General features: G+C 49.4%; 48 protein-coding genes and 1 tRNA gene (1 of these 49 running past the window's edge). 22 read left to right on the top strand and 27 right to left on the bottom strand.

The features are described from left to right. A protein-coding gene (locus MN202_RS14190; protein ID WP_335736789.1) for a M1 family aminopeptidase crosses the window boundary here: on the top strand, positions 1 to 2,176 show its 3' portion. It extends 1,049 nt beyond the left edge of the window; the window shows 2,176 of its 3,225 coding nt (coding positions 1,050–3,225); the start codon falls outside the window, past its left edge; its stop codon occupies positions 2,174 to 2,176. 23 nt (positions 2,177 to 2,199) lie between these two features. Here the strand turns inward: MN202_RS14190 and MN202_RS14185 are convergent, their stop codons facing one another. Next, positions 2,200 to 3,078, bottom strand: coding sequence for a LytR/AlgR family response regulator transcription factor (locus MN202_RS14185; RefSeq protein WP_335736788.1), 879 nt, complete (start codon positions 3,076 to 3,078; stop codon positions 2,200 to 2,202). A gap of 132 nt (positions 3,079 to 3,210) precedes the next feature. On the opposite strand from MN202_RS14185, the gene MN202_RS14180 reads away from it, so the two are divergent. The 3 genes from MN202_RS14180 (at position 3,211) to MN202_RS14170 (ending at position 5,625) form a co-directional block, all read left to right on the top strand. Beyond that, the gene (locus MN202_RS14180) at positions 3,211 to 4,434 is read left to right on the top strand and encodes an acyltransferase family protein (protein WP_335736787.1); all 1,224 of its coding nucleotides are present in this window, start codon (positions 3,211 to 3,213) and stop codon (positions 4,432 to 4,434) included. Between the two features lie 75 nt (positions 4,435 to 4,509). Beyond that, on the top strand, positions 4,510 to 5,199 hold the full coding sequence (locus MN202_RS14175) for a hypothetical protein (protein WP_335736786.1): 690 nt from the start codon (positions 4,510 to 4,512) through the stop codon (positions 5,197 to 5,199). A 102-nt stretch (positions 5,200 to 5,301) separates the two neighbouring features. After that, positions 5,302 to 5,625, top strand: a complete 324-nt coding sequence (locus tag MN202_RS14170; RefSeq protein ID WP_335736785.1) for a YceK/YidQ family lipoprotein — start codon at positions 5,302 to 5,304, stop codon at positions 5,623 to 5,625. Between the two features lie 112 nt (positions 5,626 to 5,737). Here the strand turns inward: MN202_RS14170 and MN202_RS14165 are convergent, their stop codons facing one another. The 10 genes from MN202_RS14165 to MN202_RS14120 all read right to left on the bottom strand — a co-directional run bounded on the left by MN202_RS14165 (position 5,738) and on the right by MN202_RS14120 (position 17,282). Beyond that, on the bottom strand, positions 5,738 to 6,301 hold the full coding sequence (locus MN202_RS14165; RefSeq protein WP_335736784.1) for a hypothetical protein: 564 nt from the start codon (positions 6,299 to 6,301) through the stop codon (positions 5,738 to 5,740). Between the two features lie 61 nt (positions 6,302 to 6,362). After that, positions 6,363 to 6,755: a hypothetical protein gene (locus tag MN202_RS14160; RefSeq protein WP_335736783.1), complete on the bottom strand. Its 393-nt coding sequence runs from the start codon at positions 6,753 to 6,755 to the stop codon at positions 6,363 to 6,365. After that, positions 6,752 to 7,768, bottom strand: a complete 1,017-nt coding sequence (locus MN202_RS14155) for a hypothetical protein (RefSeq protein WP_335736782.1) — start codon at positions 7,766 to 7,768, stop codon at positions 6,752 to 6,754. Before MN202_RS14155 ends, MN202_RS14160 begins: the two co-directional genes overlap by 4 nt. 127 nt (positions 7,769 to 7,895) lie before the next feature. Continuing rightward, a complete protein-coding gene (locus MN202_RS14150) occupies positions 7,896 to 8,921 on the bottom strand; it encodes a Wadjet anti-phage system protein JetD domain-containing protein (RefSeq protein ID WP_335736781.1) in 1,026 nt (341 codons plus the stop codon). Next, entirely contained in the window at positions 8,918 to 11,755 is a 2,838-nt protein-coding gene (locus MN202_RS14145; RefSeq protein WP_335736780.1) for an ATPase, read from the bottom strand. Before MN202_RS14145 ends, MN202_RS14150 begins: the two co-directional genes overlap by 4 nt. Further along, complete coding sequence (locus MN202_RS14140; protein ID WP_335736779.1) at positions 11,748 to 12,338, bottom strand: condensin complex protein MksE; 591 nt, start codon at positions 12,336 to 12,338, stop codon at positions 11,748 to 11,750. The genes MN202_RS14145 and MN202_RS14140 overlap by 8 nt, the downstream gene beginning before the upstream one ends. Continuing rightward, a complete protein-coding gene (locus MN202_RS14135; RefSeq protein ID WP_335736778.1) occupies positions 12,328 to 13,575 on the bottom strand; it encodes a hypothetical protein in 1,248 nt (415 codons plus the stop codon). The genes MN202_RS14140 and MN202_RS14135 overlap by 11 nt, the downstream gene beginning before the upstream one ends. A gap of 57 nt (positions 13,576 to 13,632) precedes the next feature. Beyond that, complete coding sequence (locus MN202_RS14130) at positions 13,633 to 14,262, bottom strand: YigZ family protein (RefSeq protein ID WP_335736777.1); 630 nt, start codon at positions 14,260 to 14,262, stop codon at positions 13,633 to 13,635. Between the two features lie 63 nt (positions 14,263 to 14,325). Next, positions 14,326 to 16,551 (bottom strand): S41 family peptidase, encoded by a 2,226-nt coding sequence (locus MN202_RS14125; protein WP_335736776.1) that lies wholly within the window; start codon positions 16,549 to 16,551, stop codon positions 14,326 to 14,328. A gap of 98 nt (positions 16,552 to 16,649) precedes the next feature. Then, positions 16,650 to 17,282, bottom strand: a complete 633-nt coding sequence (locus tag MN202_RS14120) for a trimeric intracellular cation channel family protein (protein ID WP_335736775.1) — start codon at positions 17,280 to 17,282, stop codon at positions 16,650 to 16,652. A gap of 161 nt (positions 17,283 to 17,443) precedes the next feature. On the opposite strand from MN202_RS14120, the gene MN202_RS14115 reads away from it, so the two are divergent. Next, the gene (locus tag MN202_RS14115; RefSeq protein ID WP_335736774.1) at positions 17,444 to 18,391 is read left to right on the top strand and encodes a hypothetical protein; all 948 of its coding nucleotides are present in this window, start codon (positions 17,444 to 17,446) and stop codon (positions 18,389 to 18,391) included. A gap of 39 nt (positions 18,392 to 18,430) precedes the next feature. Here the strand turns inward: MN202_RS14115 and MN202_RS14110 are convergent, their stop codons facing one another. After that, positions 18,431 to 18,769 carry a gamma-glutamylcyclotransferase family protein gene (locus MN202_RS14110; protein WP_335736773.1) on the bottom strand — a complete coding sequence of 113 codons (339 nt, stop codon included), beginning with the start codon at positions 18,767 to 18,769 and terminating at the stop codon, positions 18,431 to 18,433. Positions 18,770 to 18,893: 124 nt separating this feature from the next. Between MN202_RS14110 and MN202_RS14105 the strand changes: the two genes are divergently transcribed. Then, complete coding sequence (locus tag MN202_RS14105) at positions 18,894 to 19,367, top strand: thioredoxin family protein (RefSeq protein ID WP_335736772.1); 474 nt, start codon at positions 18,894 to 18,896, stop codon at positions 19,365 to 19,367. On the opposite strand, the gene MN202_RS14100 is transcribed toward MN202_RS14105, so the two are convergent. The 9 genes from MN202_RS14100 to MN202_RS14060 form a co-directional block, all read right to left on the bottom strand. Beyond that, a complete protein-coding gene (locus tag MN202_RS14100; protein WP_335736771.1) occupies positions 19,364 to 19,567 on the bottom strand; it encodes a hypothetical protein in 204 nt (67 codons plus the stop codon). The genes MN202_RS14105 and MN202_RS14100 overlap by 4 nt on opposite strands. Positions 19,568 to 19,719: 152 nt before the next feature. After that, entirely contained in the window at positions 19,720 to 20,322 is a 603-nt protein-coding gene (gene leuD, locus MN202_RS14095) for a 3-isopropylmalate dehydratase small subunit (RefSeq protein ID WP_335736770.1), read from the bottom strand. Further along, positions 20,319 to 21,737 (bottom strand): 3-isopropylmalate dehydratase large subunit, encoded by a 1,419-nt coding sequence (gene leuC / locus MN202_RS14090; protein ID WP_335736869.1) that lies wholly within the window; start codon positions 21,735 to 21,737, stop codon positions 20,319 to 20,321. Before leuC ends, leuD begins: the two co-directional genes overlap by 4 nt. After that, complete coding sequence (leuB, locus tag MN202_RS14085) at positions 21,734 to 22,822, bottom strand: 3-isopropylmalate dehydrogenase (protein WP_335736769.1); 1,089 nt, start codon at positions 22,820 to 22,822, stop codon at positions 21,734 to 21,736. Before leuB ends, leuC begins: the two co-directional genes overlap by 4 nt. Before the next feature lie 2 nt (positions 22,823 to 22,824). Continuing rightward, positions 22,825 to 24,402, bottom strand: a complete 1,578-nt coding sequence (leuA, locus tag MN202_RS14080) for a 2-isopropylmalate synthase (RefSeq protein ID WP_335736768.1) — start codon at positions 24,400 to 24,402, stop codon at positions 22,825 to 22,827. Positions 24,403 to 24,717: 315 nt separating this feature from the next. Continuing rightward, positions 24,718 to 25,614 (bottom strand): hypothetical protein, encoded by an 897-nt coding sequence (locus MN202_RS14075; RefSeq protein WP_335736767.1) that lies wholly within the window; start codon positions 25,612 to 25,614, stop codon positions 24,718 to 24,720. After that, positions 25,611 to 26,945: a diguanylate cyclase domain-containing protein gene (locus MN202_RS14070; RefSeq protein WP_335736766.1), complete on the bottom strand. Its 1,335-nt coding sequence runs from the start codon at positions 26,943 to 26,945 to the stop codon at positions 25,611 to 25,613. Before MN202_RS14070 ends, MN202_RS14075 begins: the two co-directional genes overlap by 4 nt. Positions 26,946 to 27,099: 154 nt before the next feature. Continuing rightward, the gene (locus tag MN202_RS14065) at positions 27,100 to 27,828 is read right to left on the bottom strand and encodes an outer membrane protein OmpK (protein WP_335736765.1); all 729 of its coding nucleotides are present in this window, start codon (positions 27,826 to 27,828) and stop codon (positions 27,100 to 27,102) included. A 4-nt stretch (positions 27,829 to 27,832) separates the two neighbouring features. Next, complete coding sequence (locus MN202_RS14060) at positions 27,833 to 29,767, bottom strand: methyl-accepting chemotaxis protein (protein ID WP_335736764.1); 1,935 nt, start codon at positions 29,765 to 29,767, stop codon at positions 27,833 to 27,835. Between the two features lie 250 nt (positions 29,768 to 30,017). Here MN202_RS14060 and MN202_RS14055 point away from each other — a divergent pair. After that, positions 30,018 to 30,104: transfer RNA gene (locus tag MN202_RS14055), tRNA-Leu, on the top strand. 97 nt (positions 30,105 to 30,201) lie between these two features. Here MN202_RS14055 and MN202_RS14050 read toward each other — a convergent pair. After that, a complete protein-coding gene (locus tag MN202_RS14050) occupies positions 30,202 to 32,448 on the bottom strand; it encodes a hypothetical protein (protein ID WP_335736763.1) in 2,247 nt (748 codons plus the stop codon). Positions 32,449 to 32,750: 302 nt separating this feature from the next. Here MN202_RS14050 and MN202_RS14045 point away from each other — a divergent pair, with 302 nt between their 5' ends. The 9 genes from MN202_RS14045 (at position 32,751) to MN202_RS14005 (ending at position 41,221) form a co-directional block, all read left to right on the top strand. Beyond that, entirely contained in the window at positions 32,751 to 33,065 is a 315-nt protein-coding gene (locus MN202_RS14045) for a trypco2 family protein (protein ID WP_335736762.1), read from the top strand. A 208-nt stretch (positions 33,066 to 33,273) separates the two neighbouring features. Beyond that, positions 33,274 to 33,657 carry an aspartyl protease family protein gene (locus MN202_RS14040; protein WP_335736761.1) on the top strand — a complete coding sequence of 128 codons (384 nt, stop codon included), beginning with the start codon at positions 33,274 to 33,276 and terminating at the stop codon, positions 33,655 to 33,657. 573 nt (positions 33,658 to 34,230) lie between these two features. Beyond that, positions 34,231 to 35,550 carry a metallophosphoesterase gene (locus MN202_RS14035; protein ID WP_335736760.1) on the top strand — a complete coding sequence of 440 codons (1,320 nt, stop codon included), beginning with the start codon at positions 34,231 to 34,233 and terminating at the stop codon, positions 35,548 to 35,550. A gap of 65 nt (positions 35,551 to 35,615) precedes the next feature. Beyond that, positions 35,616 to 36,842: an adenosine deaminase family protein gene (locus MN202_RS14030; RefSeq protein ID WP_335736759.1), complete on the top strand. Its 1,227-nt coding sequence runs from the start codon at positions 35,616 to 35,618 to the stop codon at positions 36,840 to 36,842. Positions 36,843 to 37,185: 343 nt separating this feature from the next. Then, complete coding sequence (locus MN202_RS14025; protein WP_335736758.1) at positions 37,186 to 37,386, top strand: hypothetical protein; 201 nt, start codon at positions 37,186 to 37,188, stop codon at positions 37,384 to 37,386. A gap of 124 nt (positions 37,387 to 37,510) precedes the next feature. Beyond that, positions 37,511 to 38,929 carry a sensor histidine kinase gene (locus MN202_RS14020; protein ID WP_335736757.1) on the top strand — a complete coding sequence of 473 codons (1,419 nt, stop codon included), beginning with the start codon at positions 37,511 to 37,513 and terminating at the stop codon, positions 38,927 to 38,929. Further along, positions 38,926 to 39,525, top strand: coding sequence for a hypothetical protein (locus MN202_RS14015; protein WP_335736756.1), 600 nt, complete (start codon positions 38,926 to 38,928; stop codon positions 39,523 to 39,525). The genes MN202_RS14020 and MN202_RS14015 overlap by 4 nt, the downstream gene beginning before the upstream one ends. After that, positions 39,515 to 40,864, top strand: a complete 1,350-nt coding sequence (locus tag MN202_RS14010; RefSeq protein WP_335736755.1) for a sigma 54-interacting transcriptional regulator — start codon at positions 39,515 to 39,517, stop codon at positions 40,862 to 40,864. Before MN202_RS14015 ends, MN202_RS14010 begins: the two co-directional genes overlap by 11 nt. Positions 40,865 to 40,867: 3 nt before the next feature. Continuing rightward, positions 40,868 to 41,221 carry a DUF2288 domain-containing protein gene (locus tag MN202_RS14005; protein WP_335736754.1) on the top strand — a complete coding sequence of 118 codons (354 nt, stop codon included), beginning with the start codon at positions 40,868 to 40,870 and terminating at the stop codon, positions 41,219 to 41,221. 46 nt (positions 41,222 to 41,267) lie between these two features. Here the strand turns inward: MN202_RS14005 and MN202_RS14000 are convergent, their stop codons facing one another. Both MN202_RS14000 and MN202_RS13995 read right to left on the bottom strand, forming a co-directional pair. Beyond that, the gene (locus MN202_RS14000) at positions 41,268 to 41,903 is read right to left on the bottom strand and encodes a response regulator transcription factor (protein ID WP_335736753.1); all 636 of its coding nucleotides are present in this window, start codon (positions 41,901 to 41,903) and stop codon (positions 41,268 to 41,270) included. A gap of 2 nt (positions 41,904 to 41,905) precedes the next feature. Continuing rightward, entirely contained in the window at positions 41,906 to 43,033 is a 1,128-nt protein-coding gene (locus MN202_RS13995) for a sensor histidine kinase (protein ID WP_335736752.1), read from the bottom strand. Positions 43,034 to 43,179: 146 nt separating this feature from the next. Between MN202_RS13995 and MN202_RS13990 the strand changes: the two genes are divergently transcribed. The 3 genes from MN202_RS13990 to MN202_RS13980 all read left to right on the top strand — a co-directional run bounded on the left by MN202_RS13990 (position 43,180) and on the right by MN202_RS13980 (position 45,269). Next, entirely contained in the window at positions 43,180 to 43,956 is a 777-nt protein-coding gene (locus tag MN202_RS13990) for a MipA/OmpV family protein (protein WP_335736751.1), read from the top strand. Between the two features lie 2 nt (positions 43,957 to 43,958). Next, complete coding sequence (locus MN202_RS13985; RefSeq protein WP_335736750.1) at positions 43,959 to 44,609, top strand: hypothetical protein; 651 nt, start codon at positions 43,959 to 43,961, stop codon at positions 44,607 to 44,609. Between the two features lie 108 nt (positions 44,610 to 44,717). Continuing rightward, the gene (locus tag MN202_RS13980) at positions 44,718 to 45,269 is read left to right on the top strand and encodes an acyl-CoA thioesterase (protein ID WP_335736749.1); all 552 of its coding nucleotides are present in this window, start codon (positions 44,718 to 44,720) and stop codon (positions 45,267 to 45,269) included. On the opposite strand, the gene ggt is transcribed toward MN202_RS13980, so the two are convergent. Both ggt and MN202_RS13970 read right to left on the bottom strand, forming a co-directional pair. Beyond that, complete coding sequence (gene ggt / locus MN202_RS13975) at positions 45,266 to 46,990, bottom strand: gamma-glutamyltransferase (RefSeq protein ID WP_335736748.1); 1,725 nt, start codon at positions 46,988 to 46,990, stop codon at positions 45,266 to 45,268. The two genes, MN202_RS13980 and ggt, sit on opposite strands and share 4 nt — an antisense overlap. A 104-nt stretch (positions 46,991 to 47,094) precedes the next feature. Beyond that, complete coding sequence (locus MN202_RS13970) at positions 47,095 to 47,490, bottom strand: acyl-CoA thioesterase (RefSeq protein WP_335736747.1); 396 nt, start codon at positions 47,488 to 47,490, stop codon at positions 47,095 to 47,097. Positions 47,491 to 47,502: 12 nt separating this feature from the next. On the opposite strand from MN202_RS13970, the gene MN202_RS13965 reads away from it, so the two are divergent. Beyond that, entirely contained in the window at positions 47,503 to 48,207 is a 705-nt protein-coding gene (locus MN202_RS13965) for a 2OG-Fe(II) oxygenase (RefSeq protein ID WP_335736746.1), read from the top strand. A gap of 39 nt (positions 48,208 to 48,246) precedes the next feature. Here the strand turns inward: MN202_RS13965 and MN202_RS13960 are convergent, their stop codons facing one another. Beyond that, a complete protein-coding gene (locus tag MN202_RS13960; RefSeq protein ID WP_335736745.1) occupies positions 48,247 to 50,367 on the bottom strand; it encodes a TonB-dependent receptor family protein in 2,121 nt (706 codons plus the stop codon). 304 nt (positions 50,368 to 50,671) lie between these two features. On the opposite strand from MN202_RS13960, the gene MN202_RS13955 reads away from it, so the two are divergent. Both MN202_RS13955 and MN202_RS13950 read left to right on the top strand, forming a co-directional pair. After that, the gene (locus MN202_RS13955) at positions 50,672 to 53,005 is read left to right on the top strand and encodes a TonB-dependent receptor domain-containing protein (protein ID WP_335736744.1); all 2,334 of its coding nucleotides are present in this window, start codon (positions 50,672 to 50,674) and stop codon (positions 53,003 to 53,005) included. Between the two features lie 85 nt (positions 53,006 to 53,090). Beyond that, the gene (locus MN202_RS13950) at positions 53,091 to 57,392 is read left to right on the top strand and encodes an RHS repeat-associated core domain-containing protein (protein ID WP_335736743.1); all 4,302 of its coding nucleotides are present in this window, start codon (positions 53,091 to 53,093) and stop codon (positions 57,390 to 57,392) included. The last annotated feature ends 279 nt before the right edge of the window (positions 57,393 to 57,671 follow it).

The following is a 57,671-nucleotide window of genomic DNA, read 5'->3' as shown; positions in this document are numbered from 1 at the left end:
CATCGCCTGGGACGTACTGCCGTTTGTTGGCAGCCTGTTAATTTTGCTCTGGAGCTACCAGCTTAGCTGGCGTAACCGCTATAGCGGCATGGCCGAATTAATTGCCGCGGCACCGGTACGCTCAGGCATACTGCTGGCGGGCAATGTGCTGGCCTTAGCCGCGCTGATCCTGTTGCTCACGCTGCTAAGCGCGCTGGCGTGCCTGACGGCTGAATCGCTGGCCAACAGCGAAATTAACCTCAGCCTGTACCCTGAGCTGCTCGGCCAGGTCGCGCTGTCATTAGCCTTGCTGGGCGCACTGTTTAGCGTGTTGCATGCCATTTGCCGCTCGCCGTTAACGGCTGCGGTCGGCTGTGTTGCCATCTTGCTGCTGAAATTTACCCCGCTTAGCAGCAAATTAGGTTTAAGCCATCCGCTGTGGAATATCGCCGGCTCACCGCTGCAAGCGGCCGATGCGTTCTGGGGCTTTGAACAAAGCCAGTCGGTATTCTGGCCCTTTATGACATTTTGGCTACTACTAACCATTAGCTTGCTATGGCTGGCGGCGCGTTGGTCGCACCGCAGTGGCGGCTTTAGCAACAGCAAACGTGGCACGCTGGATCTGAGCAGTAGTGCACTGTTGCTGCTGGCCGTTACCAGCGGCGTACTGCTACACCTGAATATCAGCACTGAGCGGCCGTTAATGAGCTCAGATCTGCGCCAGCAGTGGCGCGTCAGTTACGAGCAGCGTTACGCCAGCTGGGCTGACAAAGCGCAGCCTACTGTCAGCCATATAGACGCAGCCGTCGATATTTACCCGCAGCAGGGTGAAGCGGTACTGGCTTTAGATTACCGCTTAATAAACAACACTACAGCAGCGGTTAGCGAGTTATTGGTGGGTAACTATTCCGCCACAGCAATCACAGATATCAGTGTCAATGTCGCGCACCGTGTTGCAGCCGATGCCGAACTTGGCCAATTTATCCTGACGCTGACTGAGCCATTGGCACCGGGTGATAGCCTGCAACTACAGAGTAAACTAACCTTTAAGCAGCCCCGCTTTTGGCCAGCGGTACTGCCGCAGTTTGTCAAACCCTCTCTGAGCTATCTGCGTGCTATACCGCTTTTGCCAACTATTGGTTTGCAATGGGAATACCTGTTACGCGATACAGAACTGCGTGCACACTATGGCCTGGCGCCGCTGGCACTGGCAAAGCCCTCAGTGTTATTTGCATCAGCGCATGACAGCGGCCAGGATCATCCTACAGCAACAGCCCAGTACCAATGGGTAACGCTGCATTCAGTCATGTCGACGGATATTGGCCAGACACCGCTGACCCAAGGCGAGCTGCTGCGCCAGTGGCAAGAGCACGGCCGTCAATACGCCGAATACCGCACCCCTGAGCCCATCCGCAATGCCTTGGCCTGGTTTTCAGTTGGCGGCAATACGCTTAGCCGGCAACATGCTGATACCACCCTGTCACTCTACAGCCCGCAGCTAAATGCCGCCGCCGAGCTCAATATGCAGGCGATGCAGGACACACTGTCCTGGATGCAGCAACATATAACGCCCTATCGCGCCAAACAGCTAAGCCTGATAGCCATGCCCGATATTGGCGCCACCGGCTATGCCCTGCCACAGCTGATGCTGATTAACTACACCGTCGGCTTTCGCGCCAAACCCGCGCCAGATGCCGGCTTTGATCAGCGCTACCGCCGCGCTGTACATGAAACGGCGCACCAATGGTTTGGCCACGATATTGGCAATGGCGTAACAGCCGACAGCGCGTTTTTAGTCGAGTCGCTGGCAAAATATATCGAGCTAGTATTGATAGAGCAGCGCTATGGCGTCGATGCAATGCAAGCGCTGGTCGACTATGAGCGCAAGCGCTTTGCCCAAGGGGTGCGACGTAATGTCAGCCAGGTTAGCACCATGGTGGATGCAACCGACCCTGCAGATCTGTACTCGCGTGCCACCCTGGTGTTTGCCATCCTGCGCCAGCAGCTGGGCGATGAGCTTATCTGCCAGGCGCTGCGTCAGCTGTGGCAGCAACATGCTTATCCCAGCACACCGGCCACCTCTATGGATTTTGTCCGCGCCCTGCAAGCTGCTGCGCCGGGGCAGCAACAGCTGATTAATGACTTACTGCTGGGTACAGAACTGGGCCTGTTGCTGGCAGACAGTAGCAAACGGTAAAACCTGCAGCCAGCAAACAACTGTTAGTCTGGCTGCAAAGCCGCCCTGAAAGCGTCTTTATAACGGCGTGACAGCGCCAGCTGCTGGCCGCCTTTTAGTAAAATATCGCCATCACCACTGCTGTCGTAGCTGATGCTGTCGATGGCATTGTGGTTTACCGCCAGGCTGCGGTGAATACGGCTAAAACCTTTGCTGCTCAGTTGCAGCAAGGTATTACTTAACGTAGCGCGCAGCGGATATATGCGGCCTTTACTGTGCAGGTTAACGTAATTGCCGCTGGCTTCCAGCCATTCAATATCGTCAGTGCGGATCAAAAACTCTTTATCCAGCTTCTTTACCAAAAAGTGCTCCGGTGCCTTGGCCAGCGGCATAGTGTCGCTATCTTCAGCGCTGTCGAGTTGATGCGCTTCTCCCTTAATCCGGCTGTAAACAAACAGCAGCAACTGATAACCGATAACAAAGGACACATAACCCCAGGCATCTTTGCGGTATTCGTAAAAGAATTCACGCACCAGCGGGCCAAAGTTATAGTTGCCGCCCTGCCAGAGATAAACCAGCTCGCGCATTGCCACCATCAGGCCGACATGCAATAGAGAGAACAACAGACTGCCCAGCAGATGCGCCAGCAGCTGACGGCGGATAGCACTAAGTTGCAACGGATAACGGTTAAACCACCAGAATAGCAACGGCAGCAGTAGCAGCGTGCTGATGGCACTGCTGTATTCCCAGACTATTGGCTCCCACAACTGCAGGTTGCTGCTACCGTCACGACTGTGCTCCATCCACACCGAGCTGGCATTAATCGCCGCGTTAATAAAAAAATAGAGCGCCAGCAGCAGATAACTGTATAGCCCCGGCCGCCGGTCAAAGCGCTCAAATACACTTTTTACTTTTTCACTCATCACACCCATCCACCGGTCATCCCTGTTTACTGCCTTGTGGCCATTCTACGCTACCTCATGCTAGTGCAGCAGCGCACTATCAGGCAACTGAAAACAAAACTGCAAACGCAATGGCTACCACGGAGCTTTACTATGACACTAACTACCGACAAGCGTCGCTACGATCTGGATTGGCTGCGCACGCTGGTCTTTGGCCTGCTGATTTTGTATCACATTGGTATGTATTATGTCGCCGACTGGGGCTGGCATATTAAAAGTGATACCACCAGTACTGTGCTGCAAAATCTGATGATCCTGACGAATCAATGGCGCATGTCATTGCTGTTTTTTATCAGTGCTATGGCGCTGGCTTTAGCGCAGCAACGCAGCAGCCGGTTAAAGCTGTTTGGCCTGCGCAGTAACCGGCTGTTAATACCATTGCTGTGTGGAATGTTTATCGTTGTGGTACCGCAGGTTTATTACGAAGCCTTATCGCAGCAACTAATTGAACCGGGTTTTATCAATTTCTGGTGGCAATACATTAACCCAAACACCGACTTACTGCCCGGGCACCACAGTCCTATCGGGCTGCTAACCTGGAATCACCTGTGGTTTTTACCTTATCTATGGTGCTACAGCGTGCTAGTGCTTTTGGCGGCGCCGCTACTGAATGCTTTGGCCAAATTACTGCAGCCACTGCCTGCCAGCATTGCCTTGCTGCTGGTAATGGCCAGCCTGATCTGTGCCTGGTTTTTTCTGCGCCAGGCTTATCCCTCCAGCCATGCCCTGGTAGATGATTGGTATAACCACGCCAAATACTTGCTGGTGTTTATTGCCGGTTACCTGTTTGCACTGCAAGGCAATTGGTGGCAACTGGTCATAGCGCAGCGGCGTTGGTTGATGCTGGCGGCCATGCTTTGCTACAGCCTGATTATTGCCGACAGAAATGGGCTATTTGACAGCCTGCCCGCCAGTTTCGGTGAGTCTGTCAGCGGGCGCTTGATTGTCGGCGTGGTACTGGCGCTAAACCACTGGGGCTGGATCTTCGCCTTAATCGGCTACGCCGGTCGTTACCTGAACCGGCCAACCAATGCGCTGGACAAAAACGGCTCACTACTACATTACTGCAATAACGCTATCTTGCCCTGGTATATGTTGCACCAGACCTTGATTGTCGTGTTTGCCGTCTGGTTAAAAGCACTGGCATTACCGGTGGCTATTGAAGCAGTCCTACTGATTACACTGACCTGCGCCGGCTGCTGGCTGGGTTTTGAGGTAGTAAAACGCTTCTGGCTTAGCCGCTGGCTGTTTGGTTTAAAAGTGACGCTGCCAACGCTGACGACAGCTAACAGACCAATGCAAAACAACACACCTTGAAACAAATCGGCACTACTTAGGATCAAACAACAGGCTATGCTGTAGGCTATTTTCTCAACCTGACAGGTAAAAAGGATGACAACCCAAGCGACAAGCAGCCCTGCACTTATCCGTGCCGGTGGCATTGCCGCCATAGGCATGGCGCTGTGCTATATCAGTGTGGCGGTTATTTTCTTTGGCCTGTTAGCCGTACCAACGGGGCTGGATAGCCTGGGACGGCTGCAGTTTTTCCTGCAGCAGGAATACCTGTTGGTCGCCATCGGTTGGGGCATTGGTTATTTACTATTTGCTGTACTGTTGGCTATTTTGCTACAGGCATTGCGCCAGGTAATGCCGCCAAACCAGTCAGCCTTCGCAGCGTTAGCCGAGCGCTTTGGCAATGTCTGGCTGGTGCTGATGATGGCATCGGGCATGGTGGCCCTGGTTAGCATGGATATGACGTTACGCCTGCTCGACAGCAGCACCGAGCAGGCGCTGGCGCTGTATAACACCGGCAACCTGCTTACCAATGCACTGGGAGGTGGCATTGAGCTGGTCGGCGGCTTGTGGGTTTTGCTGCTCAGCATCGCCGGGCTTCAGCAACAGCGCTTTGCTAAAGCACTACATCTGCTGGGGCTGGTCGTAGGTAGCTTAGGCATTCTCACCGTTTTGCATACTGTGCCCTATCTAAAAGACGCTTTTGGCATTACCCAGTTAAGCTGGTTTATCTGGTTAGGCATAACGTTATTGCGTGCCAATACCGACGAAGCCAGCCTAGCCCAGTAAATTGGCGCATCAACAGGGCCAGATCAGCCAAACTGGTTCGTTTACTTTATTGATACAGTAATTTACACTCTGGCTAAATTAAAACAGTGGCAATATCAGACAATGAAACTAGTTTTACTCGCTATGATACTAAGCCTGACTGGCTGCGCTACAGTAAAAACGCTACCGGCCAGCACCAGCCATGTAAATATTGAGCATCACGGTAAGCGCAGCTATTGCCAAAGCATACCGCGAGTTTACAGCGGCTTTTCCTACAACTTATGCAAGCTACACGGCGAACCCAGCCGCCAGGAAAACCTTGGCGACCGTTTTAACAATGTGCCGTTCTTTATTATCGATGGCGGTTTTTCTTTAGTTGCCGATACGGTGGCCTTGCCTTATACCCTGTACACTCAAGGTAAACATGGCAATATTGACGTAAATTAAACTCACTTTACTGGATGGTTTTCAGCAAGTGTTCAGTTGGCTCCAGTAGTTTGTTTTCAGACATCTGAAGTTACTTATCTTAGCAACTATTGATTTCTGTTATCTAAAGACCTCAGTGTTTTCTCAGGTTCTTTCTATTTCGGTGTTTCCATTTTGCCATAGTTGTCCGCGTCGGCAATTGTGCAGGCTTCCTGTATTGTTGATAACGCTTAAGCAGTGAAACCATGTAACTGGTAAATGTGGCGGGAACTATGCTTGCATAACCAACTCGCAATTTACTGAACGCAAGCATCAGAGCAACAATCCCTGAGTAAAAACTGTAGCTAATCACTGCCATCTCAATGAATCCGAAATGATTTTCCTCAGCATAGGCACCTATAAGTATCATTGGCTGCGCAATTGCCCCAAACATAACAATATTATACAGCGTGTAATTGCTGGCATAGCCGGCATGTGATTTTTGCAATACCCAAAACCGAGGCCGAAACAGCAGCACATTAACCACGCCAGGAAGCACAAAGCAGGCAAGTAACAAGTAGCCCTCGTAAGCATTTTCAGGCAGTTGGAGCTTTACAACTGACAACCAAACCACAGCATAAAAGCCAACAATTACGAGGGCTGAGGTAATCAGGAACGGTATAAATATTTTTCTGATTTTAAAACAGAAAGCTTCCACTGAGGTTCCATCACTTAACTACTGACTATAGGTAAAGCCGCTCACTATGACATAAGCAACATTAGCCACCACCAAGAGACCAGACACCAAAAAACTCCAACAATGGCGGAAGGAAGATTAACAGCACCATGGCGCAAGTACTCGCAAACCACCATAATGACAACCACCACTGCAACGGCGTTGCTGCCTGCCGTACCAGTTCATCTGTGTCAACCATCTGTTTATTATTCTCATGCCGCCAGCGCGTCATCGGTATTAAAACGGCACCAGCGTAAAAAATGCTTTGAAATGGCGAGATCACCCATTCGCTGAGATAATCCTGATTAGTTTGCCGCAATTTACGCTGGATTGGCCTGGTAACAAATAACGCAACAATTGGGTACGCAATTATCGCAGATAACAATAATCCAAGCGCCAAGAGGTCATACCAAAGTGGTATAGTATCTTCTGTCATAAGCGGACTCTCAATCTATCATACAAACGGCCGCCTAGTTCTTGGAAATTCTCATCAGCGTAAGACGCAGCCATAAAGCCCCCCACTATCGCAGCACCTATTAGTATTTTCCACCCTATAGGGGTCAGCATCAAAGCCATGCCTATAGATCTTGTCCCCCAAGCTACCAAAGCACCGGTACCTGCACTGGAACCAAAACCAAACACCTGAGAAACACCCTCACGCCCACTGTTGTCTGCGTTATAGGCTTTAATACCTCGTAGGCCGACATCCAGAAATAGCACACCACGCCCTAACATTTGCGAGTCATTAACAAAACGCTTTACCGTAGCAACTTGCTGACTATTGGCGAGACGCAGCGTTTGACCATTACGCTTATTGCTACGGCCACTGCGAGCAACATTAATACCACGCTCTGCGTTGAGTAATACTGAACGTTTAGCACTAGCACCTAAGTTAGCTGCATAACGTTGTAGCTGGGTTTTAAACTGCAAGTTCATTTCAGCATGCATCCGCCTTGCGTGGGATTCTTTAGCAGCAATTACCGCATTATGTGCGCCTTTTGTTCTCGCACCAGTAGCTTGAGCCTTGGCCTGACTTGCTTCGTGCAAGTCTAATAGGGCTTGCTGATAACGCACTATAGCGCGCTGAAATACCTTGTATTTGCTGTTCGCAGCACCAACAATAGCCCCGGTGGCTGTAGTGCCATGCTTATCCAACAACTGCATAACCGGTTTTATCAGCTCTTCAGATACATAGGCCAGCGCAACGGTAAGTTCGTCATACTCTTGCGCAACCTGCTGCAAACGTTGAAGTTCTGGAGAGCTAAATCGCTCAAGCGCTTGCAGTGTCTGCCTATCACCTGGTTCGCAGCTCATTAAATACGGCTGGTGCGGCAATAAAGTATTGTCAGTTCTATTGCTGTACTGTCTGTAGTGTTCAAGCAAGTCAGGCTGGTTAGCAAAAATTTGCTCGGCGCGTTCTGTGGTACGTGGAAAGTAAAACTCTGCCATGGTGATGTCCCTATGCAATCAGCGATGCCTTATGATGCTAATTCAAATACCTTTAAATTTAAACATTTTATTCATTTTGTTTACATTTAATTTTGGAAGATTCCTAAACCAGACAATCACATCTAAGCTATGGCAATCTAAAGAAAATTAGCTTTTGTCGGGGCAACAGCGTCATTACTTCCTGTTCGAGCCATTTTTTATTCGTTATCAACGGCGCGAGGTAACGCTGCAAATTATCAGGGAAAACCTCTGGACGCCAGTTTTTGCGCATCCACTCCCCCTCTCTTTCATCTGTGATCGGCAACGCAAAATGTGATAGAAGTTCCACAAGAAGTTCCTGTTCAGGAAGCAAAAATTCAACCGGTGTTGAATGTAGCGGAATATGCCGCAGTGCAATTTCAATACCTTGTTGATCAAGATCGCCAAAATGGCTTCTACAGGAGAAAGTTAGCTTCTCCAGCAAGATTTTGATTTGCCGATCATCAAATCCTGGTTGAAAAACAGCTAACTCATCAGATTCCAGCGAAAAATGGCAATACGCAGCATGATTCTCGATTGTAATCAGTCTCAGCTCAATGTTTAGCCCGCTGGAAATATTCGTAATTTGAGATAACGCCAAATCGGATAAAAACAGCTCTTTGTTCAAACTTTCTTCTGGAGCTATTTCTTCAACTCGCCCACAAGTGAAATGCAACTTAAGTGGCGCTTGGCTTCGGATCCTTAATAGCGAGTTATGCTGAACCTGAAGACCATTTTGTTCAAGAAATGTTAGTGTTTCAGATGATAGCTTTGCTTTAGAATTTTCTTGCAGCAAAGCGGCAACAACTCTGCTGTGAACAACACCTGCGGGGAGTTTCATTCCAAGAGATTCAAGCACTCTTAGTCGCTCTGCCAATGAAACATTGGATACAGCTGTAAGTTCAGCTAAGTATTTTTCTGCTAGAGTACGGGTGTTGTTGCTCAGCCGGTAAAAGGTTTTTCTGCCCTGAGGATAAATATGCAAACATTTTCCAGCCTTGGCCGTGCGTTCAAACTTTTCAAGCTCTCTTGTTGTTGCCCCAAGCTGTGAAGCTGTCAGCTGAAAGTTTTTTTCAGCATCGGCTTCCAACAAGGTTTTTAAAATCTGGATCTGCTTCCTAGCAGTTAAATTCATAATTCTTCAACTAACTGAGCCGTTGCCTCTTTTTCGACGGCAAGCTCTTGCTGCACTGGCTGGCAAATTATCCAGTCTTTTTCATCTACCCAGTTTTGTGCGCCGTTGGCGACGGTGCGGATAGGCACGATATAACGGCAGCTGGTTTGTGGTTTCACCGATGCGAAAATTGGCACAAAGCCAAAGCTGAGTGCGGTTTCAATAATGGCCTGCTGGTTATGCGGGTCGATATCGGCCGCTTCGTCGATGTAAATCGGAATACGGTATTTACCGCGTTCGCGCTCGGCCAGTAACTGGCGGATAAACAACATACCGCACAGTAGCTTAATGGTAATACGGGTGCCGTTAGAGCCGGCCGAGTCGATCTTGTCGAAGTACTCTTCTTCGCCAGCGCGGTTGACTACCTTAAAGCGGATATCGAATAAGTCCGACAGCGTTAAGCCGCCTTTCTCACTGGCGGCTTGTACTAAGTAATCGCGGGCGGCGTTAATATCACGCTCGGCCATGGTATTGCCAGCCAGTAAGTCGAAGGTATCGCCCTGCTCGTAAGCCTCAGAGGTGCTTAAAATGGTATCGATATGGCCCACCAGCAGCTTGCGATCGACAATCTCTATCTTAAAGTCTTTTAAGTTGGAGATTTGCTGGCGCCAGATGCCGCGGTTAAAGCTATTCAGCTCGCGGTGCAGTCGGTTTAAGTCGTTGCGCAGGCCTTTCAACGTCGAGGCCACTTCGGTTAATGCTACCCGGGCACGGCGCTCAATGGCGTCACGCTCTTTATCCAGATGATGGAAGGCTTCTATCAGCTTCTGGTATTTCAGCTCAGTATCGCTTTCGGTTTCAAACTTGGTGATACCGGCGTTGTAGATAAACTGATAGGTATTGCTGATATTCATCTCGGTTAAGCGCAGCTCCTGACAGTCTTTATTAAAACTGCGGATACTGTCAGCTAAATTGTCAAAATCCAGCGTGATATCAATCATATAAGGCGTAACACGGCCGCTGTAGAGCTCCAGTTCGTGGTCACGGCGCTCGCGTTTTTCCTGATCAATGCGCTCTTTTTGCCGCTTTAACTGCTCCAGCTTGTTGTTGAGCAAATTACGCCGGTCGGACTGGCTGGCCAGCTTATGCTGCACCTCATCCAGCTGGCCTTGCACGCTGGCTTCTTCCTCTTCCAGTGCGGCCTGTAACTGTTGCTGGTCATCCAGCAGTTGCCGCATTTGCTGGTAGCGGCTGAAGTCTTTTACATCCTGCTCGGCTTGCAGCATATCCTGATACAAGCGCTCTTTTTCGCGGGTTTTACCGGCTAAATCGGCGGCCACCTCAATTTGCTGGTTAAGCGTGTGCAGGCTTTGCTCTAAGGCCTCGATTTGCTGCTTAATTTGCAGCTTATCTTCGGCGCTGGTCATATCCGGCGCACTGTGTAGCGGCGCTAAATCGATAACGGCGCCCGGCAAATACGCCTTGCCGCCTTTAATGCAATCAGCCAGTTGCTCCAGCAGGTTGCTAAAGGCGCTGTCATCGGTGATTTCGACCTCGCCGCCTTTGGCAGTAGACAGTGACAATAAATCCGGGTTTAGCAGCTTGGTAATGTGCTGTACTTCCGGCAGGCTTAAATCTTCACGCAGCCGTGAATACAGGTTGTATTCGAGGTTTTTCAGCTGCAGTTTGGCGCTTTTATGCTGCTTCTGCGTTTGGCTTAGCTGGTGCTGCAAAGTGGCCAGATTAACGTTGCTGGCGCCCTGTAAACTGTGGCTTAAACGCTCGTAGTCGCTGCGGATATTGCCAAGGTTAGTTGCCAGCTGCTCACTGCTGGCGAGTTCAAAGCGGCTATGCAGCGCATCGTATTGGTTAAACCACTGGCTAAGCTCAAGCTGACGGTTGCCTAAGTCTTTAATCTGGCCAACAAATAAGCGCTGGCGCTCTTCTAACTGCTGCTTTTCGCTGAGTAAATCTTCCAGCTGTACGCTAAGCTCGCTGGTTTGATCGTCAAAGTGCTGCTGATAGTCGTTTAAGGCGATATCAAGCTTAGGTGCAAAAGCAGCTAATTTACCTTTGTATACCGAGCGTGCATCCAGCATATGCTCCAGCGCAGTAACGCCTTCCTGCTGGCTTTCCAATGCTTTTAGCTCGCGCCGGTCACGGTTAACCTTTTCAAAAGCACCATGCCAAACGGCATAGAAGTCGACTTTAGGGTCGCCCAAATGGCGGGCGAATACCGGCAGCAATAAGCGCTTAACGTCCTGCGCGGTCAGCTTATGCAGGTTGAGAATACGGCGGAAAATATCTTTATATACCGGCGCATCTGACACGTTGTTCAGCGGGATCATCCTAAGGTTAATGCGACTGTCGTACGGCGTGGCGCCGCCGGTCAGCATGGCGTTAAGCTCGGACGGCTTTAGCTCAATCGGATCCAGGCCTTTTTCACGCAGCACATGGTCGAGCTTGTTGTATTTCACAATGCTGTTGCCGGCGATAAAGTGGTCTAAATCCAGTGCGCCCTGATAGCAAAAATACTGGTATTTGTAGCCGGCAATTTTACCCAAGCCGGCCACACCGATCACCACTTTGCCATCCGGCAAATTGGCTTCCAGCAGGATATAGCTCTGATCCGAGCCAAAGTAGAACTTACGCGTTTCATCTAAGTCGTGGCCGTCCCACTCGGTTAGGCGTAAATCGTTAATCAGCGGGAATTGCAGTGCATTAATTACTGAGCTTTTACCGGTATTGTTCGGCGCACAAATCGAGGCGGCATGATCCAGTGGAATGACGCATTTGGCATAACCGGCGGTGTTTAACAGCGCCAGTTTAGTCAGGCCGTACAGCTGCTCAGACATCGCTCATCTCCTCAGTATCCGGGGTATCCACCAATAACACCGTATCGCTGGAGTCTTGCGGGGCGCCATCATCCAACTGCAGTAAGGCATCTAAATAGCGGTGCACCGGTGAGAGCAACTTAATATTGTCACCACTGGCGCGGGCTAAGCCCAAACGCAGCATACGGTTGGCCACTTCACGTTTTACATCAGTGGCACTGAAGATATCCAGCTGCTCAAACAGATGATATTGCTTTTGTACAATGGCTGCGAACACTTCGTGATCCAGCTCGCTATCAAACAGCGCCTGTAGTGGATCGCGGCCCTGATCGGCAAAATATTCCACCAGCGCATAAATAGTCAGCGCAAATAAACGGGAGATTTTGCCCATATTGGCGCTGGCGTCATCGACGTCAAAATAGAAGAAGCCGCGGCTGTCGCGCTTTAGTGTATGGCCAAGACCAGAGAATAATGCGCTGTAGCCTAGTTCCTGCGCGTCCAGTTCTTGCCACAGCGCTAAATCCTGCTCGCTGATATGATAACCGCCACTGAGCTTTTTATAGATCTCAGCCAGCTGGGTCAGCTCTTGTAAATCAAGATGCATCGGCCTTGGCCTCCTGCGAAAACGGGTAAAGGGTTAACTTATGCTGCTGTAACGTCAGTTCAACCGCCTGATGGTCATGATTAAGCGCCAAACCGTCTTCGCGGCTTAATGCCTGATACAGATACAGCAGCTCATCCAGCGCTAAATTCGGGTAGCTGTCATCCAGCCAGCGCGCCAGGTTAGTAATAGTGCCGCTACTGCGCGCTTTGTTAAGCACACTGTCGTAATCCGGCAGTTGTAAATTCGGTGCCACACGCTCGTCTTGCTGGGTTGGCAACTGGTATTCGGCTTGCTGGTAATCGGCCAGCTCGGCCATATAGCTGGTCAGCTGATTGGCACTGCCCAGCGAGAAGCGCTGCGAGTCAGAGGCGATTACCACCGGCAGCTGGCTTAGCGTAAGATCAATGCCTTTTTTGCGCATCAAACCCAGCACCGCACTGGCATTGCGTGATAACAGCGTATTTTTACGCAGTTCTTCGCGCAGTGGCATTAACGAGTCGGCACTGCGGCTTAAGCTTTCGCGGCCAATCTGATTCATATCCAGCAAACGGGTGCGCAGCTGCAGTAATAATTCTTTCTCGTGGCTTAAGCCGCCACTGATTTCCAGCGCGGTTATTTGCTCGCTCAGCAGCGCTTCAAGGCCAGCGATAGTGGCCTGAAACGGGCCATTGATATCAATCAGCTGCAGCATCGGCTCAATGTAATCGTCAAAGGCTTCCATCACCGCGCTGTAGCGGCGCGCTAACGACAAATTGCGCTCGTCGGCTTTGGCTTTATCGACCAGATTTAAAATGGCGGTTTCGTTTTTGCCAAAGTGTTTTACCACTTCGCGGATCCGTTCATCCATCTGCCAGATAAAGCGTTTTAGCTCGCTGGCATCACGGCCTTTGGCAGCCAGCTCCAGCTTACGCGCCAGCCGGTTTAGCTCATGGATACGGCTTTGAATATCTTCCGCCATGCCCAGGTTATGCTCCTGCAGCAGATATTCGGCAAATTCCAGCACGGCACGGTTCAGCTCCAGCTGGCTGGATTTAGCCAGCGGGATAAACACTTCAGCCTGCAGCAGGCGCTGCGCCTCTTTAAAGATTTGCTCGCTGCTGTAAGTCGGATTAAAGCGTTTAATCAGCGCCTGTACATCCTGAAAGCTGAAACTGCCAAGGCTACTGCGGCCAATTAGGGCTTCAATAACCTGCCAGTGTTCGTCCAGGCATTTTAATATTTTACGCGGGGATATCATGCGCGGCTAAGCGTTCCTGCTCGATACTTCAAAAAGGCTATTATCCACGGATTAGCGCTAAACGCCAGAGTGTGACGCGACCTGACGGATGACAGCCGCACCGGCTGTTTCATTAATAAGCTGTTCGCGCAGTGCCGGCTCGGCATCCTGCGGCACACTCACTTGCATACTGACATTATCACGGTAAGCAACATCATCCAGCGCGGCCTGATACTGCTGCAGTAGCTGCCGTAAGCGTGCTTCAAAGGCAAAACTAACACTAATACTCAGCTGCACACTGGGGCTAATCATCCGCAGCTCAGCGTTGCCCGCAGCCTGTGATACCGCATTGGAATAAGCCCGCACTAAGCCACCGGCCCCCAGTTTAACGCCACCGAAATAACGCACCACTACCGCCAGACAATTACCCAACTCGCGCTCAGTTAACACATGCAGCATAGGTTTACCGGCAGTACCGGAGGGCTCACCATCATCGCTAAAGGCCTGGGTTTGCGGCTGGCGGGTATTGCCAATAATGTAGGCCCAGCAAACATGGTTGGCATCACTGTACTGCTGGCGATATTGCGCCAGCCACTGCAGCGCCGCCTCCCGGCTGGTCACCGGCTGTAAATAGCAGATAAACTCGCTGTTTTTTTCCAGCAGCAGGTGCTCTACCGCATCAGCCAGCTCGGTATAACGTTTTATCACCTCAAGTTACTACCTAATTCAAAACTCAGGCCGCCAGTGTAACGTAAGCGCCGCTTTAAGCGCTTAATTAACTGGCTCTGCCGCGCTAATAACCTCAATCGCCCGCTCCAGCACTTCATCACGCCCGGCGGCGATTCCGGCAATACTTGGTTGCACCACGATGTCTGGCACTATGCCTATTTGCTGGGTCGGGCGGCCATCAGCATAAAAAACACCAATACCACTGATCGCCGTCTTGATGCCACCAGGCAACACTATAGAGCTAATATTGCCGTCAGCCCCGGCCGTATTGCTGCCAATTGCCACCGCATTAGGGGCACCGCGAAAGGCCATAGCAGTATATTCGGCCTGACTGACTGAAAACTCATTCACCAACAGCACCACTTTGCCTCTGTAATAATCCGGGTTCTCTGTTCCAACACTTAAGGGCGGTGTCATGCGAAACTCACCCGGCACCGACAAATTCAGGCTGCTAAAACGAACAAAGGGATAGGGTTTGGGATACAAAAAGCGCCCCAGGCTAAACACGACAAACTGCTGAGGATAATTGCGAATATCAATAATAATGCCTTTAGTGGCAGAGAGCTGCGCCATCATAGCGTCCAGATCGGTACCTTCTATTTTATCCAGCGTGATATAGCCAATATCGGGGTTCAGCAAGCGGTAGGCCTGTTGCTCCTGACGCCAGCTGTAAAATGGCGCAGTATCAAGCTGGCCCGAAGCATACAGCGGTGTGGTTACCTTCAGCTGCTGCCCAGCGCGCAGTACTGTCAGGGTCATCGTCTCGTTATTACTGCGCAGTAACCTATGACCGATATTCGCCAGTACCGCAGCATCATTCGAGCCGGCGGAATAGGGGCGCTTTTGCGCAATTACGCTGGCAATATCCACTCCATCAACGGCGATAATTTGATCTCCAACTTGTAGTGCTGGCTGCAAGCTGGCTGCTTCCGGCAACAGGTGGTAGATCACAGCTTGCTGCTGCACCATCCGCACGACAATGGGGGCACTGTTACGCCCCCAAAATGACAACCACTCCGGGTTTTTCCCTCTTAAGCTGGCATGGCCATCCCGCACCTGCGCCAGCATAGCCGCGATAGCTTCAACATATTGCTGCCGGTCTTTGGCTGCCAACATAGGCCGGATATGCTGCTGCAGCAGTTGCACGTCTCGCGACGCCATCAGCTCGCGGTAAGGAAAGGCGTATTGCAACATGTTCCAAAGCCGGAACAAGGCCAGTAAGCGATACCCGCTATCCGGCTGTTGTAAATGACCATAATCCAGTTCATTAAACAGCGGATTACCAACCATAGGCGCTGTGCGTAACCAAAAGTTATGCGCTGGCGCTTCGCTGTGGTAAATACGGCCCAGAACCTGCTGTAACGTGCTGTTATCACTCCATTGCTGCCAGTATTGTGCCGGCATTGTCACAATGGCGTCGGTTGCAGGCTGCCGGCAATTTTGACACGGCGTTAGTGGCCCAAGATTTTCCGCCCAATTGGCAAGTAGCAATGGCGTCTCAGCTGCCGACGCCGCCTGCACTTTAGCAAGCAACCGAAACAGCTCTGCATCCATATTAATATCACCTGCCAGCGATGACGGATGATGATATTTGACAAAACCCCACACCTGCGCCAGCAAAACCAACTGCTGTAACTGCGTATCGCTGATGTTCTCCAGCGCTATATTTGAGCCCTGCCAGAAGGTTTTATCGTCAAAGGCGCGCGGGGTCGTCTTTTCTTGCCAGCTGGCTTGGTTTATCGGTTTATCATCCAGCATCAGCTCTAACTGATCAAACCAGGCTTCGCCCTGCCCCAGCAACATTACGTTCAGCACTAAGCTACTGGTACGCTGGTCAAGGTCCGTCGTTACGCTAAACGGCGCCCAGTCAGCACTGCCACTGGCGGGTGAGGCGGTACTATCTGCATAACTGAGAGTTTCGCCGTTGGCATCTTGCTGCTGCAGCATTAAAGCGGCTGTACCTGCCACATTGGCAGTGCGGATCTGCCCGCGCAGCGTAACTTTTTTTGCAGCATAGCTAAATGGCAGCAGCTGAGCTGCAAAGCTAAAACGTGCGGCAGTTGTCACTTCACGATGAATTTTCAGCGAATGCTCACCGTCGGTTTTATATTGGGTATCAATTGTGACCGCTTCAGGTTGGCGGATCTGCCACCCAGCCGGAGCATTCTGTGCTGTCGTTTCGAACGACATATTTTGGGGCGTTTTAGCCTGTGCCTGTAAGGTGTGACAAAACAGCGCCAGCATCAGCCCAAGAAAGGTTATCCGCATCGTATTCATCCCTGAAAAAACATCAGGTTAAATATCAATCACCACATTGGCAACATTTATTTATCTTTAATTACAAACCGCTGCATTTGCGCCTGCCGCTACGGCTCGTTCAGCTCGTTATGATGTTTGCTAAAGACCGGTATCGTTAGTTGCCACTTTATCGCTGCCAGGCGCAGCAACAGTAGTGCCACCATGCCACTTACCATTGCCGCAAACTGCGCTACCCCTAACGCCAGCAGGCCGGTATAGACCACGCCGCCAAAGACACAGGTTACTGCGTACAGCTCACCGCGAAACACCATCGGCACTTCGCGACACAGTACGTCGCGGATCATACCGCCGCAGACGCCGCTCATGGTGCCAAGCAGTATCGCCACCATAGTAGAGGTGCCGTAATCGAGCGCCTTTTGCGTACCCATAACAACGAAAAACGCTAACCCCAACGCATCAAACAGCTGCAGCGTATTGTGCGGTATTGTTAAACGGTTACGCAGCAGCAAAATAGTGCCGATAGCGGCGATAAAAATGGCGTAAAAGTAGCTGTTGTTGTTTATCCAGATCACCGGCACATCAAGAATAAGGTCGCGCAGGGTACCGCCGCCGATGGCCGTAACACTGGCCAGTACAATAACGCCAAAGCCATCCATTTGATTGCGCCAGGCCGCCAGCGTGCCCGAGATGGCAAACACTGCGATACCGAGTAAATCAAACCAGTGAAAGTAGTCTGCCATTCTGCCATACCTCTGTAGCCGCCGTTGGCGTTGACGTTAGCAGGCTTTAATGCAGCGGTAAACCAGCAGTTGCTGCTAAAAAAGAACCGCCTGAGCTATCCGGCGTTTTTAGGTTGTGTTAGCATTTTGCGGTTTTATTAACAAACCTTTAAGGGATTAGCATGAAAAAGTCGCTGATAGCGCTGGTAGTGATAGGTGTAGCTGCCGCTGGGGTAGTCTATGTCAACCAACAGGCAGAGGACGCCATTAAACAACAACTAGACAATGCCAACCAAAGTTACCGTGAGCTGGCGGCGTCAGGTGAAATGCCGGAAATCAGTCTGGCTTATAAAGACGTGTCTGCCAATGTGCTGCTATCAAACTACAGTATCAGCGGGCTGGAAATATCCTTAGCTGAAATGGGTACTATCGCCACTGTCGATCTTATCCAGGCCAAAGGCATAAAACCCCAAAGTTTGGCCGACAAAGGCAGTGTGAAGGTAACCGGCATTAAAGCCGCCTCAGCAGTGTTGCAAATGCTGCCGCCGCAAACCAGCGCTTTTATGCAGGATATCGCCCTGCACGGTGACTATGACTATGCCTACACTGAAAACGGCGAACTGATGTTCAGCCAGCAAACCCGCATTAATGATGAGTTTGCCCTTAACTACAGCTTTAGCCTGGCCCAGATGCAACAGTTCTGGCAGGTCGCTAAAGACTTGAGCGCGCTACCCCCAGAGTTGCTGCAAGCGCTGTTAACTGATGAAGCTTATATCGGCCAGATGATTGAAAAACTGGCGGCTGGCGCCCTGAAAAATGGCAATATTACCATTGAAAATAAAGGCTTTATTGAGCGCACTCTGGCAATGACAGCCGAGATGGGCCAAACGCCGGATTACCGTACTGTGCAAGGTATGGCACTGGCGGGCGTTGGCTCAGCACCGCAGTTGCCGCAAGATATGAAAGATACGCTAACCGCCTTTGTACAAAAGCCGGAAAAACTGAGCCTAAGCTTTGGTTTTACTGAACCGCTGCAATTTGCCCGGATGCAAAGCGGTGAACTGGCCGAACATATGGTTAGCCCGGAAGCGATGATTAAGTTTGCCAATGTAAAACTGCAGGCCAACTAATCACCCCGCTAACGACACAGCCCGCTAATACGGGCTGTGTTATTTTTCAGCCGCAGCATAAATCCAGCACTCAATACCCGATTTCAGTCGGGCGCTTACCCGCTGATACGCATCCACCTCGTAATCATCGGCCTGCGCAAGCTCAGCTTCGGTCAGCTCGAACACAGTACCGGCGACTTCATCGGTCAGGTTACCGCTAAAGCGCAAAATAGGATGAAAGGCTTTACCGCTTTCGCGCAGCACCCGCTCGTCAGTAATTTCTACTTCACCGACTATATAACCCGGCAGTGAATCTTTGCTACCGCTTAGCTCACGGCCAAAGTTGGCCAGCTGCACATTTTTCTGCTGCAAGGTGCCATAAGAAAACAGTTTGGGCATAGTAACTCCTGCTAAATATCTGTGCCTGTTACAACAATACAGGCAACCTGATGCCAAAGCGCTATTGCTGCCACTATAACCACTGGCTATGATGTTGGCTAATCAAACTTCTGATAGCATTATCATGTTAAAACATCTGTTGTTATGTTGCCTGTTAACACTGTGCAGCCAAGCCCTTACAGCTGCAGAAAAGGGGCCGGATGCTATTGGCTTGCTCAGCCAGCAGCAGCTGCTGGCAAACTATGATGCCTTTGCTGATGAGTATGGCCGCTATACACCAACGCAACAGGAGCTGCAGCAAATGCAGGCGCTGTCGGGTGTCAGCTTAGTGGTATTATTTGGCAGCTGGTGCCACGACAGCGAGCGCGAAGTACCGCGGTTATTAAAGCTTATTGCAGTGTCGGGCGTTGAACTTGAAAACATGCAGTTGCAGGCCGTTGACCGCAATAAACAACATCCGGATAAATTGCACACAGACTACAAACTGCGCTACACACCCACCTTTATTGTATTGCGTGATGGTAAAGAACTGGGCCGGGTTATCGAGAAACCGCAGCAGTCACTGGCAGCCGATTTAGCAGCTATTGCCGGTAATTAACCACCGTCTTTAATATCTTCAACCACTTCCTTAGTGGCTTTGCCTACTTCTTTAGCGGCATCCCGCGAGGCGTGTCCTACCGCTTTTGTTACATCTCTGGTGGTATGGCCAATGGTGCGGCCTGCCTCCTTAACGGTGGCACAGGATGACAACACTAAAACGATAAAAACTGTGGCTAATCTGGCGAAATATAACCTCATAATCAATTGCCTTTGAAGATAATTCTTTCACTACAGTAAACACTGAAATCGTCTTTTTTTCACTTAAAACCAGCTAAAAAGCACCTCAGGATACAGATATCACTGAGGTGTTTATTCACCTGAACCCTGTCAGCCCCAAACGTCTGCGCGATTTACCCCAACCAGGGTTGGCTGGCTTTGCGGCTCTGTTCGTAATCAGCAATTTGCGGGTTTAGCTGCTCGCTTGAGCCGATAAAATCCAGGCCAGACAGTAAGCGCTGTTTAATATCGGCGTCGATATTAAAGCCCATGGCAGCATTGTTGCCGAACATGATTTCCTGGCTGGCTAAGTCGATTTGCCACTGCTGCGGCCCTTGCTGGCAGCGGTTAAACAGCAAGTCGATATTGGTTTTGCTTAACTGAATTAACAACATGGCGTTGTTAACGCTGTTATTAAAGAAAATATCGGCAAAGCTTTCAGCAATAATGACATTAAAGCCATATTGCTTAATGGCCCAGGGCGCGTGCTCGCGGCTGGAGCCACAGCCAAAATTGGCGCGGGTTAGCAAAATACTGGCCCCTTTATATTCTGGCTTGTTAACGACAAACTCCGGGTTGGGGCTGCCATCGGCCAGGTAGCGCCAGTCATAAAACATCGCCTGCGCAAAACCATCCCGGCTGACGCTGGTTAAAAACTGCTTGGGGATGATCTGATCGGTATCAACGTTGTTTTTGTCCAACGGGCAAACTAAACCCTGTGCAAATATCTTACTCATGCCTGTTCTCCCTGTGGCTTAGCGGCAATATTGACAAACTTACCCGCTATAGCAGCAGCAGCGGCCATCGCCGGGCTGACTAAGTGGGTGCGGGCACCGCGGCCCTGACGGCCTTCAAAATTACGGTTTGAGGTTGAGGCGCAGCGCTGGCCGGCTTCTACTCTGTCATCATTCATGCCCAGACACATACTGCAACCCGGTTCACGCCATTCAAAACCGGCCGCGGTAAAAATACTGGCTAAGCCTTCCGCTTCGGCCTGGCGTTTTACCACGCCAGAGCCCGGCACCACTAAAGCGCGTACACCGGCGGCAACTTTTTTACCCTGTACCATACTGGCGGCGGCACGTAAGTCTTCTATCCGGCTGTTGGTGCAACTGCCGATAAACACCACATCCACTTTGCAGTCAGTCAGCTTTTGCCCTGGCTCAAGCCCCATATAGGCCAGCGCCCGCTCGGCGGCATCACGCTTGGTGGCATCGCTAAAGCTGTTCGGTGCCGGTACGCTTTGATCCACTGCCATCACCTGCTCCGGGTTAGTGCCCCAGGTAATTTGCGGCGTAATGGCCGCGGCATCAATTTCCACTACCTGATCAAACACCGCATCGGTATCAGAAAACAGGCTTTGCCAGTAGGCCACGGCCGCATCCCAATGCTCAGCTGTTGGCGCATGCGCTTTACCTCTAATGTAGTCGAAGGTAGTTTGGTCTGGCGCGATTAGACCGGCTTTGGCGCCCATTTCGATGCTCATATTGCACAGCGTCATGCGCCCTTCCATGCTCATAGCGCGGATAGCACTGCCGCTAAATTCAGCCACATAACCATTACCGCCCGCGGTACCCAGCTTGCCAATTACCGCCAGAATCACGTCTTTTGGCGTCACATGAGCGCTTAATTCGCCATTTATTTCGACTTTTAACGTTTTAGCCTGCTGCTGCGGCAGCGTTTGCGTCGCCAGTACGTGCTCTACTTCTGAGGTGCCAATACCAAAAGCCAGCGCACCAAAGGCGCCGTGGGTTGAGGTATGCGAGTCGCCGCAAACGATGATCATACCCGGCTGGGTTAAGCCCTGCTCAGGGCCGATAACATGCACTATGCCCTGATCCGGATGAGTTAGATCCAGCAGTGGTATGCGGTTTTCTGCGCAGTTAGCCGCTAAGGCTTCTAACTGTTTGCGCGAGGTTTCACCGGCGGCGTCTAAACTGCGGCGCTGGGTAGACACGTTATGGTCCATAGTGGCAAAGGTTAAATCCGGCCGGCGCACGCTGCGATTGGCCAGCTTTAAGCCGGAGAACGCCTGCGGCGAGGTGACTTCATGAATTAAATGCCGGTCAACAAACAATAAATCGGTGCTGGCGTTTAATTTACCTACTACATGGCTGGCGTAAATTTTTTGATAAAGCGTCTGGGCCATTATCTGTTCTCCTGGCGCAAGGTAGCAACAATAGCTGCGCCTACCGCAGCCGTACCATAAGTCGAATTCGGGTTAATATCACGGGTAACAATGTGCTGCGCTAAACACTGTTGCACCGCTTGCTCTATCGCGCGCGCGGCATCTTCTTCGCCAAAGCTGTATCTAAGCATTAAGGCAGCACTTAAAATTTGCGCAATCGGGTTGGCAATGCCCTTGCCTGCAATATCCGGCGCACTGCCACCGGCCGGCTCGTACAAGCCAAAGCCATTGCCATTTAAACTGGCCGATGGCAACAGGCCCAGGCTGCCGGCAATGGCGGCAATTTCATCAGATAAAATATCGCCAAACAGGTTGTCACACAGCAATACATCGAACTGCTGCGGGCTGCGAATTAACTGCATGGCGGCGTTGTCGATATACATATGCTCCAGCGTCACGCCAGGGTAATCTTTGGCTACACGCTCGACGGTTTCGCGCCATAAAATACTGGTTTGCAGCACATTGGCTTTATCGATTGAGGTAACTTTATTGCTGCGTTTGCTGGCAGCGTCAAAGGCGACACGGGCAATGCGCTCAATCTCTGCCACACTGTAACGCTGGGTATCAAAGGCGTCTGTGTCAGTGCGGCCCTTTTCGCCAAAATAAATGCCACCAGTCAGCTCGCGTACGCACAACACATCCATGCCCTGGCTGCTTACGCGCGGGTGCAGCGGCGATAACTCAGCAAAGGCCGGGTATATCTGGCCGGGGCGCAAATTACAGAATAAATCGAAGGTTTTGCGAAGTGGCAATAACGAGCCGCGTTCGGGCTGTTTATCCGGCGCTAAACCGGTCCATTTTGGGCCGCCGACTGAGCCAAATAAAATAGCGTCACTTTGCTGACACAGCGCCAGCGTGGCTGCGGGCAATGGCTCGCCGCTGGCGTCTATCGCCGCGCCGCCAACTAAGGCCGGTGTTAACGTTAAGCCAAACTGAAATTTATCCGCCACTACCTGTAACACTTTTTCCGCCTCGGCCATCACCTCTGGCCCTATGCCATCACCGGCTAATACCGCGACCTTATACTGCTTTTTTACTGCTGTTCTCATTACTATTCCCCTGCGGCAATTTTGTTAGTGTTTTGACGGGCGTGTTTATGGGCGTCGATGGTCTGGGCGCGCTGGATCATATTCAGCACATGCACATAGGCCAGTACCGAGCTGCGCACTATGTCGGTGGCTAAACCGGCACCATGAAAGCGGCGGCCTTCGTGTTCGGCAATAATATCCACCTGGCCCAGTGCATCTTCGCCGCTGCCTTTAGCCTGTAAGTTAAAATCAACCATCTTAATGTTCAGCTTACTAATGCGGGCAATAGCGCTGAAGGCTGCTTCAACCGGGCCATTGCCGGTGGCGGCTTCAGTAAAGACTTTATCGCCGCAGCGCAAACCCACAGTGGCGCTGGCGACATGGCCGGTATGGGTAGACGAGCTTAAAAATTCCAGCGCGTAATAGTCGTTTTGCTCTTGCATGTTTTCAAAAAACACCAGCGCTTCTAAGTCGTAATCAAACACCCGGCCTTTTTGATCAGCCAGCGCAACAAAAGCTTTGTACACCGCTTCTAAATCGTAATCGCTGCCGGTGTAGCCCAGTTCGGCTAAACGGTGCTGAATAACATGCCGGCCCGAGCGCGAGGTTAAGTTCAACTCGTTCTGGCGGATGCCAACCTGCTCCGGCGCCATAATTTCGTAAGTATTTTGTGCTTTTAATACCCCGTCCTGGTGAATACCGGAGCTGTGGGCAAAGGCGTTTTCGCCGACTATGGCCTTATTCGGCTGGATTGGCATATTGCAGATCTGGCTTACCAAATGCGAGCTGCGGTAAATCTCAGTGGTTTTAATATCGGTGTACAAAGGCGCCAGCACATCTTTGCGGGTGTTGATGATCATCGCCACTTCTTCCAGCGAACAGTTACCGGCGCGCTCGCCAATGCCGTTTACTGTACATTCAATCTGCCGCGCACCGGCCTGAATGGCGCTGATACTGTTAGCCACTGCCAGGCCCAAATCGTTATGACAATGCACACTTAAGCGTGCCTTGTCGATATTCGGCACCTTGTTGCGCAGCGTGCTGATAATGGCCGCAAACTCGTTCGGGATGGTGTAACCGACCGTATCAGGAATATTGATGGTGGTGGCACCGGCGGCGATGGCACGTTCAACTATCCAGCATAAATCGTCAATCGGTGTACGGCCGGCATCTTCACAGGAAAACTCAATATCGTCGGTATAGCGGCTGGCCAGTTTAATCGCGGCGACGGCCTGCTCACTGGCCTGGGCCAGCGTTTTACGCAATTTATACTGTAAATGCAGCGGTGAAGTAGCGATAAAGGTATGAATACGCCGGCGCTCTGCGTCTTTTAATGCTTCGCCACAGGCTTCAATATCAGCACTGACTGCGCGAGCCAGGCCGCAAATGATCGGGCCTTTAACTTCACGCGCTATGCGCTGCACTGAATCAAAATCGCCGGGGCTGGACACCGGAAAGCCAACTTCCATCACATCAACATTTAGCCTGGCAATAGCATGTGCCAGCTGAATTTTTTGTTTCTGGCTTAAACTGGCACGTAAGGCCTGCTCGCCATCACGTAAGGTGGTGTCAAAGATCCAGATTTTATTATCACCGCTCATCTTGTGTTTCCTGTTCCGTTAGTCGGTTTAGGTGGCAACCTGTGGCGGGGCTAAAACGAAAAAACCCCGGCCAGTGGCACGGGGTTTTAGCTTTATCGGTTCGTTACGTTTTTACCAATAAGCAGCACCCCGCGCGCCGGTGAGGAGCACGAGGAGGCTAATAATAGAAACGCGACGATTTAAATTCATTTAATGCTCTGTTAGAAACTTTGGTTAGCAAAACGCCATTAGTAATAGCATGGTTATTTTTTAACTGCAACAGTATAGATGGCTAAACGGCAAAAAACTTTTACCGGCAACATCGGTACCCGGTAATCATTTACTGTCAACAGCTGGCCCAACACCGAGTTTTGCCAGCAAGGCATCTTGCTCTGCCGTAACCCCTTGTGCATCTGCTGCCGACATAATGAATGGGCTGTTTAACTCCAGTAACCGGGCACCTTGCAATTGTAGTTGGCTTAACGCCGCAGCGTGCGGTGCAAACTGGTAAAAAATGTCATCAAAGCGGCCATTTTGCTTAAGTATTTCTAAACCGGCTGTCAGCCGCTGTGCTAAAGCACTATTTTGTTTGGCCACAAAAAACTTCATGGTCGCCGGATATCTGATAACAATATGCCGCACTATACTCAGTTGCGCTTTATCCGCTGCAGCCAGCTCCGGGCCGGCCTCAAGTAAGCCGCGGGGAAAGTAGTAACCGGGCTTTTGTTGTAATGTCTGATATAACTTACTGTCAGCAATATTGGTTTCTACCGTTAGCCAGTTAAAGCGCAAAATAGCGCTGTCAGGCCAGTCAGCACCAGATAATGCCACCAGTTTAGCTAATTCCGGCAAACTGGTTATTTGTGCCATTTTTGCGATGTCGGCCTGCTGCACTACCAGCAAACGAATACCGTAAGCGCCTTTAATCAATGGCTGCTGAACGGCCAGCGCATCTTGTTCCCGGCCAGGAGTAGTCATGGTCCAGAACAGATCAAAAGTACCTTTTTGCAATTCGATAAACTGACGGCCTTGTAATATTTCTATATCTACCGGCATTAGCTGGTAGGCACCATATTCGGCTTCAGTTGCGGCCAGCGCCGCATCAAGCAAATGAATAAAGTATTGGTTGTTGGGGTTTTGCCGGATGCCTGTTGCATCAACAAAACGCACCACTGTCGTCGCCTGTACGGCACTGCAAAAGCAGACAATAACCAGCAGCAGCCGCAATATCATATACTGGCATCCTTAGCAGCGGTTTTGAGTTGGTACATGCGTTTATCTGCCAACATTATCAGATCTTCAGCGCTGCCAGCCACTTCATTGCTATGCGCTGCGCCAATACTTAACGACGCTGTAAACTCAGAACCCTGCCAGATAAAGCTGTGGCCGGCAAAATGTGCCTGCAGTTTGGCCGCCTGTGCCTGCGCTTGCTGCAGGTTCTCCAACCGGTACAGGAGCACCATAAACTCGTCGCCGCCCATGCGCGCCACCAAATCTGAGCTTCTGAGCTTTGCTTTAAGCTGCTCTGCGACAAACTTTAATAACGCGTCGCCAGCCGCATGGCCATAGCTATCATTAATTTGCTTAAATTTATTTAAATCAATATTTAGCAAGGCATACTGCGCCCTATCAGACGACTGCTCTTCCAGCTCTTGTAGCCGTTTTAACATCAGCCGCCGGTTTGCTATGCCGGTTAATTCATCATAATAGGCATACTGCTTTGAACGTTTGTAGGCCTGATAAAACACAAAAAGTGCTATGTAACCAACAATGCACAGCAAATACAGACTGACGCGCATGATATGTGCTCTGGGTGAATCCAGCATCAGAGCATCTTGTTGGTAGCGGGCTGCCAGTAACCAGCCGCCGCCGGGAAAGCTGATCGGCATTTCAATATCCGGCTGCGCAAATACCGCCGGGTCGCCATAAAACACCGCGCCGTGCCGGCCTTTAGCGTCTTTACCGCGCAGCGCTATGTTGGCGCCGGTTATTTCGGCTAAACCAGCTTGGTCCAGCAGTTGATCAAAATCAATAACCACACTGATGTTGCCCCAATATTGCTGATTAAGCGGGAAATCAGTAAACACCGGGTAGCGGATGATCACCCCCTGGCCGCCCTGCACCAGCAAAACTGGTCCGGCAATCACTACATCTTTGCTTTCTCTGGCTTGTTGTACCGCTTTGAATTGCTCGGTTTGGCTACGAAAATCCAGCCCCAGCGCTTTTTCATTGCCCTGTAACGGGTAGATATAGCCAATAACGTCGTTCGGTGCCAGTGCTACAGAGCGGGCAAAACGGGCTTGTTCAATAAACTGGCCGGCAATAACCGACCAGTTAGATACCACTACATCCGGCGCTACGGTGGCCAGCGTCGCCACACTGTTGCCAATATAGGTATCCAGCACAACCGCAGATTCCAGCAGACCTTTGGCCGTCATTAACTGCAAATTTAAATTGTTGCGTGCCTGAGCAGCATGTTTAATTCGTTCAGCTTGCAAAATTTGCTCGACGATTGCCACGCTCATAGCAACAAACAAGCTGCTGACGATAGTTGCGGCCAGCATACGCTTCGATTTTCCAATCAATGGTGTCAGCCAAATAGTGATTAACTGCTTAGAGTACAACAGATAAACGCTATACTGGCAAATTGATATCGCACGTTTTTAGCCCAATGTCGGTAGCAACATTGCTACCCGGTGGGCTTCCAGCCTGGCCTGGCTAAAAATGCGCCTTTATCAGTAAGTTTACATTTGATTCATTTGTTCTAAACGCCGGACTGTCGGCAATGCCGTATTTATTGCGCCAGTACACATACTCGACGCCAACATAGAGTTTGCTTTTTAAATTAAACACCGGATGCAGCGCCCATTTCAACTGTGACGTCATATTCATACTGGCGCTTTGATCTGTCGTGGCACTGCTCCAGTCTAAAAAGCCATCGTACAAAAACTGCTGCTTGCCCAGTGTAAACGGCACGGCCCAGGTGGTAGTAAGCTGCCAGTTATCGGCTACTCCGTCGTTATTGCGCCGGTAAAAGTTTAAATTCAGATAGTTAAAACCCGGTATGGCTAAATCGGTTGCTATGCCATATAAAAAGTTGGTTTGCAGCGACGACATTTCCACGGTGCTGGTAAAGAGTACATCTTTTATCACGCCATACTGCAGCGGCGTGCCCGACAGCTTACTAAAGCTTAAGCGGGGTGACCATTCGGCATAATTGCTGCGGCTGCCATTGTCGCCACGCAGATGATCGAGAAACAGAAAACTGTCGCCCCAGCTGGTGCCAGCTGCATGCTCAAAAGTCAGTACTTGCTTGTCCGGGCCATCTACCCGGTAATTGCTGCCGTTTAAATAACTGACACTAAAATCCTGCCATAACACCTCTGCCCGCAGTGGCAAACCGCCCAGGGCGAGCATCAGCAACACAACTGCGTTAACTATTTTCATCCGCTTATACCTTAAACTGAGTGACCAAAGTACGTAACTGTTCTGCCCGCTGTTGTAGCAGACTAATAGCTTGCAGCTGCTGTTCGGCATTATGGTGGATACTGGCGGCACTGTCAGAAATTAAGTGCGCCGACTGATTAATGTGCTCTACCACTGTGCCTTGCTCTTCAGTAGCGGCCGCCACCTGATGGTTGCCGGCACTGATGGCTTCAAATTTTTGTTTAATGTTTAGAAGCGCTGCCGCCGATTGCCCGGTGCGCTCGGCCACCTGTTGGCTACTGGCTGTACCTTGCTGAATAGCGTTAGTGGATTGCTGCGCGGTTTGCTGCAATTGCGTGATCTGATCGCGAATTTCCAGCGTCGACTCCTGAGTGCGTTTCGCCAGATTGCGCACTTCGTCGGCCACTACAGCAAAACCCCGGCCCTGTTCACCGGCGCGGGCGGCTTCAATAGCAGCGTTCAGAGCCAGCAAATTGGTTTGCTCCGAGATAGCGTTAATTACCTCCACCACCGAATTAATAGCGGCGGCCTGGTTGGCAAAGTCAGCAATAGTGCTTTCTATTTCGCCCATTACACCGTTCAGCTGCTGCATGGTACTGGCGGTTAGCGCCATACTGTCGTTGGTGCTGTGGGTGTCATGCACTGCAGCTTCAGTGTCGCTGGCAGTGCGATGCGCTATGCCCGACACTTCGGCAATGGTCTGGCCCATTTGGGTTATGGCAGTGGCAACCTGATCGGTTTGCGCCCGTTGTAATTCAGTTGAACTAAAGGTGTCATTGGCCAGCTGCGCCAGTTGTTCAATACCCGCTTTGATGGCCGTTTCGGTGTGCTGGATCTCGGCTACCAACTCGCGGATTTTAGCAATAATGGCGTTAAAGCCTTTCGCCAGATGGCCCAGCTCGTTGTCATGGCTGTCGTCCAGCCGCTTGGTAAGATCGCCGCCGTCACCCGACATTTGCAACAGGTTGTCGCCAACCTGACGGATAGAATTGCTCAGCGAATTAGCAAACAGCACCGTTAAGGCAATAAATACTGCCGCCAGCACTATACTGGCGATCACCGAAAAGGAAATAACCTGGTTGATATCATTGCTAATTTCAGCCGATGGTAACACCGCCACCAGCTTTAAGCCGGTATCGCGGATATCCTGCACCCCAATATAAACCTGTTCATTTTTCAGCTCAGTCTGCTGCAGGCTAAAACCGGTGCTGTGCTGCTTAATTTGCTGCGCCACCGCCTGATACTGCGGCAGTTGCTGAATATTCTGCCGTGCCAGCGTCAAATCGCGATGCACCACGACCATACCATTGCCGTCGACCAAAAATAAAAAGCCGTTTTGTCCCAGTTTATAACCTGACACCAGGCTGGCAATAGCCGACACGTCATACCCCAGCCCCGCCACAGCAGCACGCTTACCATCCACCGTCACTGCGGCATTAACAAACAAGGTTAGTTTGCCACTGCGCTCGTCTGCGTCGATCGCCAGCTCGCGTGTGGCATTGCCGTTTAAAAAACTGAAAAACCAGCTGTCACGTGGCTCACTGGCTGATATCGTTTTAAACACGCCGCCTTCGGTATAGTAGGTTTTGCTGTAATCCGACACCCAAAACAAGGTTGCCGCACCGGCATCCTGTTGTTGCTGTTTAAAATAGGCCAGCACGTCGGCATGGTTTGCAGCGCTGGTTTCGCCTTGTTTCATCCAGTTGTGCAGCAAGCTGTTGCTTGCCAGGTTTTCAGACAACGTAATGGGGTACATTAGCTCAGAGCGCACTTGCTCACTGATGCGGCCGACACTATTGGGTAAAAACTCCTGTTCCGTTTGCACATAATACAAACCGGAAAACTGATTGATATTGATTAACGTGGAAACCAATGTCAGCAAGGCCAACGCTAAACCCACAAAGGCAATAAAGATGGTGCGCAGCTTAAATTTTTGCATATCGGCTCCGTTATATGCAGGCAGGAACTCTGGGTTAAAACAGTAAAGCGACGTTAACCGCTAAAGACTTAAACTTAGACTGTAAAAATAAGCATAGCAGCCAAAACCAATAAAGCTTTGAAATATAACTAACAAAAATAAGGCACTAAAGGTTAATAGTGATACCCGAAGCAGAAAATAGCTTGCATAAAGTTGCAAGGTTATCTAAGATGCGCGCCGTCTTACCAAGCGTATTCACGCGAACGACTCTGCCCGGGTGGTGAAATCGGTAGACACAAGGGATTTAAAATCCCTCGCTCGAAAGGGCGTGCCGGTTCAAGTCCGGCCCCGGGCACCATTTAATACTTTCTAGAATAAACTTAGCTACCTAACTTAGTTGGTTGTAATGTAAGCCTAATCTAAATGTCTTCGGCTTGGTACAACTGTTCGTAGAACTAGTTCGCCACACATAAAGCATGGTTATCGTCATTAGCTTTTGGATTAGACAGCAGGCAGTGTGCTGCTTTTACCAATCGCCAACCCTTTTGACCCGGCTCTAATTGCTTATTCATAAAGCTCTTCGAATCTTCAGATAACCACCATCCTAGCGGCACCTTATGCTCATTCTCTTCATCCGGTGGCAAGCTAAAAACCAAACTGTCATATAACACTGCTTTACCAATGTGTTGCTGCAGCATAGGGTTGTCACCTGCACTTTGAGCCTGATGATTCAATATCAGCGCCAGATTGCGCACACTATTACCACTACGGTTGCTAACCAATCCCTGGATGGGATTGGTAATTTCGTTTAGCGACCAGCTAGAACTACTTTTATATGGTTCCGACCTATTGATGTCATACATCGACTCTGTAATTTGTTGATCGTTTGCAATCACTAACAAAATCGGAACCAACTGTCGCTGGGAATGCTGCAGTTTGTTGTTTCGTTGCAGATAACGGATCATATCCAGACTTGCCATATTGCCGAAATTTTCTACATAGCCGCCGTCGATAATATGCTGCTTCTCAGACCATGCAGCTCCAGTGCAGGGCTTATCCAGAGTACCAGCTGGAGTGACAAAGGGAAAACGTGCAGCATTAAGCGCCACAGTGCTAAGTCGCATATCGCAATTGAGAAGTGTACCATCGCTGCAATTCATTAGTCGGTAGGCATCATATTTATCAATAAACACCTTTGGTTCAATAGCAAAAGGTGCGCTGATAAGCCTAGCTCCGCTTTCTTGATGAGCTCCCAAGCTTAGAATAATAGGTAACCACCGCTGCCGCTGCTGATAAAAAAGCTGCATCGGCTTCTCCATCTGCGATTGGCCCATAGTTTCAGCGAAACCACGCTGCCATGAGACTTCCAGTACTTCAGCGCGATCAGTTTTTAACTTATCCCAGGCTGAAATAGGCACAAAGCGATACAATAGGTCATTGAATAAAAACGAGGTGGTCACCGGCGATAGATAATCCTTACCTACCGCAGAGGTTAGGCCTTCAATCCCCACAGCTCCATGATCTTGTGCGTCTAGTGATGCAGCATAAAACACATTGCCGACACTGCCTCCCGATACCCCTGCCAGACTAAATACATATCTAGAAAAGCCAGGTATACTTCGCTCCAACTCAGACAAGATTAGTGCAGTCCAGTAAGCAGCACGCAAGCCGCCGCCCTGACTTGCAACAAAAAATACTGGAACCGTCGTTCCCGATTCACGCCCATCGACATTAGAGGGAAGCTGCTCGACGAAAGTCTTCCAGGCTAAGTCGAAATCGGCATAAGCATATTCTTGCTGATCGACCGATACTCGCCGTACATGATGGTTATCAGTGTCGAAAAGTACCGAGATCAACGTAGTGTAAACCAGAATAGACATCATAACAGGATAAGGTGGTCGAAAGCTAAAGCACGTTCCTTGTCTCCCCATCAATCGATTGATGAAAGCGAAACCATAATACACACCTAAGGTCAAGAATAGCAGCACAGAGCCCAGCCCCCAGAATACAACGAAGAAAGCCCCCATACTGCGCCCAAGCATAAAAGGGTCAACAATCGCCAGAACTGTCACCAGCAGATAAGGTAGCAGTGTCAGCCACATCCAAAAGCTTTGACGTGCCATTAGTTCGGTTAATCGTCCTATCGTGCGTTCCCTGCGAACACTCCTCTGCGCCCAAAGCTGCAATCGTTGCAGCAATGCAAAGCGAAAAACCAGGAGTATAAGTACAGCAAGTAATACCAACACGGCTGAAACACTAACAAAGCACAACTGCTTGTAAAGGCCGCTACTTAATACAATCAGCGGAGGCACTGCAGCATATAGCCTGGGTAACCAAGCTGCTACGGTAGCACTAGCTGAAGCTCCAGGCGCTAACGTAGATTTTATGCCCCAACTACTTATCAAAATGTCACTTCGACGTTGACCAGAATAGTGGCGGGCGGTTTCATCAAAAATAAAGCGTGCCGTCCACCAACAAATCAACGATAACCAAAATAGTGACAGGATAAAGCCTACACCGTGCAAGGTTTGACCGGGCTCATTGGCTTGCAGAATAATATCGCCAATCTGATCATTCACAAGCACACAGTATGTTGCCAGCAGCAGTGTAGTGAATGTGAAACTAGTGGCCGATATAGCGCTGAACCATTGATTAAACCTGGAATTACGGGCGGAAGAATTCGCTGCAGTGGATGTTGTCATTGCTTGTTCTCTATACGTTAGGTCTTATGACAGGTCTCACTGCACCAGTCATGAATAACTGTAGCAGAGTGTGGTCAATTGAGATTAACACTCGTCATTTCCCGCATTGGAAACAATAGGCAGATGTTTATTATGGATGGGCAATGTCTAATACAACGAAATGAAACTTTACAACATACTTCTAATATGTCGAGAAAAAACTTGCCGTTTTTTTGTTAGGTATTCTATAAAAATAAGCTATGGCATTTTTTAGTTCTTTAAATTTCTACTTTAGCCATCGCGTCATATGACAAGGAGATCTCATGAGCAATGACATTCCTCTATCTGAAATACTTCAACATATCAGTAATGAACTTAAAAGTGCCCATCTATCTGCTGAAAAGACAGGTGGTGCAACCATGCAGTTTGAAGAGTGCGAAATAGAATTCGCAGTCAAGGCGGAGAAAGATGCAAGCGGCGGTATCAAAGTGTGGATTCTTAACCTAAGCGGTGGAGAAAAAAAAACCGATGCCAACACGATAAAGGTCAAATTTAAAAAAATTGAAGGGATTGCTTTACAAGCCCCGTCAATAAATTTAAATGAAGCCGCACCCAAAATAAAACGCAAAAAGAAATAGGAAAAACTATGGCTGTTCACCCTGGTTCGATATGGCTTGAGCAAAATTGGTTCCCACATACTCTACCTGAAGGGGACTGGGTTGCTGCTTCAGCAACCGGCATGATTGAACACTCTCCCGACTTGGATCACTTATACAGTATCATTCGTTCAATTGGTATTCACTTTGATGATGTAGCCATTGCGTACGTGTGGTTTGGGGGGATTCAATGAAAATTATGACCTTCTATAATCAGGCATTATTTCATAGAGACAATAGACCTTATGCAGACGTAAAGTTGATTACGAATACTTCTAACCATACTACAAAATGTTTGGTAGATACTGGCGCAGATTACCTTCAACTCCCCAATAGTGTTGCTGCACAAGCCGGATTATCATTAGCTTCGGCTACTGTAAAACATGTTAAAAACGCAACAGGTGGAACAACGCCCTATCATTTCCTTACCAAGGTAGACGTAGAAATTGAGGGGATTTTAATCACGACAGACATAATGTTTGGCCCAGCAAATTGTTTGTGCCTGGCTGGACGTACGTGTTTGCTTACTGCATTTGACGTGGGGTTTGATAACAAAAGTTGGCATCGGGATTGAACGTTGTTTTGTCCCTCAACAGACTAAGCAACAGATGCTAGCGGATAATTTTTAGAACTCACAAGTATGTAGTATCTTCAGCTCCAAACATTTTGAACCGTATTATGCAACGATTAATACGTTTGAATTGTTTTAGTCATAGTTACTTATGAGCGAACATGTTCATGTGCACACTTTGTGTAACGTTGAGGTTGGAAATCGCTGATATTATCTTTAATCACGAACGAAACTTGGGAAGAAAACCCTCGCACGAGGGATTTCGCATGAAGTTTGTAAGCGTTTTAAAATCCCTCGCTCGAAAGGGCGTGCCGGTTCAAGTCCGGCCCCGGGCACCATTTACTAATCCAGCTTCCGCTTTTCACAGCTTTTAGCTCACTGACATCAATATAAACAACAGCCACAGCAGATCCTGCCGTTTTCTAACTTGCTCTCAGCCTTGCCACTTCAATGCGTTAAAAATCAGGCTTTAGGCTGCCAGACAGCTATTCATCCCTTACATTCAAGTTATTGTATTTTAAAGCAGATCAAGCTAAGGTGCTGCCGGTTTATATTTTGTAGTAAAAGAAGCATTAAGTGAAAATACTCGTTAAATTTTTAATCGGCTTGCTGGCGGTGTCGCTGGTACTTGTTATTACCATTCTGGCCAATGCTACTGTCGAGCTAACCAGCGGCGGCGTTTACAAAAGAATTCATCTGCCTGTTGGTGTGGGCAATGTAAAGTGGAACGCCAGTGGCAGTTTACTTGCCAGTTCGCCCAAGCTTAGCGGTGTGCAGGGCCCGGTGATTAGCCACACCAATGACAGCCTGCAACTGCAAGCCTGGTGTTACGACCAGATTATTACTCAGACGTTGCCGCTTGATAGCCCAGAGGCAGCATTAGAGTGCCAGGGCCAGCTGCACGCTTATCCGCTACAGACACAACCTTTTAGCATAACTGCCGATGTGCCACAGGCTGAGCAAATTGCAGTGATCAGCGATCTGGAAGGCAATATCGCCTTTTTTGAACATTGGGCCCGCCGCAGTGGCGTGACGAATGCTGCAGGCCAGTGGGCGTTCGGTAACGGCCAGGTCATTATCCTCGGTGATGCAGTAGACCGCGGCCGTCAGGTGTATGATTTACTCTGGCGTTTGTATCAGCTGGCACAGCAAGCTCAACAAGCCGGCGGCCAGTTATTGCTGTTGCATGGCAACCACGAGCAATATGTGCTGCGCGGCCTGGTCGACAGAGTTGAAACCGAACATTTCTGGGCGATAGAGCAACTATTGCCGTATGAACAAAGTTTTGCCGCCAATACTGTGCTCGGCAGTTGGTTACGGCAGCAACCCATCATCGCCCGTATTGGCGGCTATTTGTTTACCCACGGTGGTGTTAGCCCGCAGGTGCTGGCCAGTGGTTTAAACCTGCAGCAGCTCAATCAGCGCTACAGCGCGACGTTAACCATGGAAGATGCCGCCATTGCTGCGGACGATTATCAGCTGTTTTATGGCCCGGACGGCCTAAGCCAATACCGGAAATTGCTCAGTGACGATACCAGCCAGCAAGCTGCCAACGAGCAGCACCTGCAGCAGCTGCTCAGTCACTTTGCGGTGAAATCACTGGTGATTGGCCATACTCCGGCAGTACAGCCGCAGCAGAAATACCACGGTAAGCTGATTGCCATTGAGGCAGAGCAAACCGACATGGCCCTACTTATACGCCACGACACAGCAGGTTTTATCCAACTGGGCATGATGAAAAACCGCTTTCGCGAGCAAAACGCTCAATATAGAGACTTTGAGCTATTCAGTGCAGCCGACTGGCAAGCCCTGACGGCAGATAAAAGCCATTTGGCCGCGCTGAATCAGGCCAAAGCTTTTTTTAACCGGCAGAAAAATCCGGCCAGCGGCAGCTGAAGATTCTGCTAACAGTGGCCTGAATTGCGATACACTTAACAGCTTATGATTGTAAAGGAGTCGCTATGCCACGTTATTCTGCAGAATTTATCAAAGAGATGCCCAAGTCAGATTTACACCTGCATTTAGATGGCAGTTTGCGCCTTAGTAGCTTAATTGAAATGGCCAAACGCACCGGTACCAAACTGCCATCAGATAGCGTCGCCGGTTTAAAGCAATTGGTATTTAAAGAAAAATACAACAACCTGGGCGAATACCTGCACTGCTTTCAGTACACCTGTGCTGTACTGCGCGATATGGAAAACCTGCAGCGGGCGGCTTATGAGCTGGCCATAGATAACCAGCTGGAAGGGGTAAACTATATTGAAGTGCGTTTTGCTCCGCAGTTGCTAATTGACCTGCCCAACGGCATTGATTTTGACCGGGTAATGCATGCGGTAAACAATGGTTTAAAGCAGGCCATGACCGAATATAACCACAGTGAAGCCGTGCTTAGCGGCGCTAAGCCTCCTTTTGCTTACGGCATCATTAACTGTGCAATGCGCATGTTTGGCGACAAAGGCTTTTCGCCTTATTACACTAACTTGTTTCAGTTGATGCGCGACTTTGCGCCGATGGATGTGATAAAGCTGGCAGCGATGGAACTGGTTCGGGCCAGTGTGCGGCTGCGTGACGAAGAGGGCATCCCCATTGTCGGCCTGGATCTGGCTGGCCAGGAGTCTGGTTATCCGGCCAGTAAATTTAAAGAAGTGTACGAGTACGCCCATCAGCATTTTTTACTAAAAACCCTGCATGCCGGCGAAGCTTACGGTGCTGAAAGTGTGTTTGAAGCCATTACCGAATGCTATGCCGATCGTATTGGCCATGGCTATTCGATGTTTATTCCTGAAATGATTTCGCATCCGGATATCAGCGACAAAGCCGCCTATATCCGCAATCTGGCATCCTATATTGCCGATAAACGTATCGCGATAGAAGTGTGTTTAACCAGCAACCTGCAAACTAACCCGGCTATCAGCGACATTAAACAGCATAAGTTTAAAGATATGCTGGAAAACCGTATTGCCACGGTTATTTGTACCGACAATCGCCTGGTATCTAACACGACGGTAAGCAAAGAATACCAACTGGCACTGGATAACTTTGATATACCACTGAAGCGGTTAAAAGATATGGTGGCCTATGGTTTTAAAAAGAGCTTTTTCCCCGGCACTTATGTCGAAAAACGTGAATACGCCAAGCACTGCCTGGAATATTTTGACCGCGTGGCGCAGCGCTACGGTTTTATTTAATAAATTCAACATGTTAAACACTGTGTCGCCAAACACCTACAGTTTAACTATCTGATTTATATCAATTAAATTTTTTAGCCGCGTTTACTGTCGCCAAACAGCGACAGCGAACCGGCTTTACGCCGCCTAGTTCGCCACACGCAAAACATAACCTATTGTTATTGCTCGATATAAAAATAGTTTTTCAGCTTGGCACAACCCTTGTATTAGTTAACGCAAGCGACGCGACAGGAGAATGTCGCAAGTGCAAAAAGCGACACTAAGCAACATGCCTTTGCCACATTCTCCTTCACCAGCGTTATATCGCAGCCAGAAGTAAGTGCTGCACTGTGCGGAGGTGGTTATGGACCTATTTTTAGTAGCTATTGTGTTGTTTTTACTAATTAATATTGCTGTAGCTGTAGCAATGCTGCGCCGGGTTAATTTGCACAACGACAGCGTATTGGCCTGGGAGCAACAACAAACTACAGCACTGCGTAACAGCCCGGTAGTGGCGTTACCAACTGCATCATTCGACACGGTCAGGCTGCCAGAAGCCGCCTGAGCCAGACGATCCCATGAGTTCAGCGCTCGCGCTGAATTTTTGCAAGGCCAGCACCCCACTGGCCTTTTTTTTTTGCCGCTAAAATAAGGTATGCTTAGCCTTCGGCGGCTAACAGCAGAGTAATATGCGCTTTTCACTTCAAACGGCCTCACTGCGCCAACTGGTACTGTTAAGCTTTTTTCTGGCGCTGATCCCGCTGGCGGTTTTGCTATGGCAAAGCCATAAAGCGCTGACCGGCTTAAGCCAGCATGCTGTAGAAGAAGCTGAAGCCTCAGTAGCCAGTGTGCGCCGGGCGGAAAATATGCAAAACCTGGTAGTCGATATTGAACGGGCCGTGCGCCAGCATGCGGTGGTAAAAACCGATGCTTTAGCACGTGTCGCCCGCACCTATCTGGATAATTATCGCAGCGTGCTGAGCGAAGTCTGCCATAACGTTGGCCAGCCGCAACTGTGTCAGCAACAACAGTATCAACTGCAACTGCTGCTGGACAACTTTAGCGGCTTAAGCAGCAGCGAACTGGAGCCACTGGTGCAGCAGTTTCGGCTGCAACAGCAACAACTGACCCAGAAAATATGGCTGCTGCTGGAACAAAATTTACAACAACAGCAACAATACGCCGAGCAAAGCCAGCAACAACTGGCATGGCAAACTGTCGCGCTGGTGCTGTTAACCCTGCTGCTGGTTATGTGGGCTTCAGGCCGGATTGCCGCACCGGTGCGCAAGCTGGATAAAATGATCCGCGCCATTGGTCAGCAACATCAGTTTCCGGATGAAAAGCTGACCGGCCCACGCGAGCTGACCGAATTGGGCGAACAATTGCGTTGGCTGAGTTCGCGCTTACAACAACTGGAAGCGCTGCGGCTTATCTTATTACGCCATGCCTCGCATGAATTAAAAACACCGCTGTCCAGTATCCGTGAAGGCTGTGCTTTGCTGAGTGAACAGCTGCTGGGGCCTTTAAATGCCCGCCAGCTTGAAGTGGTAGGTTTGTTAAACGGCAGTGCCAACCGCTTAAGTGTACTCACCGAACAATTACTGGATTACAACCGCTTGTTACAACAAGCAAAACCCGAACCCGAATGGCACTCACCGCAACAACTGTTTAGTGAATGTTTTAATGATCATGCGTTGTCATTGCAGCAACGCGGTCAGCAAGTAGAGCTAAGCTGTGAACTGACAGCCATTTATACTGACAGCACCCTGTTTCGTCGCATTCTCGACAACCTGATCAATAATGCTCAGGCATACGGCAGCCAGGACAGCCCGGTATGGGTAAAACTGTACCAGCGGGAGCATCAGTTGCTACTGGACGTTGCCAATAACGGCAACCCAATACCCACAGCGCTGCGGGAAAAACTGTTTGAACCCTTTCAACGCGGCACAACGCCGCGCTTCGATTCAGTACAGGGCTCTGGCCTTGGGCTGTCAATCGTGGCAGACTGCGCCCGCTTGCTGGGCGGCCATGCCGATATTGTTGATGTAATATACGCCGATGTCTGTATTCGGGTACGGCTGCCACTGCTGGAGGAAAAACCCGTATGAGAACCTGTATCCACCTGAGCGTATTATTACTGTTGTCAGGCTGCCAGACCTTGCAGACACCGGTAGTGCAACCCGTTGCGGTCAGCACCGAAAGCGTGACTGAAACGGTTGAACCGGTACCAGAACCGGCACCGGTCGAAACCACACTGGCAATCAGTGACGACAGTAACAATTTAAAAGCCTGGGTGCAGTACCGTTCATCTATTTTGCCACGGCTGAACGATGAGCGTGAACTGTTAGCGGCTGAAAACAGCAACGATGCCATCTGGCAATTAAAACGCACTATATTGCAACTGCACCCGGACACGCCTTATCTGAGCCGCCTGCGGGTACAGATGCAACTGTCAGAACAACTGCAGTTACTGCCGGCCCCGCTGGCCCAGCTGTTAAGCTGGGATTTAGCCTTTAACCAAAAACTGCTGGAAGCCGAATCAGCGGTCAGTGCGCTAACCCGGCTCAATGCCCAGCAACATGACAACATTGAACGCTTACAAAAGACTAACCGCGAGCTGCAAAAAAAGATTGATGCGCTAACGCAGATTGAAGCGCAGCTGAATCAGCCTGCGGTACTGCCGGAGAACAATAATGGCCGCTAACACGCCGCGTTTATTATTGGTAGACGACGATCCCAGCCTGTTGCGTTTATTAACGCTGCGCCTGGAAGGCGAAGGCTATCAGGTAATCAGTGCCGACAGTGCTGAAGCCGCCCTGCCATTGCTGACCAAAAACAGCGTTGATGTGGTGCTTAGCGATTTACGCATGCCCGGCCTGGATGGCATGAGCCTGTTTGATGAAGTTGCCAAACGCTACCCCGGCCTGCCGGTGGTGCTGATGACAGCCCACGGCTCTATACCTGAAGCAGTCGCCGCTACCCAGCGCGGTGTGTTTGGTTTTTTAACCAAGCCGCTGAATAATACCGAGCTGCGCGATATTTTGCAGCGCGCCGTTTGTCAGTCGGTACCAGAGCAAGCCAGCTGGCGTGAAGACATCATTACCCGTTCAGCCAGAATGACAGAGCTGCTGGAACAAAGCTACCGGGTAGCGCAGCGCGACGTCAGCATCCTGATCACCGGCGCCAGCGGCACCGGCAAAGAGTTACTGGCCAGGGCAATTCATAAAGCCAGCCCACGCTCGGCTAAACCCTTTGTTGCCATTAACTGTGGTGCCTTACCCGAGCATTTACTGGAGTCGGAATTATTCGGCCACAGCAAAGGCGCTTTTACCGGTGCCGTCGCCGAGCACAACGGCTTATTCCGCGAAGCCGACGGCGGTACGTTATTTCTGGACGAAATTGGTGATATGCCCGTATCGCTGCAGGTAAAACTGTTGCGCGCATTGCAAGAGCGGCAAATCCGCCCGGTCGGCAGTGCAAAAAGCATCGCGATTAATGTGCGGGTGCTGTCGGCTACCCACCGCGATTTGCAACAAGCGATGCAGGATGGCAGCTTCCGCGAAGACTTGTACTACCGGCTCAATGTAGTAAACCTGCAATTGCCTAATCTGGAGCAAAGGCCGGAAGATATACCATTGCTGGCACGCCATGTGCTGGCACAAAGTGCCCAGCGGCATCAGGTGGATGTAAACCGTTTTTCTGATGATGCCATGCAACTGCTGGCGACGGCGAAATGGCCGGGCAACGTGCGCCAGCTGGTTAACGTGATAGAACAATGTGTCGCCCTGACCCACAGTCCGGTAATAGGCGCTGCCCAGGTTGAGCAGGCTTTATCTCAAGATAGCCGCTATTGGCCCAGCCTGACTGAAGCCCGCGATCAATTTGAGCGTCAGTATCTTATCCGGGTGCTGCAAATGACTGAGGGTAATGTCACCCGCGCCGCCGAACTGGCAGGGCGCAACCGCACTGATTTTTATAAACTGCTAAAGAAACATGAACTTACTGCTGCCCAGGTAACAGAGCAGCAGGATGAACAGGATTAAACCATGACAACGACGCCACCCGATGCTTATCTGGCCGACGATGCCGAAAACCCCGAGCTGATTAAAGCGAAAATAGTCAGCGAAACCGCGCGGATAAACTGGCTGGAACTGCAAAAATACTATGCCGCCGGCACGGTAATAACCGTTGAGCCGCAACTGGATTTAATAGATGTCGCCTTTGCTTTTAGCCGTGACGACAAAGCTGCGGTAGCCCAGTGGCTGACAGAAGGTACTGTAGGCCGCACCAGTGAGCAGCAGGCACAACAATGGTATCAACAAAAAACTGAATTGTGGGCGGTGGTAATTTCGCCCTGGGTGTTGGTGCAGCATAAGCCTTTAACTAGGCAGTTAAATTAAGCGGTTAACAACGCCGGCTATATAAACTGCCGGCGCTTTAATCACGTCAGATTAAGCCAAGATCCAGCGCTTTTAGCACTGCGCGGGTTCTGTCCCGCACGTCCAGTTTTGCCAGCACCGCCGACACTTGATTACGAATAGTGCCAACCGATTTGTACAGTGCGCCGGCAATTTCATGATTGGAATAGCCGGCTGCAACCAGTCTTAACACCTGCAGTTCGATATCGGTTAGTTGTTCCAGTAACACGACAGGTTCGGCTTTACTGTCACGTGCTTTCTCCACCCGGCAGGTTACCGCCGGCTGCAACCAGCTTTTGCCCTGCGCCATATTCAGGATAGCGTTGGTTAACACCTCAAAACTGACATCTTTACGCAAATAACCACGAGCGCCCAGTTTAATGCAGTCTAACACCAGCTCATGATCGTCGAAGGTGGTTAGGATAAGTACCGGCACTTCAATGCCGGCTTGTCCGAACTGCTGCAATACCTCCAAGCCGGTTACCTTTGGCATACGAATATCCAATAGCAACACATCAGGTTGGTGCCGGCGAACCAGTGTTTCGGCTTCACTGCCGTCAGCTGCTTCAGCCACTACAGTAAAACCTGGTTTAAGCTGCAGCAGGCTTTTAATACCTTCACGCACCAGATTCTGATCATCTATCAATACTATACTGACATTCATTTTTAACTATCCGGTATGCTGGCAATCAAACGAAAGCCGGCTCTGTCATTAGTAAACTTAAGGTCACCGTCAAGGTTACTCAGGCGCTCACGCATACCGGTTAAACCGTGGCCGGGTATTGCCGCCTTGTTATTGCTGCCGTTATCTGTAACCTGCAACGTTATCTGCCCGTCTGTTTTGTGCAAATGCAGCTGACACTGGCTGGCGTTACTGTGTTTCAAAACATTGGTAATGGCTTCCTGTGCACAACGAAACAATGCCTCCGCTACTCTGGCATCGGTAATAACCAGCTCGTCTGCCACCGTCAGCCGGATATCCAGGCTATGCAAATCTTGAGTAAGCGTTTGAATTGCAGAGATAATATCTAAAGGATTACTGTGTCGGATGTCAGCTACCGCAGCACGCACGTCTGACAGTAGTAATCTTGCCAGCTCCTGCGCCCGCTGGATATGCAGCTGGGCACCGTCGCGACTTATCTGGTTGGCCACTTCTAACTGAATACTGAGCGCCGTTAAATGATGCCCCAATACATCATGCAGATCCCTGGCTATGCGCAACCTTTCATCCCGCCGCGTTGTGCTGGACAGCAGGTTTTGCGTCGCCCGTAGTTCGCGCAGTAAATGGGCATTGGTTTCCTTAGCTTTGCGCTCGACCTCCAGCCGGCTGGATACCAGCAAGGCAAACAGGTTTAGCGTGATAAACAGCGCCGTATTCACCAGGCCATACTGCAGCGGCGACAATAAAAAGTTAACCACGGGTATAAAAATACAAATCAACACACAAAGCGGCGGTTTAAATAATTCGCCCAAATGCGCCACCAGCATAATACCCAATACCAACATCAGGCCATTGGGAAACAGCCACATCAACACCAGCAAACAGACAAATTGTAAAAAGGGTCCGCACCAGATATAGCCCCGGCCCAGCAGGCGCCATAAGTATCCTGCCAGAAAGCCAGCCAGCAGCATACTCACCAGAACCACCGACGCTGGCCCGACATCAAGCCGGTGCTGAAAGTTGGTATCGCCGGATTGCCAGTAAAATAGCGATATAAAACTGACAAAGCCCCAGGTCAGAATACCTAACCCCAACTCAAACACTTTGTTTTTTAATCGGTTAACTCGTTTCATCTTCTTAGTATCGCACGGTAGCCAATGGTGCCGCATAGGGCAAAAGTCATGATAATTGCCACATAAGCTTTAGCGTGACATTTGACACATGCCAGCCCCGCCTGGCAACGCTAGCCTGAACACTCTGTTATCAAGGAGCGTCAGCTATGAAAAAAGCGTTAATGTGGCTAAATGTGTTGTTATACCTGCTGTGCATGGCTCAGGTAAAGGCCGATGACTGGTCTTTATCGGTAGGCGGCGGTGCCGTTGTTTTTGACACGCCGTGGAAAAAAATGCCGCTGCAATATGCGGTTTTGCCTTATATCGATGCCGAGTATGGCCGCTGGCGTTTTGGCGTCAACAGCGGCATAGTGCAATACCGCTTAACGCCGAAAAACTGGCAGTTGCTGGTGTCTGCCGGGCTGGACTACCGCGACGAAGGCTATGACAACCTGTTTAGTTTTAACAACGAGTTATCAGATGATCCGGTGTTCACCGGCTATAGAGCACCCGATTCTGAAATTACCGCCCGGCTCAATGTTAACTGGCAGCATTTTAGCGGCTCAGTACAACAGGATATTTCCGCCAAGTCTGAAGGGGCTACTGCCAGCATCAGCTACCTGTATCCGCTGTGGCACAGCGGCCGTGGCGTTCAGCTACGTATAGGTGGCGGCATTCAGTGGTTAAGCGGTAAATATGCCGACACCCTGTACGGTATCCAACCGCATAATGTTAACCCTGCCGTCGGGCGCATCGCCTATCAGGCTGATGCGGCTAGCAACTATCAGGCAGCTATCCAACTTATCTATCCCTTTACCCAGCGCTGGGTGCTGAACGCCCAGCTTATGCATACCCGGCTGGATGACAGCATCCGGCACAGCCCCCTGGTCGATGCGTCATCTACCACACAATTTATGCTGTTTATTAGCTACAGGAAATTCTAGATATGCGAACGTTAATACTGGCAGCGGCTGTGCTAACGCTTTGCGCCTGCTCACAAGAAGATGTGGAAACGGCAAATTTTGGCAGCGACTATTACAAAGCAGAGTATCAATTAAGTAATGCCACCACGCTGGAACTGGATTTTTATATGGCCAATGCGGAACTGAATGGCGAAAAACGCAAGCCATACCAGGACAAATATAAGGTTGCCCACCTGGCGCAGCAGCAAGACAGCACACTTATTAGCCATGAACATAATAGCGGCCGGCAGGTGAGCTTTTATGTGCATGCACCTTACAGTGGCAAAGGCAGTTACAGCCAAACTTATAAGGTGAAACGGAAACATCGTTATCACTGGCTAGCCTGGATGTCTGGCGAAGCATTGACGCATAGCCTGATAGAACAACGCACGTCGAATCAGCCTGGCGTGATCCGCATCCGGCTATTTGCTACAGCGGCATCACTGGAGGCGCGGCAGCAGGCGCAGACGGTCCGTTTGCAGCTTGGTACTGTATCCGACTACCTGTCGGTAACCCAATGTGACGGTGGTTTACGCGTTAATGAACAGGCCATCGACTTGTGTGATGCCTCTTTCGGCTACAGCTATTTACTGGTTGTCGGTAGCCATGGCCGCATTGCATTAATACCGCAATAGGCAGGGCTTAACGGTTTATATCCGCTAAGCCAGCTACGATAAAGCTTTGACAGCAAGCCATATTTGCGCTTTGCTACAGCTAATGTTAGCTAGCGGTTACAGGTTTTTATGAACGAAGCGTATAAAAAAAGCAGCAGCTCCCGCGTTACGTTATCGCAGTTGATGCTGCCGTCGCATTCAAACTTCAGCGGTAAAATACATGGCGGCTATTTATTGTCGCTGATGGACCAAATCGCCTTTGCCAGCGGCTCAAAATTCAGCGGCAAATACTGCGTTACCGCCTCAGTTGACCGGGTCGATTTTTTAAACCCGATTGAAGTGGGCGAGCTGGTAACGCTGAAAGCCTCGGTTATTTTTGTTGGCAACAGCTCTATGGTGGTGGGCATTAGGGTTGAAGCGCAAAACATCCAAACTGGCAAGGTAAAGCATTGTAATTCTTCATACTTTACCATGATTGCCAAAGATGAGCAGGGCAACAATGCCCGGGTGCCGCGGCTGATACTCACCAGCAAAGAAGAAGTACTGCGCTTTGTTAAAACCACCCAGCGCTTAAAACTGCGCCACAGCTACGCTGAACTGTGCGCCGATTTTGACGGTGATATGCAGCAAGCCATAGCGCAGATCACCGCCAATTATCAAGTACAGGTGCAGCTGGCTTAATAGCCCGCTGCCTGGCCGTCTTTACGTGATTCTGATGCGCCTATCCAAACGCCGTTGGCATGATCACGCATAATGGCCTGGTAACCACCATAGCCGCCTAAACCATAGCGTACCGCGTGGCCTTTATGCATTAACTCACGCGCGGTTTCGTATGGCACGCCGCTTTCTACTTCAATGTAACCGCCATTCTCAAGGTATTTGTCACTGGCATCGGTCGGCTCGGTATTGCCCAAATGCTGCCAGCGCGGCGCGTCGCCGGCTTCTTGCAGGTTCATACCGTAATCCACCATATTCACCAGAATTTGCACATGGCCTTGGGGCTGCATAGCGCCCCCCATCACACCAAAGCTGATAAGCGGTTTATCATCTTTAGTAACAAAAGCCGGGATGATCGTATGAAAAGGCCGTTTGCCGGGCGCGTAAGCATTGGCATGCTGAGGGTCCATCGAGAACATTTCGCCACGGTCCTGAAATACAAAACCTAAGCCTGGCACTACTACGCCAGAGCCCATGCCGCGATAATTGCTTTGGATCAGCGATACCATGTTGCCGTCTTTATCAGCGGTGGTCATATAAATCGTATCGCCCTGATACAACGCCGGGTTACCGGCATCTACCCGTTTTGCCGCTTTGTCACCAATCAGTTTGGCCCGCTCGCGGCCATATTGCTCAGAAATCAGCCCTTTGACCGGCGCTTTATTAAAATCCTGATCAGCATAAAATTTTGCCCTATCTTCAAAGGCCAGCTTTTTAGCTTCTACCAACAAATGTAAACTTTGCGGCGTATTAAAACCGCTGGCTTTTAAATCATAATTTTTCAGAATTTGCAGCATTTGCAACGCTGCAATGCCCTGGCCATTCGGCGGCAACTCCCACAGGGTGTGACCTTTATACTCTACCCCTACCGGTTCTACCCAGTCCGAACGATGATTCGCAAAGTCAGCAAAGCGCAAGTAACCGCCGTTGGCACGCATAAAACGGTCAATCGTTACGGCAATATCGCCCTTATAAAAAGCGTCCCGGCCATCTTTGGCAATGGCTTTGTAGGTATTGGCCAGGGCCGGATTTTTAAAAATCTGGCCTTTAGCCGGCGCTTTGCCATCCAGCGTAAAAGCAGCACTAAAATCACCCGGCTGCTTGCTCAGCACCGGCACACTGCGCTGCCAGTAATAGGCAATTAACTCACTCACCGGAAAACCCTGCTCGGCATAGCGGATTGCCGGCTGTAAAATGTCGGTCATTGGCAAGCTGCCAAATTTGCTGTGCAGTTCAAACCAGCCATCTACCGCGCCGGGTACACTTATCGGCAGCATGCCGTGCGCGGGTATCGTATCCCGGCCCAGCTTTTTCAGCTCGTTTGCCAGCATGTCGTAACTTAACCCCAGCGGCGAGCGGCCCGAGGCATTTAAACCATACAGTTTCTGGCTTTTGGCATGCCATACCATAGCGTATAAGTCACCACCAATGCCGTTGCCGGTGGGTTCCATTAACCCCAAAGCCGCATTGGCAGCTATAGCTGCATCTATGGCATTGCCACCACGCTTCATCACATCCAACGCTATTTGGGTAGCCAGTGGCTGGCTGGTCGCCGCCATGGCTTCGGAGGCGATAACTTCAGAACGGCTGGCAAAAGATTGGCCGGTAATACGGTCAAAACTGTAGGCAGCATTGGCACACAACAGGCCAAGCGATAGAGCGACATAGCTATACAGACGTTTCATTTGGGTCTCCGCTTATTCTTGTTATAGATCACGCTGTAGCACCTTAACCTGCACTGGCAAGGCGCTCCATGGCTTTACGACCAATGATGCTGATACTGCGGTGGCTATATAGTGTGCAGATGCAGCTGCAGTTGCTGTTTTTGCCCGGCGGTAATGGCTATAGCCTTACTGCTTAGGTAATCAAACTGCACCATTACCGCAGTGCCGGACACGGTTTTAACACCGTTTTGCCAGGCTTCCTGATACACATCAAAAGAGCTGCTACCTATACGGCTGATAAAGCTACGCAGTTCAACCTCAGTGCCGTAATGGGTTTGGGCGTGATAATCCAGTTTGACACTGGCGACAATCAGCGGCCAGTGTTGTAAATTAAGCTCTGGTGTAAAAATTTTGAAAACAGGCAGCCTTGCGCCTTCAAACCACACGGCAAACACCGTATTGTTTATATGCCCCAGCGCATCGGTGTCAGCAAAGCGCGGCGTAATAACTTCTTGCCACATACAGGAAACCTTATGACTGATTTTATTGAAGTGTATGACAATGCCTTAAGTAGCGAATTTTGCCAACAGCTAATCGAGGTGTTTCAGCAAAGCCCGCACACTACAGCCGGCCGTACCGGCGCAGGCGTGGACACCAGCAAAAAAATCAGTACCGATTTATATCTGTATCAGCATGCCGAATATCAGCCCTTGTTGCAGGTAGTGTGGCAGGCCACCACCCACTATATTTGCCAATATTTGCAAAAGTATCATTTCGCTTTAATTGGCCCTATGGCCCTGACCATAGCCCATCCACAAACCGGCCAGCCTACGGCTATTACCCATGACAACTTTGCGGAACTGGGTAAGCCAAAAACCATGGATTTTATGCGTGCGCTGTTTCGTATTGGTAATGTACAGGCACAAAAATATCAGGCTGGTGTCGGTAATTATGGTTACTGGCACAGCGAGGTGTACCCGCAACAAGGCAGCACAGAGCCACTGCACCGCGCTTTGCTGTTTATGTTTTATTTAAATGATGTGGCTGAAGGCGGCCAGACTGAATTTTATTATCAAAACAAAAGTATACAGCCAAAAGCCGGCCGCATGGTTATAGCACCGGCCTACTTTACCCATACCCATCGTGGTTGCGTGCCGGTGTCAAACGACAAATATATTTTAACCAGCTGGATATTATTTAATACTGCCGAGCAAATTTATGGCCGGCCGGCACGCTAAAACAAAAAAAGCCCTGACGGGCTTTTTTGTTTGCTCGGTTTAAAAATCGTAGCGGTAACCCACTGAAAAGGTTCTGGGTTTACCCGGTTGAATACCACCATTAGCGCGGTTAGCGACATAGGTTTTATCCAACAGGTTGTCGATATTGGCATACAACTGCTGGTTAGTTGCCAGTTGGTATTTTGCCGATACATCCAGCACAGTACGGCTATCAATCGCATCTATACCGGCATCGTCCAGACTGGCGTGTGCAGCAGACACATAGCGGATACGAGCCAGCAATGAATAACGCTGTGCCACCATTCCGGTTTCCAGGCTGGCCTGATGCTTAGGCACATAAGGCATGCGATCACCATCAGACACAGCACCAAAAATGCCGCTGTTGAAGTCTGAACGGAACTGGCTTTCAGTAAAGGTGTAGCTCAGTTTTACCGGCACACGGTAGTGCTGGTGTTGGTATTCATGTTGGCTGCTGAACTCAACACCATTTACCAACACTTCGCCGAAATTGTACTGATCACCGATATTGTTTGGATTACAGCCTACACTGGCGGTGCAATTACCATGCATATTGTCATATTTGGAGCTAAAAAATACCAATTCGCCGCGTCGTTCACCCTGCTGATAGCGTAAACCAACCTCGGCATTAATACTGTGCTCTTCTTTTTGCTCTGCATTCGCCGGTGCTGCCGGGGCAAAACCTTTTTGCACGCCAGCCAGTAACACCAGTTCATCATTTAACCGGTAGGTTGCGCCCAGTGACGGCAACAGGATAGAACTACTGGCGGTGCGCACGGTAGAATTACCACTGCGAACCGGCGCCCGGTTCCAGTTTTCGGTTTCAGTTTCGATATCTTCGTAGCGTAAACCTGTGCTAACAACCAGGTTATCAAGTGTCCATTCGTCATGCACATATAAAGCCAGGGCTTCGGCCGAGGCAACACGGTTGTCCTGGGTACCCGGCACGCCGGCAGTGCTCAGCGTCATCGTTAAGTCTTGCTGTAAGCGATAGACATCATCCCACTGAAAACGGTCTTCTTCGTCGCGATGCAGCCGCCCGCCAAAGGTCAGCTGATGGTTAGCCAGTGGCAACACAAACTCAGATTGGATCCCTTTAGCTTCGTAGTTACGATTGTTAGCCCGCACACTGACATTAATACCGTCTGCAGTCGGGTTAGCTTCAAAGGCTGAATAAGCCTGTAAATGCGACAAACCAACCTGATTCGCCTTATACCAGTTGCGGCTGAAATCATTTAAATAGGCGGTAGCGCTAAATTGCGCACCGTTGGCCAAATCATACTGATAGCTAAACTGATAGCCTTTGTGCTCGGTGTTCATTACATCGTTTTGTGATGCGGCATAACGGCGATACGGTGCAGCCTGATAATCGGCATCGGTTAAGCCAGCATAGGTTTCGTCAGAGGTTTCGTCGGCATAACTAAGCTTTAACAGCAACTTATGTGCTTTATTGTTGCCAAACCGGCCGGCAACTTTAGCCAGTACGTCGGTTTTCTCAAAGCCGGTATCAGCGCCATTGGGCAATTGCTTAAAACCATCAGCACCGTAATGATACCCCTCGAGCACAGCGCCTAAGTTTTCGCCTTCGCCACCGGCAAAGCCATGCAGTTTACGAAAGCCATCCTGGCCCAGTGCAGCATCAAAGCGACCGGCAAAGGCAGCTTGCGGAATACTGCGCGACACCAAATTTAACACGCCGCCGGTCGTACGGGGGCCATATTTTACTGCCGACGAGCCTTTAATGATTTCTATCGCTTCCAAGCGGCCGCTGGTGGGAAAATAATAAGCCGCAGGTGCTACATAAGGTGCCGGTGCTATCAGTACACCATCTTCCATCACGGTAATTTTGTCATTACGGCCGGTGCCAGTGCCACGCATACCGATATTCGGCCGTAACCCATAGCCGTCTTCTTCCTGCACGTACACGCCCGGAGTTGTGCCTAACACCCGCGAAATATCAGAATAATTAAAGGCTTCCAACTCGTCCTGAGATATATAACTGGCAGCGCCCGGTACTGCATTCGCAGCCTGGCTTGAGCCAATAATACTGACACGCTCTATGCTGCTTAATTCTGCTTCTGCTGCCACAGTACAAGCTGACATAACCGCCACAGACAGCATGCTGAGGGATAATCTGGCCATAAAAACTCCGTTTATTAACAAATAAGCTAAGATGCGCGCAATTAGAACACAGTAAAAAACACGAATCAATCTCATTTAAACTCAGTACCTGTAAGGGGTTCGGGGCAAATATTGCTGCGCGGTATTGGCCGGCAAAAATGATAAATAAAAGTTAACTAAATTATCCGCATTTTATAGCGCAAAAATAACTACTCAATAATGATTGATCTTAATAATGATAATAATTATCATTCGCCGCATTATTTACATAGCTTTACATTAAGTCTGGCCTGGCGCCCGATAATCACCGTTAAAGGAGTTTAAAATGTTGTTTCGTCCTACCGCGCTGGCATGCGCTGTCGCTGCTGTGTTCACTCTACCGTCTGCTAACGCAGAGTTGGCTGCCGCCGCACCGGATTACAATATGGAAGTGATTGTTGTAACGGCGTCGGGTTTTGAACAAAAGCTGGTGGATGCACCAGCAAGCGTCTCAGTAGTTACACGTGAAGACTTACAAAACAAACCTTTTACCAGCCTTGCGGACGCTTTACGCGATATAGAAGGCATCGATGTCGGTAGTGGCCAAGATAAAAATGGCAATATTAGTATTACCATGCGCGGTTTACCATCTGACTACACCTTAGTACTTATTGATGGTCGTCGTCAGAGCGACGTGGGTGATATTGGCCCAAATAATTTTGGCAACAGCCAGTTTATGTATATGCCTCCACTGGAAGCTATTGAACGCATTGAGGTAGTGCGTGGGCCTATGTCAACGTTATATGGTGCCGACGCTATCGGCGGTGTAATTAACATTATCACCCGTAAACAGATGGATAGCAGCCACGGCAGTATTTCCGTCAGTAGCAACCTGCAACAAGACAGCCAATACGGTGACGATAAAAAAGCCGACTTCTACCTGACCGGACCTACCGGAGTAAGCGGCCTGACTTATGCGCTGCGCGGCAGTATTTATAATCGCGATGAAAGCGAGCCTACCTACAGCGAAAATCTTCCCTTGCCGGACGGCTCTACTTGGGTTGATGAAGGTAGCTTTGGTGACAAAAAGATTGTTGCTGCTAAAAACTGGAATCTGGGAGCAACCTTAAACTACGCGATTAATGAGGAACAGCTTATCAGTCTGGAATACGATATCGCCAAACAACGCTATGACAATACTGAGGGGCAAACCGGCACCCTGGACAGCCCGGTCAGCCTGTGGCGTGCCAGCGGTACGGGCGTTATTCAGCCCCGTGTTGGTTATACGCCGTATCAGCGGGTCGAGCGCGAACAATTTGTTTTGGCGCACGTTGGCCGGTTTGGCTTTGGCACTTTAACCAGCAGTATTACACAAAGCCGCAGTGAAAACTTTGGCCGCTCTTTACCGCTGACAGTCGAAGAACGTAATGACTTGCAACAAATATGGGATCAGGCGGCTATAGATCAAGCTGTCAGCAAGCCTCAGATGACCGCAGAACTACAAGCATTATTGCAAACACAGTTTTTGCCACGGCCGACCCGAACACTGAAGATTGATAACCTGATTATTGACACTAAGTTAGAGTCACAATATCAGGATCACTATTTTGTCATCGGCGCTCAATACCTGAATGCCGAGATGGAAGATGGCGTTTTTGGTATGTATGGCGACGGTTTCCGCGACGGCACCAGCCAGACACATCGTCAATTGGCAATTTTTGCTGAAGACAGCTGGGAATTCCATCCACAGTTCACCGCTACCTTGGGTGGACGTTTTGATGATCACAATATTTTCGGCGGTCAGTTCAGTCCCCGCGCGTATCTGAATTACCGTCCAACAGATCTGTGGACTATTAAAGGCGGTGTTAGCACCGGTTATAAAGCGCCTAAACCAAATCAGTTGTTTGCCGGCATTACTGGTTTTGGTGGTCAGGGCGTTAGTCCTTTTGTCGGTACACCAGATTTGCAGCCCGAAACCAGCGTGAATTATGAAATTGCCGCTTATTACAACGGCAACGCCTTTAGTGGAAATATCACACTGTTTTACAACGATTTTAAAGACAAAATTATTAATCAGGATAACCTGCCAAACTGCGAAACCGTTGCAGCCGGCACGCCGTGCGTTGACATTGGCCCAGGTTGGGCAGAACTAGGCTATAACCGCTTTACTCAGGCAGCAAACGTAGACAAATCTGCAACTCGTGGTGTAGAGCTATCAGGTAAATATGCCTTCACAGATACTATTAGCATAAGTGCCAACTACACCTACACTGACAGCGAAGTAAAAAGTGGTCGTGATGCCGGCTTACCGCTAGTTAGCACGCCGAAAAATATGCTTAATGCCACGCTAAACTGGCAATTGCGGGATGAACTGAGCCTGCAGCTAATTGGTGAAGTCCGTAGTGAACGTTTCCGCGGCACGGCTAATGTCAGCGGGCCAACAGGGCCTGAAACTATCAAGCAATACTACAAGGCTTACGAGCTTCTGCACCTCGGCGCCCGTTATCAGTATTCTGATCAGTTAAGCTTTAGCGCTCGCATTAACAATTTGCTGGATGACGACTTATCAAGTCGCACGTGCTTATTGGCAGATACAGAAGACACCTACAATTGTACTTCTGACTACAACACTACCGAAAAAGCACGTAGTTTGTGGGTTAGTCTGAACTACCGTTTCTGAAACTACAGAAAGATTAATTACCGCAGAGAAATCTGCGGTTTTTTTTAAGAAAAAATGTTAATTAATTAATGCATATGAGGAATAAATGAAAATTTACCTTTATAAAGGAGTGTTGGGTTTTGCAGCTCTGACACTATCTCCTGTTGTTAGCGCTATAACATATGAAGATGTGTTTTCTGCCCACGGTATACCAGCCCATTGTGTACCAACCAGCCGATCATACATGGAAGCTTCAATGTGTATCGAGAACAATAACCCTAACATTCCTATTGGTCTGCGGTGCGATATTGATCTCGGCTCTTTCGATTGTGACGGCGATGGTGTAGAAGATGATGTTGAACGAATTGTTGTAAAGGGTACTATTCCTAAAGACCTGTTTGGGGAGCTATTAGATCCGTCAGAATTCATTAATGACATGATGCATGGATTACGAGATCAGCTTATTGCATCTCCGCATTTACCTCCTTTTACTATAACCGTACCGAAGAAGCCTGATAATAGAGATGAGCAGAATCAATGTGAAACTGCAGGAAACCCAGTCATTATAGCAACTGGCGCGAAATATCAAGTTGAAACAGATTTTATCGATTCTACCGAGAACATGCCTCTAGCGTTTACCCGATATTATCATTCCAAAAATGGTTCAATCTCAGCCGGAATTGGCGACAGATGGCAGCATAACTTCAGTTACCACTTAAACATAACTTATGAGCGTCTTAACGCAACAAATCCAAGATACGAGCAATGCTTGCGTGGTACCGGAAATTGTTACGATTGGCTAGAAGATTCTGACGACATATCGGTTGTAGCAGTTGAGCGAGTGTTGCCTGACGGCTCGCGAACTTTGGAAGCTGCTGAACCATGGTCTACATACAATTTCAATACCAAACTATGGACATTCACATTTGACGATGGATCTAGCGAAACCTACAGTCAATATGGCGTAATACTTAGCAAGTCTGATGCAAGCGGTATCGGTTGGACTTTTCGCTACCTAAGCAATTCCCGCTTAGACAGAGTCACCCATACTTCCGGCAGGTTTATTCAGTTCCACTGGGATAATCAGCGTATTGTTGGTGTAACTGACCCAGCGGGTAAACGCTATAACTACCAGTACAATGGTAGATCTCTGGTTAAAGTAACTTACCCGGAGAATACCGGAAACAGTACATACCATTACGGCGAAAATGGCGCCCCAGCTGACTTACTAACCGGTATTTCTCACAATGACATTCGTTATAGCCGCTATAAATATAACGGCAGGAAGGTTGTTGACAGTGCAAGAGCAGATGGCAGCCATAGTACTAAATTTCAGTATGGCACCGATTATACGTTGGTAACTAATTCGAATGGCGCACACAGCAAGCACATTTATGACAGTAATACCAAACAGTTAATCCGTATTGAGCGTAACGGTGTACAGAGCTGCCCAGATGCGGTTGCAAAAACAGGTTATGATGATCGCGGGCGAATCAGCTGGGAAGAGGATTGGCAAGGTGTTAGAAAAGAGTACAGTTATAATACTCGTAACCAGTTGATTGAAGAACGTAATGGGATAAAAACCGGCTATCCGCAAGAATTGCGAATTACCCAGTATAGCTGGTTAACTAACCCGTTACGGCCTGCATCAATTAAGCGCTTTGGCGCTTCATTGTCTGAACCGGTTGATGAAACCTTGTATAACTATTACCCTGACAACCATGCAGCCAAACACCGGTTACAGAGTATCAATCATTGTAATCGCAGTAATATCGGCACAGCCAATAGCTGCCGTGCAATAGGTTATAGCTACAGTTTTCATAGCAATAAACTGCCTTCGCAAATTATTATTGATGGGCCATTGGCAGGTTCAGCTGATAAAATTACCCAAAACTATAATGCTCAGGGCTATTTATTAAGTACCACAAATGCGTTAGGTCATATGGCTAGTTATAGCAACCATAATGCGCTGGGCTTACCGGGCAGAATGACAGATGCCAATGGTTTAATTGTTAACCTGACTTATGATGCCAGGGGGCGGCTAATCAACCAGCAACAAAGCGGTACTACAACCCGCACTGCAAGCTACGCTTATGGCCCTTTCGGGATAACCCAGAAAACCGCCGCAGGTATAACAGAGCGTATTAGTTACGCCAACAACGGCAATATCAGCAAAATAGGTCATGGCACCAGTAGCAATCTGATAGAACAACAATACAGCTACAACGCTGCCGGGATGCAGGAAGAATTGCGGTATCTTACTGGCGGCAGTCTACAATACAGTAAAAGGCAACAGACAGATGAACTGGGCCGCTTGTTGGAGCAGCAAGGTAACTATAATCAGCATTTCAGTTATCGCTGGGATAATAACGGCAATTTGATTGAGGCAACAGACGGTTTGGGTAATACAACCCATTATCAATATAACGCCCATAATCAGCTAAGTAAGTCTACTAACGCAGATGGCAACAATACGCTTTATGGCTATGACCGGGCAGGTAATCTGACAGAAGTTACCGATCCTCGCGGGCGTAAAACCAGCTATCATTATGATGGCTTCGGTAATTTACTGCGTCTGGTCAGCCCGGATACAGGCACTACTCAGTACCAATATGATGCTGCTGGCAAGCTCACCAAAAAAATCCGTGCCAATGCTGTAGCAACCACTTACAGTTATGATAACGCCGGGCGTATTATCAAAGCCGTTTCCGGCAGCCAGACACAAAGCTGGGCTTATGATAACTGTACCAATGGCAAAGGCAGGCTATGTAGCGTAACAGATACAGGTACATCAACCAGTTACAGCTACAACAAAGAAGGCGCATTAACCAGCCAGACTACGGTAATTAATGGTGCCAGTTATATCTCAAGCTGGGCTTATGATACGCAAGGGCGGACCACCAGTATCACCTACCCCGGTGGTAACCAGGCACTGTATGAATACGACACCTTAGGCAGGGTAAAAACTGTAAAAGCCAAAATAGGGAGCACTACTTATACAGTTGCAAATAATATTGCCTATTATGCCTATGGCCCTGTATCCGGCTGGAGCTATGGCAATGGTCTAAGCCGCAGCACACCGCATGATCTGGATTATCGTGTTAGCGGAATAACCACCAGCGGAATACAATCGCTTGGCTATAGCTATGACCGCAATAACCAGATCACCGGTATCAGTAACGGCATTACCAGCGCATTATCTGCCAGCTACCAGTACGACAGCTTATTCAGGCTGATAAAAGCTACCGCCAGCAGTAATACCAACAGCTTGCTCTATGACGCTAACAGCAACCGCAGCCGTCATACCACAGCTGCCGGTAACAGCCAGTATGCCATCATCAGTAGTAATAACCGATTAAGCAGTATTACCGGCGTTAATGCAAAAAGCTTTACCTATGATTTAGTTGGTAACCTAACGCAGAAAACCGGAACCGGCGGCACCATAAGCTATAGCTACGACGGCTTTAATCGCAAAAAAAGCTCTGTAACATCGGCAGGTACTACCAGCTATAGCTATAACGTGCTGAACCAGCGGGTGCGTAAAACCGGCCCGCAGGGTAATTTTAACTACCTTTATCTAGCCGATGGTACTTTACTGGGTGAAACCGCAAGCAATGGCACTGCGCTATCCAAGCAATATATCTGGTTTGCCAGCCGGCTCGTCGGCTTAATCTATAACAATCAGCTGTATTTTATTCATAATGATCACCTCGGTCGGCCCGAAGTGGCTACCAACTCCGGTAAATCTATAGTATGGCGGGCGCATAATAAAGCCTTTGACCGTGAAGTTACCATTAACAGCATCGGTGGGCTGAATATTGGCTTCCCTGGCCAGTATTACGATACCGAAACCAGCCTGTGGTACAACTGGAATAGGTACTATGATGCGAGCCTAGGACGTTATACCCAAAGTGATCCAATTGGCTTAGCCGGTGGATTTAACACTTATGAGTATGTTGGTGGAAATCCGGTTAATTCTTTCGATCCTAGAGGGCTTGACGCTTGCTCTTGCTCAATGCCCTCAAGAAAAGATAGTCAAATATTCAAAACTCAAAAGCTTCAACTAAATCAAACACAAATTGATAGGCTAAATCGCGAATATAATCAAATGTCCGCAGTGAATAGCTATGGTCAAGCAGCGATTATTGGTGCTGTATCAACTTTAGTACCTTTTCTACGGGTACCTGAAGCTATTGGAAAATGGTCAGGTCCCGTAGGCTATAGTGTTGGTTTAATACATGGCGCATCGGGGTTGTCTGGAGCAGGTGCTACTCCTTACAACAGAATTCTTGAAGGTAGTATGACTACACAGTTTTTTGACCATGGAAGTCATATTCAATCTGTTAACGAGTACTTTGATCAAAGTGGTAACTCTCTTGGCCGATTTGCAAATGAGTACTGTGAGTAAGAGATGAGAAAAATGAAGCCTTGGATGATTATTAATCTAATATTGGCTGTAGTGTTTTTTGTCTTACTAACGACATTATTAGTTTTACGATTGGAGTCTTTATAAAGACTCGAAATAGAAAAATGAACAAGACTACACAAAAGTTTTTTCAAAGTAAGTGATCTAAAAAAGCCGCGTTTATCGCTAATGCCGATCAGATAAGAATTTTTCAGATCAGTTGACCGATCCAGAGGCTGGTATATAAAGGCCTACAGAATAACTTCTGTAGGCCTTTTTTAT

Source organism: Rheinheimera muenzenbergensis, assembly GCF_036984005.1.
In the GTDB taxonomy this organism is placed as follows: Bacteria; Pseudomonadota; Gammaproteobacteria; order Enterobacterales; family Alteromonadaceae; genus Alishewanella; species Alishewanella muenzenbergensis.
The sequence above is the reverse complement of the archived record's forward strand: the minus strand, read 5'-3'. Positions and strand labels throughout refer to the sequence as shown.

Coding starts and splice junctions, on each gene's coding strand:
- MN202_RS14185 (WP_335736788.1), bottom strand. CDS start 3,078: ATGAGTGAAAAAGTAAAAAGTGTATTTGAGCGCTTTGACCGGCGGCCG.
- MN202_RS14180 (WP_335736787.1), top strand. CDS start 3,211: ATGACACTAACTACCGACAAGCGTCGCTACGATCTGGATTGGCTGCGC.
- MN202_RS14175 (WP_335736786.1), top strand. CDS start 4,510: ATGACAACCCAAGCGACAAGCAGCCCTGCACTTATCCGTGCCGGTGGC.
- MN202_RS14170 (WP_335736785.1), top strand. CDS start 5,302: ATGAAACTAGTTTTACTCGCTATGATACTAAGCCTGACTGGCTGCGCT.
- MN202_RS14160 (WP_335736783.1), bottom strand. CDS start 6,755: ATGACAGAAGATACTATACCACTTTGGTATGACCTCTTGGCGCTTGGA.
- MN202_RS14155 (WP_335736782.1), bottom strand. CDS start 7,768: ATGGCAGAGTTTTACTTTCCACGTACCACAGAACGCGCCGAGCAAATT.
- MN202_RS14150 (WP_335736781.1), bottom strand. CDS start 8,921: ATGAATTTAACTGCTAGGAAGCAGATCCAGATTTTAAAAACCTTGTTG.
- MN202_RS14145 (WP_335736780.1), bottom strand. CDS start 11,755: ATGTCTGAGCAGCTGTACGGCCTGACTAAACTGGCGCTGTTAAACACC.
- MN202_RS14140 (WP_335736779.1), bottom strand. CDS start 12,338: ATGCATCTTGATTTACAAGAGCTGACCCAGCTGGCTGAGATCTATAAA.
- MN202_RS14135 (WP_335736778.1), bottom strand. CDS start 13,575: ATGATATCCCCGCGTAAAATATTAAAATGCCTGGACGAACACTGGCAG.
- MN202_RS14125 (WP_335736776.1), bottom strand. CDS start 16,551: ATGCGGATAACCTTTCTTGGGCTGATGCTGGCGCTGTTTTGTCACACC.
- MN202_RS14120 (WP_335736775.1), bottom strand. CDS start 17,282: ATGGCAGACTACTTTCACTGGTTTGATTTACTCGGTATCGCAGTGTTT.
- MN202_RS14115 (WP_335736774.1), top strand. CDS start 17,444: ATGAAAAAGTCGCTGATAGCGCTGGTAGTGATAGGTGTAGCTGCCGCT.
- MN202_RS14110 (WP_335736773.1), bottom strand. CDS start 18,769: ATGCCCAAACTGTTTTCTTATGGCACCTTGCAGCAGAAAAATGTGCAG.
- MN202_RS14105 (WP_335736772.1), top strand. CDS start 18,894: ATGTTAAAACATCTGTTGTTATGTTGCCTGTTAACACTGTGCAGCCAA.
- MN202_RS14100 (WP_335736771.1), bottom strand. CDS start 19,567: ATGAGGTTATATTTCGCCAGATTAGCCACAGTTTTTATCGTTTTAGTG.
- leuD (WP_335736770.1), bottom strand. CDS start 20,322: ATGAGTAAGATATTTGCACAGGGTTTAGTTTGCCCGTTGGACAAAAAC.
- leuB (WP_335736769.1), bottom strand. CDS start 22,822: ATGAGAACAGCAGTAAAAAAGCAGTATAAGGTCGCGGTATTAGCCGGT.
- leuA (WP_335736768.1), bottom strand. CDS start 24,402: ATGAGCGGTGATAATAAAATCTGGATCTTTGACACCACCTTACGTGAT.
- MN202_RS14075 (WP_335736767.1), bottom strand. CDS start 25,614: ATGATATTGCGGCTGCTGCTGGTTATTGTCTGCTTTTGCAGTGCCGTA.
- MN202_RS14070 (WP_335736766.1), bottom strand. CDS start 26,945: ATGCTGGCCGCAACTATCGTCAGCAGCTTGTTTGTTGCTATGAGCGTG.
- MN202_RS14065 (WP_335736765.1), bottom strand. CDS start 27,828: ATGAAAATAGTTAACGCAGTTGTGTTGCTGATGCTCGCCCTGGGCGGT.
- MN202_RS14060 (WP_335736764.1), bottom strand. CDS start 29,767: ATGCAAAAATTTAAGCTGCGCACCATCTTTATTGCCTTTGTGGGTTTA.
- MN202_RS14050 (WP_335736763.1), bottom strand. CDS start 32,448: ATGACAACATCCACTGCAGCGAATTCTTCCGCCCGTAATTCCAGGTTT.
- MN202_RS14045 (WP_335736762.1), top strand. CDS start 32,751: ATGAGCAATGACATTCCTCTATCTGAAATACTTCAACATATCAGTAAT.
- MN202_RS14040 (WP_335736761.1), top strand. CDS start 33,274: ATGAAAATTATGACCTTCTATAATCAGGCATTATTTCATAGAGACAAT.
- MN202_RS14030 (WP_335736759.1), top strand. CDS start 35,616: ATGCCACGTTATTCTGCAGAATTTATCAAAGAGATGCCCAAGTCAGAT.
- MN202_RS14025 (WP_335736758.1), top strand. CDS start 37,186: ATGGACCTATTTTTAGTAGCTATTGTGTTGTTTTTACTAATTAATATT.
- MN202_RS14020 (WP_335736757.1), top strand. CDS start 37,511: ATGCGCTTTTCACTTCAAACGGCCTCACTGCGCCAACTGGTACTGTTA.
- MN202_RS14015 (WP_335736756.1), top strand. CDS start 38,926: ATGAGAACCTGTATCCACCTGAGCGTATTATTACTGTTGTCAGGCTGC.
- MN202_RS14010 (WP_335736755.1), top strand. CDS start 39,515: ATGGCCGCTAACACGCCGCGTTTATTATTGGTAGACGACGATCCCAGC.
- MN202_RS14005 (WP_335736754.1), top strand. CDS start 40,868: ATGACAACGACGCCACCCGATGCTTATCTGGCCGACGATGCCGAAAAC.
- MN202_RS14000 (WP_335736753.1), bottom strand. CDS start 41,903: ATGAATGTCAGTATAGTATTGATAGATGATCAGAATCTGGTGCGTGAA.
- MN202_RS13995 (WP_335736752.1), bottom strand. CDS start 43,033: ATGAAACGAGTTAACCGATTAAAAAACAAAGTGTTTGAGTTGGGGTTA.
- MN202_RS13990 (WP_335736751.1), top strand. CDS start 43,180: ATGAAAAAAGCGTTAATGTGGCTAAATGTGTTGTTATACCTGCTGTGC.
- MN202_RS13985 (WP_335736750.1), top strand. CDS start 43,959: ATGCGAACGTTAATACTGGCAGCGGCTGTGCTAACGCTTTGCGCCTGC.
- MN202_RS13980 (WP_335736749.1), top strand. CDS start 44,718: ATGAACGAAGCGTATAAAAAAAGCAGCAGCTCCCGCGTTACGTTATCG.
- ggt (WP_335736748.1), bottom strand. CDS start 46,990: ATGAAACGTCTGTATAGCTATGTCGCTCTATCGCTTGGCCTGTTGTGT.
- MN202_RS13970 (WP_335736747.1), bottom strand. CDS start 47,490: ATGTGGCAAGAAGTTATTACGCCGCGCTTTGCTGACACCGATGCGCTG.
- MN202_RS13965 (WP_335736746.1), top strand. CDS start 47,503: ATGACTGATTTTATTGAAGTGTATGACAATGCCTTAAGTAGCGAATTT.
- MN202_RS13960 (WP_335736745.1), bottom strand. CDS start 50,367: ATGGCCAGATTATCCCTCAGCATGCTGTCTGTGGCGGTTATGTCAGCT.
- MN202_RS13955 (WP_335736744.1), top strand. CDS start 50,672: ATGTTGTTTCGTCCTACCGCGCTGGCATGCGCTGTCGCTGCTGTGTTC.
- MN202_RS13950 (WP_335736743.1), top strand. CDS start 53,091: ATGAAAATTTACCTTTATAAAGGAGTGTTGGGTTTTGCAGCTCTGACA.